Origin of the sequence: Rhabdaerophilum sp. (assembly GCF_046092605.1) — a bacterium.
Taxonomy (GTDB): domain Bacteria; phylum Pseudomonadota; class Alphaproteobacteria; order Rhizobiales; family Beijerinckiaceae; genus Rhabdaerophilum.
Map to the genome: position 1 here is coordinate 1 of NZ_JBJTDY010000021.1, position 51,313 is coordinate 51,313.

The following is a 51,313-nucleotide window of genomic DNA, read 5'->3' on the forward strand; positions in this document are numbered from 1 at the left end:
AACCAACAAAAAAAATAAATATATATATAGCTCTATAATTAAAAATAACAATATAATTATTCATGATATTCGGTTCCTCCTGTAGAAAAAGATCAAATCAAAAGCAATATTGTTTCTAGATATACAACGAGAGCAAATACAAATTGTCATTCTAGCTATAAATGATTATCAATAGAAAATTGCTTTACAAACAACCGTCCGGTTTTGTCGATATCGAAGGCTGCCCGTGAAGTCAATACCGGCCACAGCAGCCAGCCCAGACATGCAAGGCTCGAATACCAAGGACATCCCGCCAGCCGCCCGCTTTCGCCGGCTCGTTTCATCAACCTCTCATTTTGTCGGCTTCTTGGACACAACCTGCGCGTCTGGAGCTCGAATCTTCTCGATCGCGGACGCACGGGGTCATGCCATCACTCCTTCGGATCGTTTCGTGACAGCCGTCGTCGCGGATTGACATGGTTCCCCAGTGACTTGTCTCATGCCGCGCCCGTGAGAGCCCTTCATGTGCCGAGAGCACGAGGCGTGAGAATGGGTCGATGTTCCATTTCGGGCCCTCACTCGCGGAGACCCAGCGGGTGCTGATTCCCGAGCGGTGCGAAAGCAACGAGACCCAAGCCGCAATCAGGTCTCGCCCGATGATTGTTACGCTGCTTTTTGCCACGCTTCACCAAAGAGACCGCCGTCTCCAGCCAAACGGCCAATTTTCATGCCTCCAAGAAACCTCGGGTTGCAAGGACAATTTGCGGCAAACGGCTCGGAAACTTGCGATCAACCCGCCTCAGGACAACCGTCGCGCGATTTTTCTGATGCGGGCGCGATCCCGCGCCGAGGCTGCGGATCAGGGCCCCGGTGCAGTTTATGCCCGGCTTCTTGCTCACCTCTAGAATGCCTCGTCTGAATTCTGGAGGATGTCATGGTTGCTCTTGCCGAAGGTCACGCCAATCCATTTTGCCCTGCCGAGGTCCGAGCCTCTGCCATTCTTGCCGAGTGGCCAGGCGGCTGTTCGTTGAATGCCCCAAGCACGGGGGCTATTCAACGTCGGGGGCAATGCTGATGCCGGTCGTTGGTCTCCATATGGGCGTTGGCCGCCGTTCGCGTCGATCGAGATCGCCCGTCAATCCTCCCGTGAACACGGTTTTGCCCGTCATCTCGGGTAATGCACAGATCGGCGTCAGCCTCGGGGCAAGCACCGGAAGCTGGTCCGGGCAGGCTCCGATCAGCTTTGCCTTCCAGTGGTATCGTGGCGGCATCGCGATACCCGGCGCGACCGGTGCGAGCTATCTCCTGGCCAGCGCCGATGCCGGCGCCATCATCACCTGCGCGATCACCGCCACCAATGCCGGCGGCAGCGCGAGCGCCACCAGTGCAGCGCTCGGGCCTGTCGCCCTCCCCAGGGCTCCCTCGGGTGCCCTCATCACCTTCTGGGGCGATGGCGTGAACTCCGAAGGTGCTGCCCCCGGCATGCGCAACTGGCCCACCTGGGCGCTGGCGAGCTTCAACGGGCGGCTCATGCCGTCCGAAGGATGGATGCAGTGCAAGAGCGGCGAGACGCTGGACGGCGTTTTCGCCCGCCGGGACGCGGCGGTGAAGCAGGCCCCGGAAATCTTCGTCTATGCCTCGGACGGGCACAATGACGGGCTTTATTCGTCAGGCTATGCCACGCAGCTCACGAAATGGGTGCGCAACGCGCAATTTGCGATCGACAACCTGCCATCGACCACGCGCATCGTGATGACCATCCCGCTGACTTCCGCTGTCGCGGGCGAGAGCACGGGTGGGGACTGGCGCATGATCGTCTCGAACCTGGTCCGCGAACAGGTCGCGACGTGGCAAGCCATCCATGGCGCGCGCATCATCCTGTTCGACACGCTGGCGGCGATCGGCGGCTTCGGCCCGTGGGATCACACCACGATGTCGAACGATGCAGACCGCACGCATCCGAACGCACTCGGCGGCTGGACGCTCGGGAAAATGTTCTTTGCGCTGATGGACGGCCAGGTCGCGGCTGCAACGGTCGAGGACATTCTTGCGGCGGCGACGGCGACCACGCGGCGCGGGGCGAACCTTCACCCGGATCGGCTGCTTTCCGGCACCACGGGCACGCGCTCGGGCGCGATCGCACCGACCGGCTCCTATGCGACCGGCCAGCGCATCACCAACAACCTCGCGAACGGCACGGGCATTGCGGTGGCCTGCTCGAAATCCGCGCAGACCGGATACGAGCAGCAGCTCGCCGCCGTCAGCGGCACGCCTGCCGCCACGCAGGCCATCGTGCAGGACGATACCACCAATATCACGCTGACCGGCATAGGCCCGGGCGATTACTGCGCCTTCATGGTCCGCGCGCGTATGGATGACGGGACAACCGGCTTCCCGGCCGGGCTGAACAATTTCGGCTTCGCGCTCGGTTCGATCGGCAACCTGTCCACGACTTCTGATCTTGCTGCGGCGGGCCTTCCCTCCTCCATCGGCGCGGTGGATCAGGTCTGGGTCTGCGCGCCGAAGGCATCCTTCGCCAACAATATAGCCGTGGCAAACCCGGTCTTCACCACGCGCTATTCTGCGGTGGCCATCAACACCCGCATCACCTTCGAGCGCCCGCAGCTTTTCAAGCTTTACCTCAACGCGCGCACGGCGCCGTGGTATTTCGGAAACGACACGATCCTCGGGACGAATTACCGCATCCGGCTCACTGGAACGGGCGTTTCCGGCGAAGGCTTCGCCTCGAACGGCACCATCACGGCGGCAACGGTCGGAACCGTCCGCGTTGAGCCGGGCTCATGGTCGGGCGGCGGCCTCACCTTCACGCGCGTCATGCGGCGCAATGGCGCGGTTGTTTCGGGCGCGTTCTCGACCGGCTGGACCCACGCCATGGCCGGGCAGGTTCTCGCCGGCGATGTCATCGCGATCGATGTCATCGCCACGAACAGCCTTGGCTCCGCGACGCGGACGATCACCTTCAACGTGGTTTAGCGCCATTCAGAACGAGAGCAGGGTGACCCGTAGCTCAGGCTGCGGGTTCACCGGACGAAGCCAGAGCTCAGGCGCGGTGGCTGACTGGATTTTCTCGATCCGATGCGCAACGGTTTTCAGCGGGCGGATGCTGTTCGCAAGGTTGTCGAGCACGAAGCTCCCCCCCGATGTCCGCACGACCAGCACGAGATGCGATTCCTCGACCGTGTGGGAGAGCTGGGCCAGAAGGAGGCTGCTGGACGGCCAGCCCAGTTCGAGCAAGCGCGCCCGCTTCGAGACGGCATAATCATCGCAATCGCCGGCCTTCGGAAACAGGGTCCAGCGATCGTTGAACGGACCACCCGGGTCAGGCTGCGCCACGATCGAAGCGTTAACGCTTCGATTGATGCCCTCAAGCTCCGTGAGACGCTGTTGTGTCAGCGCCACTTTAGGCTTGCGAAGCGAAACGCGCTGGCGGGAACATTGGGTGGGATGCTGCATGCAGAACCGCACATGCGCAAAGGGCGACATGACCGGCCTTGCAGCCAGGGTGAGGACAAGGCTCTTGGAGTTTTTCTGAGGCTCGAACAGCGCTTCCGGAAGGCTGGCCAGCGCGATACCCGGCAAAAACACCAAGCTCATCGCAACGATTTTCAGTAATCCCCTCATGGACGCCTCGAGGTTTTTTAGTATTTACTGAGGCGTTTGTCGCATACTCGCCTTAATTCGACGCGCAGCGCGACATATCAAACTTTTATATTGTTTAAGTGGATTTTTAATGCTGTTTTGTAACCCTGGATAAATCTCCTGATCCCATCGGGGCACCTTGCTTCATGCCGAATCCCATGCCGAGCTGCCAAATCCCGGAGGGCCATCGCCTCTATGTCGTGGGTGATATCCACGGCATGGCCGGGCTGCTGGAGCGGAGGTTTGCGGCCATCGACGCGGATCAGTCCGCTTCGCCCGGCTTCATCAACCGGGAGATCTATCTCGGGGATTATGTGGATCGCGGGCCGGATTCCCGGCGCGTGCTGCACCTGCTCATGGAGCGTCACCGGCAGCGCGATGTGGTGGCCATCACGGGCAACCATGAAATCTACATGCTGCGCGCCCAGCAGGACCCGGAGACCTTCGAACGCTGGATGCGGTTCGGTGGTCGTGAAACGCTTGCCTCTTTTGGCGTGCGCCCGCCGGATGGCCCCCCGAGCGAACGCAACATGGCCGAATGGCGCGAGGCAATGAGCCCCGAGGAGAAGAACTTTCTCGGCTCGCTGCAGCACTGGCATCGCTTCGGCGACTATGCCTTCGTGCATGCCGGATTTCGGCCGGGAATTGCGCTCGAAGACCAGACAATCGAGGATATGACCACCATTCGCGAGCCGTTCCTCAGCAACTCGTCCGACTTCGGCTTCAGGGTCGTGCACGGGCACACACCGAGAGCGGATGTGGAATTCCGCCCTGGGCGCATCAATCTCGATACCGGGGCCTTCATGTCGGGCAGGTTGTCCTGCCTCGTGATCGAGCCGGACCGGCTAAGGTTATTGTAAGGCCAGAATCGACAATGCGCTGCAACCTTGGCAAGGAACGCGAGGCTGCTGCGATGAGGCAGGGTCAATCATCGGAGCGGCGTTATGCGTTATCTGGTTACCGGGGATGCCGGTTTCATCGGTTTTCATGTGTCGCGGCGGTTGTTGAGCCAAGGGCATGAGGTTCTCGGCATCGACGCCCTGACGGATTACTACGATGTGGACCTCAAACATCGCCGGCTTGCCATTCTCGGCGCGGAGCCTGGCTTTCGCCACGAAACCCTGATGCTGGAAGACCATGCGGGGCTGTTGAAACTCTTCGGCGAATTCCGGCCGGATCACGTCATCCATCTCGCGGCGCAGGCCGGTGTGCGCTATTCGATCGAGAATCCGCGCGCCTATATCAATGCGAACGTGGTCGGCACATTCAACCTGCTGGAAGCCTGCCGGGCCTTTCCGGTGCGCCATTTGCTGCTGGCCTCGACCAGCTCCGCCTATGGCGCCAACGACAAGTATCCTTTCGAGGAAACCGATCCGGCGGTGCATCCCATCACGCTTTATGCCGCCACAAAAGGCTCCACGGAACTGATGGCGCATTGCTATGCCCATCTCTTCCACAACCCGACCACGGCCTTTCGCTTCTTCACGGTCTATGGTCCGTGGGGCCGGCCGGACATGGCTTATTTCCTGTTCACCCGAAAGATCCTCACGGGCCAGCCCATCGAGATCTTCAACCATGGCGAAAGCTGGCGCGATTTCACGTTCATCGATGATCTCGTGACCTCGATCCTGCTGTTGGCGGCCGCGCCGCCGCCGCCTGCCGATGCGCGCGAGGGCCTGAAGCCCATTCCGGGCGATACACTCAGCCCGGTCGCACCCTACAGGCTTGTCAATATCGGGGGCGGGCAGCCGGCCAAGCTCACCGAACTTGTCGGCGAACTGGAAAAGGCGCTCGGGGTGGAAGCCGTAAAGGTGTTCAAGCCCTTGCCACCGGGCGATGTGGTCAAGACCTTCGCCAGCGCCGCACTTCTTGAAGGTGTCACGGGACAGAAGCCCGCGACGCCGCTCTCGGAGGGCATTCCGCAATTCGTCCGATGGTATCGCACCCACTACAATTGAGGCGAGCCCCGCGAGACGATACGGATCGCAGCGCCGGCGATCACCGCGACGGGGATGGCATAGCCTGGAATCTGCGTCGGGTAGTCGACAAGGGAATGCAGGACGGGCATCAGCAATGCGCCCGTGGCAAAGATCGTCGCGAGCCGGTTCGGCCCATCCCGCAGGCTGGGCCGGGCGATCCGCATGTAGAGCCAGAGCACCAGCAAAGTCAGGGCTGCAAGGAAGGGCAGACCGCCTTCCGCCGCCAGCTGAAGATAGGTGTTATGCGCCCGATCCCAAATCCCCGAACTCTGCATCTCGGCACTACGATAGATCGGGAAGACCAGTTCGAAGGTTCCGAACCCGGTGCCGATCCAAGGATGATCCAGAGCGATGCGCCAGGTCGTGGCATAGACAACCAGGCGGCTCTCATCGACGCGCGCATTGGCATCCAGACGCGCACCAAGCATCTGGACTACCAGCGCAAGGCTCGCAAGGGCCAGCAGCGCAAAGGTTGCCAGGATCAGGCGACGTGCCGGCCGATGTGACCAGATCCGATGGGCGTAAACATTCAGCATCACCACCAAGGCGGCCCCGACCAGCCCGAGGCCGAGGCCGGCGCGGGAGCGCGTCAGCAGCATCGCGACGAGGCAGATGAGCATCACGCCGAGATCGACAAGGTCGCGCCGCCGCAACCTCAGGCCCGATGCCGTGCCGCCCCGGGCCGCGATGGACCCGAGGAGGCGATCCGAGATCAAGGCGATGGCCGCCACGAAGCCAAAGGCCGCAAGGGCGCAGGCCATGTTGCGATTGAAGAAGGTTCCTGTCAGCACGTCGCGGTGATGCGTCTTTGCGTGGTGGAAGATCATCCCGGGGTCCTGCAGGAACTGGAAAATCCACAGCAGCGCGAGGCAGGCAAGGCTGCGACTCACGATTCGCAGCAGGGTCCTGCTCGGAAATCGCTCTGCGGGAAGGGCGAGGCCCGCAAGAAAGGCAAGGCTCGCGGCGAGTCCCGGCAAAAGGGCGGTATCGGGCGGAACGGCAGACAGGCCACGGCGCGATGTGACTGGTATTTCCAGGAGTTTGGCCGCCCGGTGCCAAAGGTCTGACCCACCCGATTCAAGCGGTTCGATCTGCAGGAAGACAAGAACTCCGATCGCAGCCCACAGGCACAGCACAGCAAGCAGCGCGCGCTGCTCAAGCCTCCCCGCCAGGGACCAGGGAGCGACTAGAATCGCGGCCCCAAGCGGAAGCAGCCAGATCGCATTCCAGAAAACCGGCTGTGATCCAAACGGAACGGGTGCGAGGATCGCTGATCCCAGGGTCAAGGCTGCGGAAAGACGATAGCGCCACTCCCGTAGCATGACGATTGCGAATTAGAACGACTGTCCGAGCTCGACACCGTCCCGGACCGAATTGATCCCGAGGCGAATGAACTGGAGGGTCTTTGCCAGATCCACGGTCGTCGTATTGCCCACGAAGATCACGTCGTGGTGCTGCAATTCGATGTTCTGAGCCAGAAAGAAGCCCGACGGATCACGCAGATTGATCGCGTAGACCGTTGGAATGACTTTGCCCTCCGGGGGCAAATCCATCCCGTATCGCTCCAGGTTCTGACGCGGCTCGACGCGGTAAATAAAAACCGCTCCCGGCTCGGCACGCTCGTCCAGCAGGCCGCCGGCCTTGCCCATCGCATAGGCGAGGGTCACGCGTTCGCTGTCAAAAAAGAAGACGCCATTCTGCCCCGAGGCACCCAGAGCCACAAAATGCCGCTGCTCGCGCGAGACAAAAACCGTATCCCCCGGGCGCAGGAGGATGTTGTTGGCAGGCTGACGGACCAGTTCGGCCAAGCCTATCTGAGCCTTGCGGCCAGCGCGCTGCAGGGCAATGATCGTTTCATAGGCGGGGTATTTCGGACCTCCGGCGCGGGCCAGCGCGTCAAGCACGCGATCTCCCTGCGGATTGAGCGAGAACCGCGTGGGAGCGTTGACTTCACCGAGGACGCTCGCCTGCGCCGAGCGCTGCTCGCGAACGGTCAGCACGACGCGGGGCTCGATCGCGCGACGCTGCAGAAGTTGCTGAACCTCGTTCTCGACCATGCGCGGGGTGCGGCCGGAAACCATAATTTCGCCCGCATAGGGCACGTTAATCTTGCCTTCGCGATCAATGGTCTGCGGCGGCAATTCAACGAAGTTCCCCGGACGGGCGCCCGCAACCTGCGATGGCGTGAAGAGACCGCCCGGTGCGGATTCAAAAATCGTCAGGGAAATCACGTCGCCAGGGCCGAGGATCAGCCCGAAAGGCGTCGGGTTCCGATCATTCAGCGTGCCCGAAAAGGCGGATGGTACAACCGTGCGGATCTTCGAGAGAATATCGCTGTTCACATTCACAACGACGTAGCTCAGGGCAGAGCCCTGCGCAGAGCCATCGGAAACCTTTCCGCCTTGCGCCACCGCGCCCGTAACAATCGCGTTCGACGCGGGCCCATGTGAAGGCATCGCCGCACAGCCCGCGCAGGTCAAGACAATCAAAAAAGAAAAAATTTTGTTAACCAAGCGCCTACTCCCCGCAAATCCCCATCCGACTTGAGCGCGAGCTCAGCACCGGTTGCAATGCCATGCTTTGACAATCGACGGAAGCGCCGTAGGCGTGATTTCCACCATTGACCAGCATTTGAAGCAAATGCGTGTGAGGAGTGTTGTAATTATGCCACCAGTTTGCTACGGAAACGCCTCCTCGTGTTCCAGTTTCGGACACAGAAATCACTGATGATGACAGTTTAAAGAATCAGGCCGTTCCGAGTATGATTGTAAGAAAGGCCGAAATTGAGATAGACTATATTACCAATTGAAGCTTCAACGGGTGGTGAAACATCCCGAGGTGAGGAGCGATCATGATACTCGGGACGCGATGCCTGCAGGCCGCGTTGCGCGCTGCCTTTGCAAGCGCGGTTCTCTCGCTGTTCGCGGGAGAAGGAGTGGCCCAGCAGGGCACGCCGCAAAAACGTTCGAAAGATCCCACCTTCGGCAGCGGCGTCTTCCAGCCAAACTGGTCGACCCAGCGCCCCTTCGATGCCAATAAGGCAGCCCGCCCGTACCGGGATCCGTCTCGGCTTGATCGCGGGCGCGATCCGGATTACTGCGCGCCACCGCGTCGCCGCGACTCGCGGGGCGATTGCCGCTAAAGGGCTTGCGCATTCAGGCCGCGACGGGGTGTCCCACAGGCTCCGGTCCCCTTAGAGCGCAAACCGATCTGATTGAATCAGATCTGGCGCTCTCTCTTCTTGTTTTCGCATCCGCTTTTTCCGCCAACCGGTATCCACTTGGCGGGCGGATGCTCTAGACGCATCTCCTCGAGATAGCCCTCGATGGCTTTGTCCCAAGTGAGGAAGCGGCTGACGTCGACGACGAAATCCTGCGGTTGATCAAGGGCTTTCAGAATGAGAGCGCCAAGCTCATCGGGGTCGGTCGGCTGGAAATAATGATGGTCCGGCAGCATGAAATCCCGGTTGGCCTCATTGTCGGAAAGGATCACGGCGATCCCTTCCTGAATGGCCTCCAGCACGGCATTCGACATGCCCTCATGCAGCGAGCAGTTGACGTAGAGGCTGGCGCCCCTCAGGCGCTCCAGAACTTCCTGGCGGGAGAGGCGTCCGGCCAGTCTCGCCCTGCCACCGGCCTCGCGGCATTGCTCCGCGAGGGCCGTGGCTCCTGGCGAAAGATCGGCGCCACCGATGATCATGACATCCGGCGCATGGTCGCCGAGGCGTTTCACAGCCTCGATCAGCACGCCATAATTCTTCTGTGCCGTCACACGACCGATGGCGAGGACCTTGCCATCCCGGCTTCTGATGTCCGGGGCGGGGCCCTTCTTCTCAAGCCCGTTCGGCAGCAGGCGGGACGCAATCCCGCGCGCCTCAAGATGGGCGACCAGGCTCGGAGCCACCGCCATGACGCGGTCGGCATGGCGCATCATGCTTTCCGAAAAACGCATGATCCAGCGCATGGGGCGGCTCCATTTCGGCAGCACGTAGTCGATCGAACCCGTTCGGACATAGATCTGGGAGCGCCTCCACAACATCAGGCGCATGAAGGGCACGAGGATCGCGAAATTCATGCCGAGGATGAAGATACGATCATAGCGTCGCGCAGCATGAAGCCACAGCGCATAAAGCAGATAGAAGGCCTTGTCCGTGCGGAAAAAGCGCGAACGCGGCACCTGCACCACCACCACGTTCGGCGGAAGCGGACGGCTGGCCGCGACAAGGCACAAAGCGTCGATGCGGGTGGAGGGCGCGGCACGCGGAACGAATTCCTCGGCGAATTTCTCGACTCCGCCCTCGTGGCCGACAATGCTGCGCGGGCCGATGATCAGCAACCGCGGAAGGGAGTCAGCGGCCATGTCCGAGAACTCTCCGTAGATTGCGAAGCCAGCCCGGTATCATCAGAAGCCGAGCGTAGCCGAGGATGGTGCCCCAGGGCTTTCCATCCGTATAAGCGTGGTGCACGAGCCGTGCCGCGAACGAGAACATGATTTGCCGACGCCGCCGCGCGACAGTGGTGGATTGAGGATGATAAAGCCGTGTAACGAGCGGCTCGGGGATGGCCCCGAAGCGCAAGCCCGCGCGGATGGAAGCGAGATAGAGCGCGTAATCCTGCGCGAAAAGGAAGGTGGGATCGTAGAATTCGATTTCGGCCAGCCGCGTCTTGCGGAAGGCGAGGGTGGAATGCACGATGAAGTTCTGTTCCAGCAGCCGTGCCTTGATGGCGTCCTCTTCGGTCGGCCCCTCGATCCGCCATTCCCTGCCCGAGGCCATTTCCCGCCCGATGGCGAAGCCAAAGACGATATCCGCGTCGGGATGCGCCTCGAAATAGGCGAGGGTCTTGGCCAGACGATCCGAGACTGGTGGATCATCGTCATCGTTGCGCACGATGATTTCACCGCGCGCCGCAGCAATCGCGCGGTTCAGCGTGCGCGGCAGGCCGAGGTTCCGGCTGTTCCGAACCAGCACGAAACGCGGATCGGAGGCAAAGCGCGCCTCCAGCTCCGAGCAATCAAGATCAGGCCTGTCGACCGCCACGATCACCTCGGCCGGGATGGGCTCGGCCAGGAAGGACGCGACGATCTCACCAAGATGCTCGTTCCCGGTCGTGGGAATGACAACACTGAGACGGATGGGAGATGGGGTCACGCCGCCTCGCTTTCCGGCCTGCGCATCAGCAGGATGGCGAGCGTCACCGCGTGGCGCACAAAGTAATGGGCTGCAAACATGGCAAGAGCGATATCCACGGGAAACAGGGTCGCAAGCGCGAAAATCAGCAGGCAGGCGCCGCTGGCCCACAAGCCTGCATGCAGAAGCCGGCTCGATCGCGCCTTCCTGTTGATCGCGAAGGCTTGCGAATAGACCGCATCGGCCATGGCGACCCCGTAGGACAGGAAGATGATGACGGTCACGACTTCCGTGCCCTTGAAGCGGTTGAGCGCCGGCACGTTCTGCACGGCCAGATAGAACAATGCGGCGCAAACCATGCCAAATGCCGTGAAGAAAAGCCCGACCGACAGCACGATCCTGCCCGAGGGAAGGTGCTCCACGAACCGGCGATAGAACACGTAGATCGCAGGTTTCAGCGTGTTGTAGATGAAGCGACCCGTGGAGAACCCGAGAGTGTAGAGGCCGAGGGCATCCAGCCCGAACAGGGCGCCGATGATCAGTTTATCGATGTGTTCCAGCGAGTTGGGCAGCGCGTTCGCGACGCTGATGGTCATGCTTTCGCGCGCGCCGGGCCGCCGCATGGCAGAGAAGGGCCCGAAGGAAACGCCGGAGAAATCAAGCCGCGAATAGACCACCATCGCGAAGAACAGCGCGTGGAAAGCCGTCATGACGCCCAGTTGGACGAGCGTCGTGGTGAGCACGGAAGTGCCCATGGCGAGCAGAGCCACGAAGGCCAGGAAAGCCACGGAGTATTTCGCGAAAGCGAAAAGAAAGAAACGCAGGAACTCCTGCCGAGCCTGCAGCAGCGGCGCGTAGAAATCGAAAACGCCGTAATGGAAAGCGGCAAACACCACGATGGCGATCGTGGTGGGGGTCAGATTGGCGGATGGCCATTCCATCCAGAACCAGAGCGCGCCGACGAACCCGGCCAGCACAAAACAGAGGCCCGAAAGATAGACGCGGCCGACGAAGAGTTCGGCCATCCCATGCGAATCATTCTCGGCGACCGCGCGCACGAAAACCTTCGAACTGTCGAGGAAGGTCAGGATCGCCGCCAGAGAAAAAATCGCAAGAACGAGCCTGTAGAGGCCCGCATCGGCCGTTTTTCCGCTATAGACCAGCAACAGGATGATCGCGTAGTTGACGAGCCCCGGGAGCGACGAGGCGAGAATGGACAGCGGGCCACGCAAGAGCAGGTCTTTGAAATGATTTCGCATCGCTGCTCTTCAAACCGGTCGTTACTCGCGCAATGCCCGCGATCGCCAAGGCGACAGCAGGTCCGGCTCCAGACGGGTCAGGACGATAGGACGCCAGGCCAATCTTGGCGAAATTCCGGCTTGCCGGCGCCGCATGGTCATTGCAGCCAGGATTTCGATACGTTCCGCAAGCGGAGGCGCCTTGTTTTACCTTTCACAGCATGATGTGCATTGCAAGGTTCGCACGCAAAGGGGAGCCATGAAAAAATCCGGATGGTTATCGCCCCTGAATTCTGTGCAACCGGATGTGCTTTCCGGTGGGTGGTTGCTGGTTGCCGCATTGCTCTGCTTCAGCGTGACTGCCGCAAGCGCAGAAATTCGATCGGCCGGAGGGCTGGTGAACGGCGCGAAAATCATCCCGGTCACCAATCTTGACGATTCCGGTCCCGGCTCGCTGCGCGCCGCCCTGGAGGCGCGGGGGCCGCGCATCGTGGTATTCGAGGTGGCGGGGTTGATCCGCCTTCAATCGAACCTCACGCTGATCGAACCGCAGGTGACCATCGCAGGCGAAACGGCTCCGGCGCCAGGCATTGTCCTCACGAGGGGCAGCTTCAACATCCGCACGAAGGACGCGATCATCAGCCATATCGCCGTCTATCCCGGCAGCACCGATGATCTGGCGGTGGGTGAAAATCGCGATGCCATGTCCTTCAACGGCTCTGATGCGCCGGGCAAGCATCGGCAGCAGAACATCGTTCTGCGGAATGTAAGCCTCGGCTGGGGTGTCGATGAAAACCTGGGCATCCAGGGGCTGACGAGCGACATCCTGATCGAGCGCGCGCTCATCGCGCAGCCGCTCTACAGGGGCGGCCACCCCAAGGGCAGGCGGGCCATGAACCTGCTGCTCGGCAATCCCGTCGGCCGGGTGGTCATCGCGGGTTCCGTCCTGGCCTCGGCCAACCAGCGCAGCGCGCGTTTCACCCAGGGCAACCGGGTAAGCTTCGTCAACAACCTGATTTATGGGCCCGGCCGCGTGGCGACCCACCTTGATTCCAGCCAGGCAATCCTCAACCCCGGCGCGATCGATATCATCGGGAATGTCTATGTCCCCAATGCGGATACCGCGTGCAAGGGGTCGTTCATCCGCATCGATCCCGCCTTTTTCAATCGGCAGCCGCTGACCTCCGTCTACATTCAAGACAACATGTCGATCGGCCCCCGCGCCAATTGCCTGCAAGGGGTTGATCGCGGTGAGGCCGGCCTCACCGCCTCTCCCGCTCATCGGCTGACGGATTGGAGCATTCTTCCCGCGACAGCCGTCTATCCGGAGATCCTTCGGCAGGTCGGATCGCATCCGGCCGCACGAAACCCTGTCGATCGACGCGTGATCGCGGGCATCCGCGACAACAGCCTGCGCATCATCGATCGCGAGAGCGATGTCGGCGGCATGCCCGATATCGCGCCGGTCCGACATGTCCTGCGTCTCCCGGTCAGCTCCGCATCGCTCGGCGATGAAAGCGCGGTCAGCCGTATGAAGGCCTATCTTTGCGAGCGGCACCGGCTGGTGACGGGCGGCTTGCCCTGTTCACCGTGAAAATCGGCTTCAGAGCCCGATGGCGCGGCGCATCTCGCTGTTTTCGCGGGTGGCGTAGGTGTCGAGCGAGTGCCGGGCGAGGATGCGCGCCCGGGCCGCAGCCGAAATCGCGGGATGCGACGCCTGATCAGCCATCGCCCGGCGGATGGCTTCCGCGAGGTCTTCGGCGGCCACGCTCCTCGCAAGATATCCGGTGCGCTGATCCTCGACCAGTTCGACAATGCCGGGAATCGGCGACCCGATGGCGACCATGCCGGCTGACATCGCCTCGATCAGCACTTTCGGCAGGCCCTCATGCAGGCTGCCCAGCAGAAACAGGCGATGCTGCCGGAACAGGGCGCTGATCTCCATGTTCTGCATGCGCGGGATGATGGTGACGCGGGCACCCGTGCGCTGGATGATGGCCTCTACCGCCGGGCGTTCCGAGCCATCGCCGACCATGATCAGCGCCATGCCGGTCTGTGCGACAGCCTCGGCAATCGCGCGCACATTCTTCTGTGGCTCAAGGCGCCCCACGAAGACGAGCGTGCCGGGTTCGGGGACATGATCCGGATCGGGCGCGAAGAGTTCGGTATCGACATAGGTTGGCGCGACAAAAACCTTGCCCTTGCGCCAGAGGATCAGCCGTGAAATCTCCGCCTTCGCGCTTTCGGTCGTCACGGAAACAAGCCGTGCCCCGTTGAACAGCACGGCTTCGATGAGCAGCGCCACGGTGCCGCGCAGGGCCTGCCGGTTCTTGAAGAGGCGCCGCGAGAGAAGGTAGCCGCAGCGGGCAAAGAGCGGAACGCCGAAGAGCCGCAGGATCAGCGCCGGCCAGCTTCCGCTGATCTGGTTGGTCTTGGACAGGGATACGCCGCTCCGCGAAAGCTTCCACAAGAGCCCGAGATTGAGCGAATGCAGCAGGCCAGAGAGATTGCCGGTCGCTTTCGTGCGGGGCGTCACCAGCCGGAAACGCGCCCGGATATCCGGGCGGCAATCCACCAGTGCCAATGCCTCATGATCGGCGGGGTCGTAGCTGAAGATCACGACCTCATCGCAATATCCGCGTTCGAGATGCCGCACATAGATCTGGATTTCCCGCGAAAGGATGCCTTCCCGGTGCCATTTGGTCAGGGAAGCCTTGAAGGACAGGAACAGAGCGAGGCGCATGCGGGAGACCAGAACTGGATCGGTTGGCTTCGGTTGGCCGGCACTCTAGCCAGCTTTACCCGCATGACCAGCCCGCTCATGGTTGAGCACTTTGCGCCGGTTCCGATGGCTCGCGTCATGCCCGATTGGTGGAAGAAGAGGCCACTTGTTCCGGAGGATTTCGACAAAAGAAAAGCCCCGCCCGGCTCTCCGCCTCCATCGCTGGAAATGTCGATGACGGCGAAGCATTGTTACGCGCTGCGGGAGTTGTTCCGGCGAACGATTGTGCTACCTCGTAATGAATCTACGGCCTAGGTACCTGTAAGGTTATCGACTGGTATGGCAACAACAAGGGTAAAAGTGCTCCGCCAGCCACTCCCAGTTTTGCGGGTTCGAGCTATGCTGGTAGCCACGTCAACCAATACTACAGCACCAATATTAACGACATTCGTGAAATGGGCACAGGCAATCGGGATGCGGTCCTGGATGCGGTGAAAAATAATGTCACGGACTTTATTCAGCAGCCTTATAGCTACACTCCTCTCGCGCCAACCGAGGCGCAACGCGCGGTGGCCGAGGCCGAAGGGCAATCGCCTCTTCATCTGCGCCCGGACCTCGCTCTGCGGCCTTGTTGTCAATTCACGCGGTGCGACGTGAGGGCCGTGGCGGCTTGCTCGCCAAGAGCTACCTTTCGAGGCCGCAGCGGCGTCTTTCCAGCGCCGAGACGACATGAAAGCCGAGCCTGCGGAACGGTTCCGGCGCGATGCGGTTCGCGCTGCCATAGGCGCTGGTGACATCCGCCTGCGGGTCGCCAGTGATCATCATCTCGGCGAGCCTCTTGCCGAGGATCGTGCCCTTCACCACGCCAGAGCCGTTGCAGCCGGCCGAGCCATAGAGGTTCTCGTCCAGCTTCCCCCAGCGCGGCGAACCGTTCATCGTCAGCGCGGTGGTGCCACCCCAGACATGTTCGAGCGCCACGTGCTTCAGCGCGAGGAAGCGGCGGTGGAAACTGTCCGTCAGCCTGCGGCGAACTTCCTCGCGCCCTACTGGCTTCTCGTAGGAATAGAGCGAGCGGACGAGAAAGCGGTCCTTCTCCACCCGCCGAAGGGTGGAGCCGAGGCGATGCGCCGGCAACAACCCCCAGGCCGGTTCGCCGAGCTTCGCGGCATCGGCTTCCGACATCGCCTCGGTGATCCCCGCAAAGGTGTAGATGGTCACGATCCCATCGCGCCAATAGCCGAAATGCTTGATGGCCGGGTTGGTCGCGAGGATGACGGTTTCGGCTGTGATCGTCGCTTCAGGCGTTTTCAGCATCCAGAGCCTGCCGCGTTCAAGGCTCATCACGGTGGAATTCTCGAAGAGCCGCACATTGCCTGGCAGGCTGTCGGCGAGGCCGCGCACGAGTTTCGCAGGCTGGAGCAGGTAGCCCTCGGCGGTGCGGATGCCGCAGCGATAGTAGCCACTGCCGGTGACGGCCTCCATGCCCTTGGCATCAAGCGCCACGTGCTCGAAGCCATGAGCTGCGGCGCCCGCGATCATGCTCCGCACCTTCTTGGCCCCCAGTTCCGTCGCTGCGCCGGTGATGCGTCCGACCCGTTCCAGATCGCAATCAAAGCCGTGGGTTTCCATCGCCGAGAGAAGCGTCGCGAAGCCCTCGGCCGTCAGTGCATTCACCCGCTCGGCGCGATCCATCTGCGCGAGCGAGAGCCCGATCTTGCTGTCGCGCGGATTGGCGAAACCGGAATTTCGTCCCGAGGAGCCTTCGCCCACCTCCGTGCCTTCGAGCACGATGATCTCCGCCTCCGGCGCGAGTTCCGCGAGGTGGCGCGCGGCGGCCAAACCCGTGTAGCCCGCGCCGACCACAACATGGCGCGCCGAGAGCGTGCCGCGCGCCGCCGGCTTCGGCGAGCGGGGCGGCAGCATGCGGTTCCAGCCGCAGGGCTCGTGGTGGATGGGAAGAGGAGAGCGGGGCATCGGGCGGGGCATATCCATGGCGGGCCGTCACTCGATCACATTCGGGACCGGCTGAAAACTGCCGTTTCCCTGAATGAACCGATCACAACTTTTGACATGACGTCGGCAAATCGTTTGATAGCCTCATGCGGCCTGGGGGAATCTGGCGGGAGGGGACGTGCCGATCTCGATGGAAGCCTTTGCGCCCTCGCCTTCGTTGCCGGAGGCGGTGGAAGTTGCGATCATTGGCGGGGGAATCATCGGCATCACCGCCGCGCTGGAACTCGCCGAGCGGGGCATTTCCGTCGCCGTCTGCGAAAAGGGTGGTGTCGGGCACGAGCAATCCGGCCGCAACTGGGGCTGGGTGCGCGTAATGGGGCGCGACCCCGGTGAAATTCCCATGGCGCTCGAATCCCAGCGCCTCTGGGAAGCCATGGAGAGACGCATCGGCGCGGATGTCGGCTTCAGGCGTTCGGGTATCGTCTACCTTGCGGATACCGAAGCGGGAATGGCAAAGCACGAGGAATGGCTGGGCCATGCCGCGCCCTACCAGCTCGGCACCCGTTTGCTGCGCGGCGCGGAGCTTGCGAGCGTTGTGCCGGGCATGAAGCGTGCCTTCGCGGGCGGGATTTACACGCCGCTGGATGCGCGCGCCGAACCCTTCCGCGCCGTGCCGGCGATTGCGAAGCGCGTGGTGGAACTTGGCGGGCATGTGCTCACGGGCTGCGCCGTGCGCGGGCTCGATATCGAGGGCGGGCGCGTCGCGGGCGTCATCACGGAGAAGGGCCGCATCCGCTGCCAGCGCGCGGTGCTCGCGGGCGGGGCGTGGAGCCGGCTTTTCCTTGGCAATCTCGGGATTGATTTCCCGCAGCTCAAGGTGCGCGGCTCGGTGATGCGCACGAAGCCGATGAGCGGCACGCCGGAATTCGCCGTCGGCACGAGCGATTTCGCCTTCCGCAAGCGCGCGGATGGCGGCTATTCCATCGCGCATCGCGGGGCGAGCGTGGCCGAGATCGTGCCCGACAGTTTCCGTCTTTTCGGCGATTTTGTCCCCGCGCTCGTCCGGCAGCGGCACGAAGTGCGCCTGCGGGCGCGCCGCCAGGTCCTCGATGAGTGGAACACGCCGCGCCGCTGGTCGCTGGACGAGAAAACGCCATTCGAGGCCGTGCGCGTGCTCGATCCCGCGCCGGACCAGCACATTCTCGACGAGGCGAAGCGCAATCTCGTCGCGGCTTTCCCGGCTTTCGCAGGCGCGGAGATTGCCGCGAGCTGGGCCGGCTTCATGGATGCCACGCCCGATGCCGTGCCGGTGATCGGCGAGGTGCCGCGCCTGCCGGGCTTCATCATTGCCACGGGCTTTTCCGGCCACGGCTTCGGCATCGGTCCGGGTGCAGGCCGGGCGGTGGCGGCACTGGCGACGGGTGCCGCACCGGGCTTCGACATGCGGCCCTTCCGGCTCGACCGGTTCGCCCGCCTCCAGCGCACAACCCATTGACGCGATGGAAACGGGCCACCCCATGAAAGAGACCGCCCCATGACAGAGATCCCGGCATGACGAGGATCGCAATTGTGGGTGGGGGGATCACAGGGCTGGCGACGGCCCATGCCCTTGCCGCGCGCGGCGCTTCGGTCTCGCTGTTCGAGGCACGGCGGCTCGGCGCGATGGCCTCGACCTGGACGCTCGGCGGCGTGCGCCAATCCGGTCGCGACCCCGCCGAATTGCCGCTGGCGCGCGCAGCGATCGAACGCTGGTCGCGGCTGGATGATGTGCTCGGCGCACCGACCGGCTATCGTCGCAAGGGCAACCTGCGCCTTGCGCGCACCGAGGCCGAGGTCGAGGGCATCCGCGCGATGGTCGTTGCGCAGCGCGCGAGGGGTCTCTCGCTGGAATTTCTGGAGAGCCGCGCGGATATCCGTGCCATCGCACCCGCCATGGGCGAGGCCGTGCTGGCCGCGAGCTTCTGCCCGAGCGATGGTCATGCCGATCCCGAGATGACGATCGCCGCCTATGCAACCGCGCTGAGCCGCGCGGGTGTGACGATCGGGGAGGGCGCGCCGGTCCAGCGGCTCGTCACGGCGAAGGGGCGCGTGACGGGCGTCCAAACAGTGGCGGGTATCGTGGAGGCCGATGCGGTGGTGCTCGCGGCGGGAATTCATGCGCCGGCCCTGCTCGCGCCGCTCGGGATTGATCTGCCGATGGCGGCGAAGCGCGTCTGCGTGCTGCGGACGGTGGCGGCAGCGCCGGCCTTCGAGCAGGTTTTCGGTGTCGCGAATGCGGATTGCGCCGGCCGGCAGGAGATCGGTGGCGCGTTCCGGATCACCACGGGCATCGGCGATTGGCCGGGCGACCCCGCGCGCTGGACCGAGGATGCCCTGCGCCCGCCGCTTTCGACAATCACGGAACTGATCGACCGCACCGTGCCCCTGCTGCCATTGCTGGCAGGGCTCGGCCTCGAAAGATGCTGGGGCGGGCTCATCGATCTTACGCCCGATGCACTGCCGGTGCTCGATGCGCCGCCGGAATGGCCGGGCCTTGTCATCGGCGCGGGCTTTTCCGGCCATGGATTCGGCATCGGGCCGGTGAGCGGGGAGATCCTCGCCGCGCTGGCCTTGCGGGAGGCGACACCCTTCGCGCTCGAACCCTTCCGCCTTGCGCGCTTCGCCAGCCTTTCGGAGCAGGCGCCCCTGACCTTGCACGGATGAAAGCCATGCCGCACCCCGCCGGACGTGTCATTCTGGTTTCCGGTGCGAGCCGCGGCATCGGCCGCGCCATTGCTGAAGAACTCCATGCGCAGGGCTATTCGCTGAGCCTTGGCGTGCGGGACCCTGCGAAGCTCGCGGGCGAACTCGCGGGCCGGGATCAGATGCGGCTCCACTTCGCGCGCTTCATTGCAGAGGACTGGGCGACGCACAGGAGCTGGATCGACGCGGCGGCGGCGCGCTTCGGGCGGATCGACGGGCTCGTGAACAATGCCGGCACGCATTCGAAAATGACGCTCCGCGCGCCGGACGAGGCGGAGCTGGATCGCGTCTGGGCCATCAACTGCAAGGCGCCGCTCAACCTCATCCATTGCGCATTGCCGCATCTGGAGGCGGGTGGAGCCGGGCGGATCGTCAACATCGCCTCGCTCTCGGGCAAGCGCGTGCGCAACGACATGGTGGCCTACAACATGTCGAAATTCGCGCTCATCGCGCTCAACCACGCGGCGCGGCGCATCGGCTGGGAAAAAGGCGTGCGCGCCACCGCGATCTGCCCGTCTTTCGTGTCCACCGACATGTCGATCGGCGCGACCTTCCCCTTCGACGAGATGACGACCCCGCAGGAGATCGCGCGGCTCGCGGCCACGGCCATCAGCCTGCCGAACAATGCGGTCATCGCGGAAATGCTTGTGAACTGCCGGCTTGAGGATACGCTGTAACCCAAGGGCGGCGCGAGACTGCCAGGAACAAGGAGAGACAGGATGAGGAAATCATGGCTTCTGGGGAGCGCGGTCGCGGCTCTCCTGTGCGCGGGGCCCGCGCTGGCGCAGAAAACCACGCTGGTCGTCGGCATGCAGACGCAGGATGCGGGCGTGCTCGATCCGCATCTCAATTCCGGCACGCCCGGCAAGGCGCTGATGAACTGGATGTTCAACGGCCTGGTGCGCATCAAGCCGGGTCAGGCCTCGCCGGACCATATCGAGCCGGATATCGCCGAGAGCTGGACCTCCTCGCCCGATGGAAAAGAATGGACCTTCAAGCTGCGCCAGGGCGTGCAATGCCACCATGATGGCGGCGAATTCACCTCGGAGGATGCGGTCTATTCACTGAACCGCGCCGCCACCAAGGACACGTCCACCTTCTCCTCGGATTACGCCGCCTTCGACAAGGTGGAGGCGGTGGACAAATACACGGTCAAGATCACGCTGAAAAACGCCATTCCGAGCCTGCTGGGGCAGGTGATGAACTACCATGGCGGCAACATGATCTGCAAAAAGGCCGCGGAAGCCCTGGGCAAGGATGGCTTCGGCAAGAAGCCGGCCGGCACCGGCCCCTTCATGTTCGCGGAATACGTGCCGCAGCAATATGTGAAGCTCGTGGCGAACCCGAAATACTTCCGCGGCGAGCCGAAGCTGAAGGAGATCATCTATCGCTTCATCCCGTCCGATGCCGCGCGTGACCTCGCGCTGCAGGCCGGCGAGATCGACCTGATGATCGGCCGGCAGGAGCAGGCCTGGGTGGATCGTGTCAGCCGCACCCCTGGATTGAAGGTGATCACCTTCGGACCGGCGGAGATGTCGGTGATTCATCTCAACATGATGCAGCCACCGCTCGACAATCTGAAGGTGCGCCAGGCCGTGGCGCATGCCATCGATCGCGCGGGCATCCATCGTTTCCGCGGCGTTTCGATCTCCCGGCCGGCGGTGTCTGTGGTGCCCTCGGGCTATTTCGGCACGCATGAAACGGCGCCGCTGCTGCCGCATGACATCAACAAGGCGAAGGCGCTTCTCACCGAAGCCGGCTTCCCCAACGGCATCACGCTGAAGGCGATCCACACCACCCTGCCGGGCATGATGAGCTTCATGGAGGCAACCCAGGCCCAGCTGAAGCGCGCGGGCATCAATCTCGACATCACTCCGGTGGAGCACCCGACCTTCCACCAGCAGATCCGGCAGGATCTTTCGCAGGTCGTGCATTTCCAGGCGGCGCGCTTCCCGATCGCGGATGTCTATCTCACGCAGTTCTTCCATTCGCGCTCGATCGTGAAAACGCCGACGGCCGTGACGAACTTCTCGCATTGCAGGGTCGCGGATGCGGAAATCGATGCCGCCCGCACTGAGCAGGACCAGGCGAAGCAGGTTGCCCTCTGGAAGGCTGCGCAGGAGAAGATCATCGCCGAGGTCTGCGCCGTTCCGGTGAACGAGATGCTGATGAACTGGGCGCATCGCGACAATCTCGAACTCGGCTATGAACTGAAGGGCTCGCTCAACCTCGGTCCGCCGATCACCGAGAACACGCGCTTCACGCGGTGATGCATATCCGGGCGGGCCAAGCGGCCCGCGCTTTCTTTCCCGGGGGTTCAGGGCCGGAATGGGCGCCTTTCTCGTCAAGCGTTTGATGTTTGCGGTTGTCACGCTGTTTGCCGTGCTGACGCTGGTCTTCATCGTCATCCGCATCGTGCCGGGTGATCCGGCTCTGGTCATCCTCGGCGATCAGGCGGATGCCGCCGCGATCGCCGCCCTGCAGAAGCGCCTGGGGATCGACCGGCCGCTCTTCGAGCAATATCTCTCCTTCCTCGCCGGTGCCGTGCGCGGTGACTGGGGCACGTCGCTGGTCACCGGCCGGCCGGTTCTGGTCGAGGTGATGGCGGTTCTGCCCTGGACGCTTGAACTCACGGCGGTGTCGCTGGTTCTCGGCGCGGCCATCGGCGTGCCGCTCGGGGCATGGGCGGCGATCAACCGCAATCGCATGCCCGATTATTTCACCCGCATTCTTTCGCTGATCGGGCTTTCGTTTCCGCCCTTCGTGTCCGCGATCCTGCTGCTGATCGGCTTCGCGCTGGCGCTGCGCTGGTTCCCGGTCATCAGTTCCAATCGTGGCACGCCATGGGAATGGTTCCAGTCCATCGCGCTGCCGGCGATCAATCTCGGGCTGATCATGGCGGCCTACATCACGCGTGTGACGCGTTCGGCCATGCTGGAGGTGATGCAGGAGGATTACGTCCGCACCGCCCGCGCCAAGGGCGTTCCATGGCGGGTGATCGTGTGGCGACACGCCCTGCGCAACGCGCTGATCCCGGTGGTGACGATCGTCGGGCTCTATCTCTCGATCCTCATCGGCAATTCGGTGCTGACGGAGATCGTCTTCAACCGCCCCGGCCTCGGAAAGCTGATCATCGGGGCCTTGAGCCAGCGCGATTACATGATGCTGCAGGGCATGATGGTGATCTACACGCTGATCGTGGTGGTGGTGAACATGCTGACGGACATCGTTTATGCGATCGTCGATCCAAGGGTGAAGCTCGCATGAGCAACTCGATCCACGACGCCCCCGCCGCAGCACCCAGCCGCTATCGCTGGCTTGCGACAACCATCCGCGCTTTCAACGCCAACAAGACCTCGTGGCTCGGCCTCGTGGTGTTCGTGGTCGTCGTTCTGCTTGCGATCCTCGCGCCCTGGATCTCACCGCATGATCCGGTGGAACAGGATGTCTTCTCGAAGCTGAAGCCGCCCTTCGACACTTACTATCTCGGCACGGATTATTTCGGCCGCGATATCCTCTCGCGGGTGCTTTATGGCGCGCGCATCTCGCTGGTGATCGGCATCGCCTCCACGGGGATAGCACTGGTCATCGGCTCGGCCATCGGCATCATCGCCGGCTGGTATGGTGGGCGGCTCGACATCATCGTGATGCAGACGATGGACATGCTGCTCGCATTCCCCTCGTTGATCCTCGGGCTCATCCTCGTGGCGATGCTCGGCCCGTCGGTGACGAATATCGTGATCGCGATCGCCATCACCTCCATCCCCTCCTTCGCGCGCATCGCCCGCGCCCCGACCATCGCCATCAAGGAGCGCGAATTCATTGATGCCGGGCGTTCGCTGGGCTTCTCCGATGCGCGGCTGATGCTCCGGCATGTCCTGCCGAACATCTTCCCGGAAATCCTCGTGATGGGCTCGCTCTGGCTCGCCAGCGCCATCCGCACGGAGGCATCGCTGGCCTTTGTCGGTCTCGGCGTGAAGCCGCCGATTCCCACCTGGGGCGGAATGATCCGCGAGGGCTTCGAGAACATCCTCGACAGCTACTGGCTCGTGCTCGCGCCGAGCATCGCGATCCTTGTCGTGGTCTTCGCGCTGAACATCCTGGGCGACGGCCTGCGCGACGCCATCGACCCCAAGCTGAAGGGCGAGCGATGAGCACGCCCCTTCTCTCGGTCGAGAACCTGCGCACCTCCTTCCGCGTGGGGCGCGAATGGCGCGACGCGGTGGATGATGTGAGCTTCGCCGTCAGCGCGGGCGAGACGCTCGCCATCGTGGGCGAAAGCGGCTCGGGCAAGAGCGTCACCGCGCTCTCGATCATGCGGTTGATCTCGCCCATCAATGGCCGGATTTCCGGCTCGATCCGCCTCGAGGGGCGCGACCTGCTCGCGCTGCCCGAGGAGGAGATGCGCGCCGTGCGCGGTAATGCGATCTCCATGATCTTCCAGGAGCCGATGACAAGCCTGAACCCGGTTCTCACGGTTGGCAAACAGATCTGCGAAGCGTTGCAATATCACCGCGCGATGGATTCATCCGCCGCAAAGGCCGAGGCGATCCGCATTCTCGATCGCGTGCGCATTCCTGCCGCCGCCCAGCGCTTCGGGGAATATCCGCATCGGCTCTCGGGGGGCATGCGCCAGCGCGTGATGATCGCCATGGCCTTGGCCTGCCGGCCGAAAATCCTGATCGCGGATGAACCTACAACCGCGCTCGATGTCACCATCCAGGCGCAGATCCTTGATCTTATCAAGGCCCTGCAGGATGAGGAGGGCATGGCCGTCATCTTCATCACGCATGACATGGCGGTGGTGGCCGAGATCGCCGATCGCGTCGCGGTGATGTGGAAGGGCAAGAAGCACGAGGATCGCCCGGCGGCGGAACTCTTCGCGAGCCCGCGCCATGGCTATACCAAGGCCTTGCTGGCCGCTGTGCCGAAGCTCGGCGAGATGGATGCCCATCCCCGCCCCCTGCGCTTCGCCGTGATCGACCCGAATACCGGCGATACCCGCGTGCCGCCGGAATTGGCAGCCGATACCGTGAGTGCCGAGCCTGCGCCACTCCTCGAAGTGAAGGGCCTGACCACGCGCTTTCCCATCCGCAAGGGTGTGTTCGGCCGGCTCGCGGGCCGTGTCCATGCGGTGGAGAATGTCTCGTTCCAGCTGAGGAAGGGCGAGACATTGGCGCTGGTGGGCGAATCCGGTTGCGGGAAATCCACCACGGGGCGCTCGATCCTGCGGCTGGTGGAACCCACGGGGGGCGTGGTGCGCTTCGCCGGCGAGAATGTGAGCGCGCTGGATCGCTCCGGCCTGCAGGTGATGCGCCGACGAATGCAGATGATCTTCCAGGACCCTTTCGCGAGCCTCAACCCGCGCAAGACGGTGGGCGCGGCCATCGCGGAGCCGATGATGGTCCATGGGCTTTCGAGCGCGAAGGAGGCGGAGGAGCGCACGGCCTCGTTGCTGAAGCGCGTCGGCCTGCTGCCGGATATGGGCCAACGCTATCCGCATGAATTCTCGGGCGGGCAGCGCCAGCGCATCGCGATTGCCCGCGCGCTCGCGCTTTCGCCGGAAATGGTGGTGGCGGATGAGGCGGTCTCCGCGCTCGATGTCTCGGTGAAGGCGCAGGTGCTGAACCTGATGCTCGATCTTCAGGCTGAACTCGGCCTCGCCTATCTCTTCATCAGCCATGACATGGCGGTGGTGGAGCGGGTGGCCCATCGCATCGCGGTGATGTATCTCGGGGAGATCGTGGAAATCGGCCCGCGCGCCGAAGTGATGCGCCACTCCGCGCATCCCTATACCCGCAAGCTGCTCTCGGCGGTGCCCGTGCCTGATCCGGCGCGGCGGCGCAAGCGCGGCGGCGTTTGCGTGGAGGAACTGCCGAGCCCCATCCGCGCGCCGGATTGGCATGCGCCACGCGCGCGCATGGAAGAGGTTGGCCCCGGTCATTTCGTACAGGTGGTGCTGGATTGAGGAACAGGCTAGAGCGGATTCCGATCTGATTGATTCAGACCGTTCGTTGTCATTTCTTGTTGTTTCACGCATTTTCTTCGGCCAACCGGCATCCAATGGATCGGAAAATGCTTTGGTCGCGCGGAAACAGGAGGAGAAATGGCGCGCGTGAGAGGATGGAGCCGGCAAACGTGATGTGCTTGTTCTTCGCTGCCTCCGGTGGCAGGACCGATGAAATCGGGCTTGAAGCTGGTTTTCGGCGGGCCTGAGGCAGGATAGCGAAAAACGGGTTTTTCCCGCTGATCCACACTCAGCCTTTCACGCTGCGCGCGATCTGGTCTGCGATCAGCCGCGCAGAGGCTGCCGGCTGCTCGACGGCCAGGAGATGGGCGGCGGGATCCAGCACGACGAGGCGCGCGTTCGGGATCTGGTCACATAGAAATTCAGACATCGAAACGGGCGTCGCAGGGTCCTGCTGTCCGGCGACAACAAGGGTCTGAACCGAGATATCCGGCAACAGCGTGCGAAGGTCCATCCGCGCAATCGCCTCGCAGCAGGCGGCATAGCCCTCCGCGTCATTCGTGGCGAAATCTCGTGAAATGACGCCAATCGCAGGCGGATTGGCCTCGAGATAACCTGGGGTGAACCAGCGCTGGAGTGTCGCCGCGAGAATGGCCCCGGTGCCCTCGCGCCGGACCAGCGCGGCGCGATCGAGCCAGGCTTGCGCGAGCGGCATATGCGCCGTCGTCGCCATCAGTGTCAACGCGTTCAGGCGCCGTGGATGCCGCGCGGCCAAAGCCTGCCCGGTCATGCCTCCGAGCGACAACCCCGCGAAATGCACGCGCTCCAGCCCGAGATTGTCGAGGATCGCGATCGCATCCTCCGCAAGATCGGCAATTTCGAATGCCGCCCGGCCCTTCCTGCGGGAGGCGCCGTGGCCGCGTGTGTCGTAGCGGATGCAGCGAAAATCCGGCGCAAGTTCCTCCACGACAGCGTCCCACATGCGGTGGGTGGTGCCGAGCGAGTTCGAGAACAGGATAGCCGGCCGGTCAGCCGGCCCCGCTTCCGTAACGAAGAGCGTAGCCGAGGGTGTTTCAATGAAGGGCATGGTTCAGACGCCAAGATGCTTTTCGAAGATCTCGGGGCGCGCCGCCAAGGCCGCCGGTGCATCATCGAAATCGATCTCACCCTTGGCCATGATGACCATGCGGTCCGCCACCTTGGCAAGGGAGCGGTGATCCTTGTCGACCACGATGGTCGCGATCCCCTCGTTCCGAATGATACCGAGGGTTTTCCAGATTTCCTGCGCGATCAGCGGCGCGAGGCCTTCCGTCGCCTCGTCCAGAAGGATGAGATCCGGATTGGTCATCAGCGCGCGGCCGATGGAAAGCATCTGCTGCTCGCCCCCCGAGAGCTGATGGCCACCATTCATGCGGCGCTGGTGCAGGCGCGGGAAGACTTCGAAGACGCGGTCCAGCGTCCAGCGCCGCTGCCCGGAAATCCCGGCGCGCGCGGACATCGTCAGGTTTTCGACCACCGAGAGCGAACCGAACACGCCGCGCCCCTCCGGCACGTAGGCCACGCCGGCGCGGGCGATGTCCTCCGGCGCGCTGCGCAAGGTGCTGGAACCGGCAAGGAGGATCTCGCCGCGCCTGTCCGCGATGAAACCCATGATGGATTTCATGAGGGTGGTCTTGCCCATGCCGTTGCGGCCGATGAGCGCGATCTGCTCGCCGCGCCGCACTTCGAGATCAAGGCCATAGAGCGCCTGACTGACTCCGTAGAAACTCTGAAGCCCGCTGATGGAGAGAAGCATGCTCATGCCGCCACCTCATGATCCCCGAGATAGGCCGCGCGAACGGCCGGATGATTGCGCACGTCATCTGGCAGGCCGGAGGCGATCACCTTGCCGTCGGCCATCACGGTGAGGCGGTCGGCAAGTGCGAAGACGGCGTCCATGTCATGCTCGACCAGCAGCACGCCCCTTTCCTGTTTCAGAGAGCGGATGAGCGCGATCATCCTGAGCGCCTCCGCCTGGCCCATTCCGGCCAGCGGCTCATCGAGCAGGATGACCTTGGGGTCGGTCGCGAGCACCATCGCGATCTCGAGCTGGCGTTGCTCGCCATGGCTCATGAAGCGGGCAATCGTCCTCGATCGTGCCTGAAGCCCCGTGGCGAAAATTGCCGCATGGGCCGCTTCGTTCACCGCGTCATCGCGCTGAACGGCACCGAGCATCCGCAAGGCATGGCCGGATTTCGCCTGCGCGGCGAGACGCACATTCTCGAACACGGTGGAGCCCATGAAGATGGTGGTCTTCTGGTAGGAGCGCCCGACGCCTGCCATGGCGCGCAGATTAGGCTTCAGACCCGTGATCTCGCGATCGCCGAGGCGCACCTCGCCCTCCGAGACCGGGATATCACCGGAAAGCAGGTTGATGAGCGTGGATTTGCCGGCACCGTTCGGGCCGATCACCGCATGCACCTCGTTCCGGTAGATCGCGAGCGAAACATCCGACACCGCCCTCAGCCCACCGAAGCGCCGGTGGAGCGAGCGGGCCTCCATCATGATCTCAGACATGCTGGAATTCTCCCCTGGTTTGGGCCTGCGGATTGGTGCCCGGCGCTTCAGCGCGCCGGATAGCGGGATCGGGCGTGCCATCGGCCGGAGTACCCGCCGCAGGTGGCCCCTCATCCCCCCGGCGCGGCAGGACAAGCTCCGCCAGTTGGCGAATGCCGCCCGGCAGCGCGAAGACGATCGCGATGATGATCAGCCCCTTGATCAGCTTCCAGTGCTCGAAGCTGCTCTTGAGAATCTCCTCGAGGCCGATCAGCGCGAAGGCACCGATCACCGGGCCGAGCACGGAACTCATTCCGCCGAGCACCACCATGACCAGCACTGTCGCCGAAAGGTGCCATCCCAGCATCTGCGGCGCGACGAAGCCGAATTGCGCCGCCGAGAGATAGCCTGCGAGCCCGGCGATCACCGCAGAGACGACGAAAGCCACGAGACGCAGGCGGAAGACCGGGAAACCCAAGGAGAGCGCCCGCTTCTCGTTGTCGCGCGCGGCCTGCAAGGCATGGCCGAAGGGGGATTTCACGATCGCCGTCATCAGCAGGATGGCGCCGACCAGCATCGCCAGCACCAGCCAGTAGAAGTTGCTGGACTTCTCAAGATCGATCAGCGGAAAGCCGGCAAGAGCGATCTCGGGCTTGAAGTGGATATACATGCCATCCGAGCCGCCGCCGATCTTGGTGTCGTGGAAGAGGTAGAAAAGCATCTCGCCGAAAGCGAGCGTCACCATGATGAAGTAGATGCCCCGCGTGCGCAGCGAGAGCGCCCCGATGATCGCCGCGACCACCGCAACCGCGAGAAGCGCCACCGGCAGCGAGAGCCAGAACGAGGCCCCTCCGCTCTCGGGCGTCATGAAGCCGAGCATGTAGCCGGCAAGCCCGAAGAACGCGGCATGGCACAGGCTGACAAGGCCGCCATAGCCCACGACGAGGTTGAGCGAGAGCGCCACCATGCCCATCAGCATCGCCTTGCTTGCGAACTGGACATAGTAGTTCGGCGCAAGGAGCGGCAGCGCCGCAGCGGCGATCAAGGTGAGCGCGACAAGCCCGCGCAGCAGAGTGGGATGAAGCCGGATCATCTCAGTTTCCCTTTCCCATCAAGCCGTTGGGGCGCCAGAGCAGGATGCCCGCCATCAGCACGTAGATGAGGATCGACGAGAATTGCGGGAAGAAGACCTTCCCGAACGTATCGGTGAGGCCGATCATCAGCGCGCCAATGGCGGCGCCCGCGACCGAGCCAATGCCACCCAGAACAACCACGACGAAGGAGAGGATGAGCATGCCGTCGCCCATGCCAGGGAACACGGTCGAGATCGGGGAAACAAGAATGCCTCCCAAAGCCGCCAGCGCGATGCCGCCGGCGAAGACGTAGCGGTTCACCTTGTCGAAGGGGATGCCGAGCGCGCGCGTCATGTCGCGATTTTCAGCACCGGCGCGGATGATCATGCCAAGGCGTGTGCGCTGGATCACATAGAAGATGATCGCCGCCATCACGAGGCAGACGACGCAGAGCGCGATGCGGTAGACCGGGTAGGAGAGAATGTCGGTGAGCTGGATGGAGCCCTTCAGCCAGGCAGGCGGCGCCACGGAATGCACATCCTTGCCGAACAGGATCTGCCGCACTTCGTCGATCACGAGGATCAGCCCGAAGCTCAGAAGCACCTGCGCGAGGTGATCGCGCCCGATCATCCGCTTGACGAAGATCTCCTCCAGCAGGAGGCCGAGCACGAAGGAAATCGCCACGCCGCCGATCAGCGCCAGCATGAAGCTCCCGGTATAGGCCGCGATCCACCAGGCGAGATAGGCGCCGAGCATGTAGAAGGCGCCATGGGCGAGGTTGATGACGCCGAGAATCCCGAAAACAAGCGTCAGTCCGCTGGCGACCAGAAACAGCACAAGCCCGTATTGCAGGCCGTTCAGCAACTGAACGGCAAAGGTCAGCGCATCCATGGCGCGGCTCCTTGCATGCGAGGAAGGGAACCGGGGGCGCGGGGAGAGCGCGCCCCCGTCAAGAGGCCGGGGAGAACGGCCTCAGCTGACGCGGCAGCCCCGTGCCGGATCGTTCACCGCCTGCCCGGCGATGGAGACGAGTTCATTCCGGCCGTTGCGAACCTCCCGCAGGTAGATGTTCTGGATCGGGTTGCCGGCGGCGTTGAAGCTCAACGGGCCGCGCGGGCTGTCGATCCTCGCGGCGCGCATGGAGCGGACCACATCGTTGCGGGCCGACCAATCCCCCTTGACGGCCTTGAGGCCTTCATGCAGCAGCGCGCCGGCATCATAGCCCTGCACGGCATAGATATCGCCATCCGCGCCGGTCTTCGCCTTGAAATCCGCGAGGAACTTGCGATTGGCAGGGTTGTCGAGGTCATCGGCGTAATGGAGCGTCGTGCGAAGGCCATTGGCGCTCTCGCCCTGCGCGGGAATGGTGCCATCGGTGAGGAAGCCCGCGCCATAGAGCGGGATCGACTTGTTGAGCCCGGCGGCCGCGTAATCCTTCACGAACTTCACCGCACCGCCACCTGCAAAGAAGGCGAAAACGGCATCCGGCTTCAGCGTCGCGATGCGCGTGATCAGCGCCTGGAATTCCACCTCCGGGAAGGGCAGGGCGAGATCTTCGATCACCGTGCCGCCAACCTTCTTGAAGCCCTCCCCGAACGCGCCGACCATCTGCTGGCCTGCCGCATAGCGCCAGGTGATGGTGGCCACCTTGCGATGGCCCGCATCAAACATCACCTTGCCCAACGGCTCGCAGACCTGCCAGTTCGAGAACGAGGTGCGGAAGATATTCGGCGCGCACATCGGGCCGGTCGCCTCGTTCACGCCTGCATTGGGGATGACCAGCATCGTGTTGGTGTCCCGCGCGACCTTCACCATGGCCATGGCGACGCCGGAATGCACGGTGCCCACCACGACATCGACCTTCTCGCGGCCGACGAGGCGGTTCATGTTGTCGGTCGCGGTCTCGGGTTTTGATTCATCATCGACCTGCACGAATTCGATCCGCCGGCCACCGAGCGCGCCACCCTGCTGCTCGACGTAAAGGCGGAAGCCGTCGTCAATGAACTTGCCCAGCTTCGCGAAGGTGCCCGAATAGGGGAGCATGAAGCCCACCTTCAGCGGCGCTCCTTGCGCGATTGCCGGCGTCGGAAAGCGAAAGGCCGAGGCCGCCGTCACCAGCCCCGCCGTGCCCAGAAGCAGCGAGCGGCGGTTCAGCGACGAGCCTGAGGAAATCATACGTGACATGGCAGTCCCTCCTGCAATCTGGCGAGCAGTTTTCGTGACCGGGACCGGCTGATTTGCACATTGTGGCCCCTCCCGTTTGGGCGTTTTCCCGAGGAACACGCTAGAAGCGGAGAGCCGGAAACAACAGGATCGATTGGGTGTATCTTCATACTTCAAAGGTATCAATATTCTGGAGATCCCAGAAAATAGGCTCCAGAAGACGAAAAGCGCGCCAACGGGCGCGCTTTCAAGACATTCCTTGCTTATGAGGTATGCAATCAGGCCGCGCGAAGCCCCAGGATCGCGCGCGCCTCGGCCGGCGTCGCGGGGGCCCGGCCATGGCGGCGGATGGCCTCCACAGCCACAGAGACCAGCTCGGCATTGCCGTTGGCGAGGCGATCCTTCGTGATGCGGATATTGTCCTCCAGGCCGGTGCGCACGGCATCGGCACCGCGCGACAGCGCCCATTCCATCACGCTCGCCTGATACCGGCCGATGCCGGCTGCGGTCCAGGTCGCGCCGGGAATGACGCGACGGGTTTCCGCGAGCAGGATATCGAGAACATGCTCGTCTGCGGGCATGGCGTTCTGCACGCCCATCACGAATTGCACATGTGGCCGCGCCGACATCAAACCGGCCTCGATGAGGCTCTTCGCGCCATGGATATGCGAAAGATCGAAGATCTCGATCTCCGGCGCGATGTCATGGGTCTTCATCCGGGTCGCGAGATCGGTCACGAGTGTCGTGTGGTTCTCGTAGACGATCGTCGGGAAATTGACCGAGCCTGTCGAAAGCGAGGCCATGTCCGGCCGGTGCACGAGGCTGCGGCCGCGCGCGGCGGGGTCGCGCCCGCGCCCGCCGGTCGAAAACTGCACGATCATGCCGGGGCAATGCTTGCGCACGCCAGCCTGCACCTCGGCGAAGCGCGCGGGATCGGATGATGGGCTCTCGTCATCGTTGCGCACATGGATATGCACCAGGGTCGCGCCCGCCTCATAGGCCGCATGGGTCGATTCGATCTGCTCTGGCGGCAGAACCGGCAGGGTCGGATTATCCTTCTTGCGCGGCACCGAGCCCGTGATGGCGACCGCAACGACAACCGGTTTCGTGGTCATGGCTTACCCCTGGTCGCCGCCGCCGACGGGCAGCACGGTTCCGGTGATGTAGGATGCCGCATCGGAAGCCAGAAACAGGATCGCGGCAGACATCTCGCGCAGCAATCCGTATCGCTTCATGTGGCTGGAGCGGATGGTCTGGTCGACCACCTCCTGCATCCAGGCCTTGTCCTGCGGGGTCTGTTTCGCGGCATTGCGCGGAACCTTCCGGGGCGGGGCGGTCGTTCCGCCCGGTGCCACGGCATTGATGCGGATGTTGCGCGCGCCGATCTCGAAGGCCATCGAAGCCGTCAGCGCATTCACGGCACCCTTCGCGGCGGAATAGGGGATGCGGTTGATGCCCTTGGTCGCAATCGACGAGACATTCACGATCGCGCCGCGATTCTGCTCATACATGTAGGGCAGAACGGCACGGCAGCCCCAGAGCGTGGGATAAAGCGAGCGGTTGATCTCCGCCAGGATCTCGCTTTCGCCAAATTCTTCGAAGGGCTTCATCCAGATGGCCCCGCCGACATTGGTGATGAGCACATCAATGGCGCCGTAGGTGCGGAAGGCCTTCGCCATGGCCTGTTCGTTGCCCGACCAGGTCTCGAGATCGGCCTCGAGAGACTGGGCCTGCCCCTGACCATGCGCCTTGTTGATCTCCGCTGCCACCTCATGCACGAGTGGCGAGCGATCGACCAGCGTGAGACAGGCCCCATCGGCGGCGGCTTCCAGCGCCACCTGCTTGCCGATGCCTTGCGCCGCCCCGGTGACGACCATGCTCTTGCCGTGAAAACGCGCGGACATCACTTGGCCTCCGAGGGGTTGAACTTCTCGAAATGGAAGTTGGCGGGCTTCACGCCCTTTTCCGCGAGAGTGGCGCGCACGGCATCGACCATCGGCGGCGGGCCGCAGAGATAGAGATCGAGATTGCCCCCATGGAGGGCCGCATCCGGCAGGTGGTGGGTCACATAGCCCTTGCGCTCATGCGTCGAAGCCGGGTCTGCCACAACGGTCACATAGGTGAAGCCGGGAATGGCCGCCGCGAAGGCCGCCAGCTTGTCGAGTTCGACAAGATCAGCGTCATTGGTGACACCATAGATCATGTGGATCGGCTGCCCGGTTTCCTTATGCCGGAGCGATTCCAGCATGGCCAGGAAGGGCGCGAGTCCCGTGCCGCCTGCCAGGAACAGCAGCGGGCGTGTCACGTCGCGCAGGTAGAAGCTGCCGATCGGCCCCGTCAGCGTGAGTGCGTCACCCGGCCTGGCGCTGCCGGCGAGGTAGCTCGACATCAACCCGTTGGGGATGTTGCGGACCAGAAACTCCACGACGCCCTCCCTCGGCATGGACGAGAAGGAATAGGAGCGGGTCTGGCTTGTGCCCGGCACCGGGACGTTCACATATTGCCCCGGCAGGTAGGAAAGCTGGCCGGCATCCTTCACCCGCACGGCAAAGCCGATGCTGGTAGGAGAAAGCTGGCGAACCTCCACCATCTCGGCGGCCATGGCGGCAGGCTTGACCTTGCAGGCCGTGGACGCCGCGGGAATGCGGATCACGCAATCGGATTTTGCCTTCATCTGGCAGGTGAGAACGAAGCCCTCGCGGGCCTCGTCCTCGGTCATCGCGTCCTCGATATAGGAGCCGAGGGAGTAATCCCCGCTTTCGCATTGGCATTTGCAGGTGCCGCAGGCGCCATCCCGGCAATCCATGGGAATGTTCACGCCCACGCGATAGGCCGCGTCGGCCACGAGTTCGTCGGCGCGCGCCTCGATGAAGCGCGTCACGCCGTCCTCAAAGTTCAAGGCGATGCGATGCATGGCGGCGCCCTCCCGGCACCCCGCTCTTCCGGCGGTTCAGATGTGATAGATATCGATGACGTGGTGGATGTAGTCGTTCTTCAGAACGACCTTCTTCGCCGTAATCAGCGGTCGCTCGCCCGAGACATCGAGCGTGTAAAAGGACGTGCCGAAACAGCTGTCGGTCGTCTCGTAGCGGAAGCTCAGGGTGAACCAGTTGAAGCGCAGCTTCACGACACCCTCCGCCCGTTCGAGGATCTCGACATTCGAGATGTTGTGCGAGGTGCGCGGCTCGGGAAGTGAAGTGGCCGAGGAGCGCTCAGTGCGAATGCGGAAAACACGATCCTCGAGGCCCTGCTTCGAGCCGTGATAGATCAGCGAGATCTCGCTCTGCGGGTCTTCGGTCAGCAGATCGTCATCGTCCCAGGCCGGCATGTGGAAGGTTGCGTTCGGCGCGCAATGCGCGAGCCAGCCGTCCCAGTCGCGGTCGTCGAGGCAGCGTGCCTCGGCATAAAGGAAGGCCTGGATTTCTTCGATGGTCACTTCGCGCGCCTGGGGCACGGCCTTGAGAACGGCAGACATGACGTCTCTCCTTGAGCGTTTCCTGAAAGGTGGGATGGGGCGGGCTGCTTTTCGTGGCAGCCCGCTTGCCCGTCATTCGGCGGCAATGGCGTTGGCGGCGTCGGCGGCGCGCTGGTCCTTGCGCAGACCGTCGATCAGCGCCTGCTTCCAGTAGGCGTGCTGCACCACGAACAGACCTTCATCCTCGGTCTTCTTGCCGGAGAGCAGCGGCTTCATCCCGATCGATTCCGCATCGGCATCCGCACCCTTGATCCAGTGCGTCGCTCCGCGGGAAAGGTCGTTCCACTGGGCGTGGCGCGCGCCATAGCCGATCTGGCAGGAGCGGAACTCCTCGAGATCATCCGGCGTCGCCATGCCCGAGGCGTCGAAGAAATCCTCATACTGCCGGATGCGGCGGGCACGTGCTTCCGCGCTTTCGCCCTTGGGCGCGATGCAATAGATCGTCACTTCTGTCTTGTCGACCGAAATGGGGCGATACATGCGGATCTGCGACGAGAACTGATCCATCAGGAACACGTTCGGGTAGAGGCAGAGGTTGCGGCTCTTCTCGATCATCCAGTCCGCGCGGGCCTGGCCATAGGCCTGGGTCAGCTCCTCGCGGCGCTCCCAGTTCGGGCGATCCTGCGGGTTCGACCAATTGGTCCAGAGCAGCAGGTGGCCATATTCATAGGAATAGAAGCCGCCGCCCTGCTTGGCCCAGCCGCCGGCATCCATGGCGCGGATGTCATCCTTGCCCGCCGCGGCTTCCGCCGCCGCCTTGCGCTGCTGGGTGGTCGCGGCATAGTTCCAGTGCACCGACGAGACATGATAGCCATCGGCGCCATTCTCGGCCTGGAGCTTCCAGTTGCCGTCATAGATGTACTGCGAATTGCCGCGCAGCACTTCCAGGCCTTCCGGCGACTGGTCGACGATCAGGTCGATGATCTTCCTTGCTTCACCGAGGTGCTCTTCCAGCGAGACCACGTCATCGCTGAGCGAGCCGAACAGGAAGCCGCGATAATTCTCGAAGCGCGCGAGCTTCTGAAGATCATGGCTGCCGTTCTTGTTGAAGCTTTCGGGATAGCCCGCGCCATCCGGGTCTTTCGCCTTCAGCAGCTTGCCGGTGTTGTTGAAGGTCCAGCCATGGAAGGGGCAGGTATAGGTCGACTTGTTGCCCCGCTTGTGCCGGCAGATCATCGCACCGCGATGCGAGCAGGCATTGAGGAAGGCATGGAGCTTTCCGGTGCGATCCCGCGAGATCACGATCGGCTGGCGGCCGATATACCCTGTGATGTAATCGTTGTTGTTGGGGATCTGGCTTTCATGGGCGAGATAGACCCAGTTGCCTTCCCAGATGTATTTCATTTCGAGTTCGAAATACTCGGGATCGGTGAAGATATCCCGCTTGCAGCGGAAATTTCCGGTGGCCTCGTTGTGTTCCACCGAAGCCTCGAGCCGTGCGATCATCGCCTCAGACATGGTCGTTCTCCCTTGGGAATGGCTTGGAGCGGGAGCCGCCTTGGGCGGCTCCACCGGGTTCTCGCGTCAGGCGGCAATCACATGTTCGCGGTCGACGATGGTCTTCGGCGCGCCGGCCTTCTCGCGCACCAGCGCGATGTCGAACCTGGCGCGGGCGAAGGGGCGGTTCACGCCCGCCTTGCGGATCTCGTCGGCATCGGTCACGCGCTCGAGCGTCACGATGAGTTCGTCACGGGTGCCGAAGGCGAAATCGGTGTGGAGATACTTGTCGCCCGTGAAGTTGAACTGCGTGGTGAGCTTGCGGAAGCCTGGCGCGTTCACGAAGAAATGCACATGGGCGGGGCGCTCGGCGTGGCGTCCCAGCGCGTTCATCAGCGTGCGCGTGCAGCTTTCCGGCGGGCAGCCATAGCCATTCGGCACGATGGTGCGGGCGAGATAGCGGCCCTGCGCATCGGTCTCGATGCGGCGGCGCAGATTGTAGGGCGCCTGCTCGCCATCGATGAAGGAATAGCCGCCCTTCGAATTGGCGTGCCAGAGATCGACGATCGCACCCGGCACCACGTTGCCATTCTCGTCGCGCACCTGGCCCGAGATGAACATCACCTCGCCGGGATCGGTGCCGTCATCCATGCGGGCCTCGCCCTTGGTAAGCGGCGCGCCGGCGACATAGAGCGGGCCTTCGATGGTGCGCATCGTGCCGCCCTTGATCCCAGCGAGGCGCTCGGCCTCATCGAGCCTGAGGTCGAGGAAATGTTCGAGAGCGACGCCCGGGACCATGAGGCCCGGCTCGTTGTTCTTCGCGGTCTGGCTGAGGAAGCCCACGGCCGCCCAGAACTCGTCCATCGAGACATCGCATTCGTCGATCACCTGCATCAGGCGATAGAGAAGCCGATTGGTCACTTCCTTCACGCGGGCATTACCGCCCTGAAGGTTGATGCCCGAGGCTTCGGCCGCGAGCTTCTTCATGTCGGCTTTGGAGATCAGGTTGGCAGGCATGGGCGTTTCCTCCGATTTTCTTGATTGAGGCAGGATCAGCGATCGTCGTCGCGGATCGAAGAGGGGTGGCGGCAGAGCGGGGTGACGCTGATTTCCATGAAGGGGAACAGTGGCAAGGTGCTCAAGAGGTCGTGGAGTTCCTGCGTACTGCCAACATCGAAGATGCTGGTGTTCGCGTAGCGGCCGGCATGGCGCCACAGGTGGCGCCAGATGCCCTGTTGCTGAAGCGCCTGCGCCCGTTCGCGCTCGGCCTTCTTCAGCGTTTCAGCTCGCTCGGCGGGCAGATCATGGAGGATGCGCACATCCATCTGGACCTGGAAAAGCATGGTCACGATCCTGTCTTGAGTTGCGGCAGCACATGCAGGCTGCGCTCGGTGCGGTCCCGCCGGAAGCGGCCGACCTGGCCCTCATCCAGCCGGATGCCGAGACCGGGCTCGGTCGGCACCTTCAGGCTGAAATCGGAGTAATCGAGCGGCTCGGCGAGGATCTCCTCGGTCAGCAGCAGCGGACCGAACAGCTCCGTGCCCCATTCCAGCTTCGCGAAGGTCGAGAAGAGATGGGCGGAGGCTGCCGTGCCGATGGCTCCCTCGAGCATCGTGCCGCCATAAAGGCCGATGCCCGCGGCTTCTGCAATGGCCCCGACCTTGGCACCCGCAAAGAGCCCGCCGGATTGCGCGATCTTGAGCGCGAACACATCCGCGGCTTCACTCTGCGCCACCTGGAAGGCCGTTTCCGGCCCGTTCAGCGCCTCATCCGCCATGATGGCGACGGAGGTTTCACGGGCAAGCCGCGCCATGCCGCGAATGTTCTTCAGCGCGATCGGCTGTTCGATGAGGTCGACACCGGCATCGCGCAGCATGGGCAGGCAGGCCGAGGCGGTCGCCTCGCTCCAGGCCTGGTTGATATCCACGCGGACCGAGGCGCGATCGCCCAGAGCCGCCTTGATCGCTGCGACATGCGCGATGTTCTTCCTTGCGTCGCCGCGCCCGATCTTGAGCTTGAAGATGTTGTGACGGCGCTTCGCGAGCATCTCCTCGGCTTCCGCGATGTCGCGCGCCGTATCCCCGCTCGCGAGCGTCCAGGCCACGGGCAGGCGATCATGATGGCGACCGCCGAGAAGCTCCGAGGCCGGCAGCCCCACCCGCTTGCCGAGTGCGTCGATCAGCGCCGTTTCCACAGCGCATTTCGCGAAATGGTTGCCCTGCACGGTCTTGGCGATGATCGCCATCGTGACGCCGATACGGCTTGCATCCGACTGAAGCAGGATCGGGGCGATGTAGGTATCAATCGCGAGCTTCATGCCCTCGGGGCTCTCCGGCCCATAGGCAAGGCCGCCGATCGTCGTTCCCTCGCCGATGCCGATGATCCCGTCCGCCATGCGCAGCCGCACGATCATCAGGGTCTGGCCCTTCATGGTCGTCATCGCGAGCTGGTGGGGCCGGATGGTCGGCAGATCCACCAGAAAGGTCTCGACCTCAACGATCCGCGCTGCGCTCAGTGCCATGGTCTTCAACTCCGCTTGAAGCCATTGGACGATAGCGGCGAGCTCCCTTGCGGCACAGGATCGATTGTGTCTATTTTCATACCCATCGGGTATAATTGAGGGAGAGACGCCGAAATGGAACTCAGGCATCTGCGCTATTTCACGACGGTTGCAGCGGAGGGGTCGTTCAGCCGTGCAGCCGAAAAGCTCAGTATTGCTCAGCCGCCTCTGTCTCGTCAGGTGCAACAGCTGGAGGAAGAGCTGGGCGTGAGGCTTCTGGATCGCGGGCGTCCCCTGACACTCACGGAGCCCGGTCGATACCTTTTCGAGCAATCCCGGCAAATCCTGCAACGGGTCGAGGATGTGCGCGCCATGACACGGCGGATCGCCAAGGGCATGGTGCTGCAATTCAATATCGGCTTCGTCGCCTCCACGCTCTATGACGATCTGCCCGAGTTGATCCGGCGCTTCCGCATCACCGTTCCCGGCGTTGAGGTGCACCTGCTGGAGATGACCACGCTGGAGCAGGTGGCGGCCCTCAAGGATGGCCGGATCGATATCGGCTTCGGGCGTCTGCGCTTCGATGATCCGCTGATCATCCGCAAGGTCATCCGCGAGGAGAGGCTCTGCATCGCGGCACCCAAGGGTCACCCGCTGGTGGCGCGCGGCACGGCCCTGCGCCTGAAAGACACGGCGGGCGAGCCGCTGATCCTCTATCCCCGTGCGCCGCGGCCGGGTTATGCCGACCAGGTGCTGAGCTTCTTTCATGATGCGGAGATCGATCCGGTTATCGCCACGGAGGCGCGTGAGTTGCAGACAGCTTTGGGCCTGGTCGCGTCCGGCGGGGGCATCACCATCGTGCCGGCCTCCGTTCGCCGCCTTGGGCGGGATGACGTGGCCTATATCGATCTCGACGAGCCGAAGATGACCTCTCCGATCATCATGAGCTACCGCAAGAACGACAGTTCGCGTCTTCTTGCCCAGCTGGTCGAGCTGGTCCGACTCTTCGACCGATGGGATCCGGCCCTCGAGACGTCACGCTCCGGCCCATAAGGGCGGTGCCAGTCCTGGCATCGCCCTTGGGCTTTCGAGCCGTTACTGCACCTTGAATTCCATGTCCTTGGTCATGCCGTTGAGTTTCGCCACCTCGGCTTCGAAAAAGCTTTGAGCGACCGCGAGCGATGTCGTGTCGACCGGAATCGAGCCCATCTTTTCGAGGGCTGCGCGCACTTCCGGCGTCTTCATCGTCTCCGCGATGGCGGCATTGATCTTGGTCGCGATGTCATCTGGCGTGTCGGCGCGCAGGAACATACCGGCCCAGATCGCGTGATCGAATTTCGGCAAGCCCTTGCTTTCGCAGAAAGCGACGAGTTCCGGAATGAAATTGTCGCGCTTTTCCGATACCCAGCCGAGCATCTTCAGCTTCTTCTGCTCCTGGAGCCCCTTGTAGGAAGCCTGATAAGGCAGGATCGCGAAATCGACCGCACCACCGGCCAGATCCTGGAACATCGGCGCCGCGCCGCGATAGGGCACATGCGTGACCTTGATGCCTGCCTGCTTGGCGAGATCCTCCGACAGGATGTGATAGAGCGAGCCGACGCCGACGCTGCCATAGGGCGTGGGCTTGCCGAGCTTCTTCGAATACTCGATCAGTTCGTCGATGTTGTTCGCAGGCAGATCCGGCCGCGCGAGCAGGATCAGCGGGTTCTTCGTGATCTGCGTCAGATGGCGGAACTGGTTCGGCTTGAACCCGATATCCGGGTTCGTCAGCGGCGACAGGATCAATTCGTTCGGCGAGCCCTGGAAAATCATCCGGCCGTCAGCGGGTGTTTGCAGCAGCTTCATGGCCGCGAGACCACCGCTTGCTCCGCCCAGATTCTCGATCAGAACGGTCTGGCCCAGCACCTGCTGGAGGCGGGGCGCGATGATGCGCGCGATGGCATCCGACGGCCCGCCGGCGGGATAGGGCACCATCAGCGTGATGGTCTTTCCCGGACCAAGCTGGGCCTGGGCCGACGCGCTCATGGCAAGACCCGCCAGAAGACCGAAAACAAGGCTGCGCCGTTTCATCATGGGGTATTCCTCCTTTTTTGCCCTTGGCCTTGCTGCGGCTTAGGCTTCCTTGAATGCGACATCGCGGGTTCGGCTGAAGGCCGGCAGCAGCACCATCGCCAGCACGGCGACGGCGAGCGCAAGCAGCACGGCGCTCAGCGGCCGGGTGACAAAGACGGTGGGATCGCCCTGCGAGAGGAGCAGCGACCGGCGCAGGAATTCTTCCATCAGCGGGCCGAGAATGAAGCCCAGCAGCATCGGCGCGGGCTCGCAATCGAGCTTCTTCAGGATGTATCCGAGCAGGCCGAAGCCGACCATGATCTGGAGATCGAAGGCGTTGTTCGCCAGCGAGAACACGCCGATCGCGCAGAACACGATGATCATCGGGAAGAGGAAATGGTAGGGCACCATGATCATGCGCACCCACAGCCCGATCAGCGGCAGGTTCAGCACCAGCAGCATCACATTGCCGACCCACATTGAAGCAATCAGGCCCCAGAAGAGCCGCGGCTGCTCGGCCATCACGCCGGGACCGGGCTGGATGCCCTGCATGATCATCGCGCCGATCATCAGCGCCATCACCGGATTGGCCGGAAAGCCGAGCGTGAGCATGGGGATGAAGGACATCTGCGCGCCGGCATTATTCGCAGCCTCGGGGGCAGCGATGCCCTCGATCGCGCCCTTGCCGAGCTCATCCGCGTGTTTCGAGACACGCTTTTCCAGCGCGTAAGCCCCGAAGGAGGCGAGCGCGGCGCCACCGCCCGGCAGGATGCCCAATATCGCGCCGAGGCTTGTGCCGCGCAGGATCGGCGCGATCATCCGCCGCCAATCCTCGCGGGTGGGCATCAGGCCCTTCACGGACTTCACGCCCAGATCGCGCCGGGACTCATCCTCGAGGTTGGCGATGATCCCGCCGATTCCGAACATGCCCATCGCGACGATGACGAAATTGAAGCCATCAGCCAGTTCCGGCAGACCAAAGGCGTAGCGCTGGGCGCCGGAATTCACATCCGTGCCGACGAGCCCGAGCAGCAGGCCGAGCACGATCATCGCCAGCGCATGAATGATCGAGCCGCTCGCGAGCACCACCGAGGCGGCAAGCCCCAGCACCATCAGTGAGAAATACTCCGCCGGCCCGAACTTGAAGGCGAGATCCGTCAGCGGCGGCGCGAACAGCGCGATCAGCACCGTGCATACCGTCCCGGCAAAGAAAGAGGACAACGCAGCCGCCGCAAGCGCCCGGCCCGCGGCCCCCTTGCGGGCCATCTGGTAGCCGTCGAGCGCGGTGACAACCGAGGTCGCCTCGCCCGGCAGGTTGATCAGGATCGCGGTCGTGGAGCCGCCATATTGCGCGCCGTAGAAGATGCCGGCCATCATGATGAGGGCCGAGACGGGCTCGAGGCCGAAGGTCGCCGGCAACAGCATCGCGATCGTCGCCGATGGGCCAAGACCCGGAAGAACGCCGATGGCCGTTCCGAGGAAGACACCGACGAGGCACCACCAGAGATTGATGGGCGTGACGGCAACCGAGAGCCCAAGCCAGAGATTGTCGAGCATTTCCATGGCTGGCCTCACCCATTCCCGAGAAGGGCGGTCAGCCAGTCACCGACCAGCGGCATCTGCACCGAAAGACCCTTGATGAAGACCAGCGCGCAGATCGCAACCATGCCCAGCGCGCCGGCTAGAGCGCGCGGGTCCCAGCGGAATTCGCGGCTCGCCATGGCGCAGCACAGCATGAGGATGAACAGCGCGATCGGCATGCCCAGAGGTTGCAGCAACATGCCGAAGAGCGAACAGCCCGCGAGGATGAGAACCAGCGGCTTCCAGCGGATGGCGCCAACCGGACTGCCCTCCACACGCAGGGCGCGGATGATCGCGAAAAGCCCGAGCAGAACCAGCAGGCCCGAGAGCACTTTCGGGAAATAGCCCGCGCCCATGCGCCCGGCCGTCCCCATGGAATAGGCGGCGCCAAACCAGAGCCCGGCCACGCCAAAGCCCAGATAGATCAACCCTGCAAAGAAATCCTTGGGACTGCGCACGATGTGCATCTGCCCCTCCCCTGGGTTCGCGTCCTCACCGATGCACTGCTTTGACCCTTGCGGATCTTTTCTGTTGGCCATCGCCCCGGACTCAGGCGTTCGGAGCGGACGGAAAACCGGATCGCATTTTCAGTTGTAATTCGCAACTATTTTTTTTAGCAACGATATGGGCGCATGATTTCCGGCGCCGGCGAGCGATGCCGTTGCATGTCACAATTGTTGAAAAATGAGATCAGACCGTTCAGAATTCCTGAGGCATCGCATCGGGACAGGCTGAACATGCTGCATCGTTCGCTGACATATCACCTCGCTACGATCTCGGAGGATGGCATCGGCCATGCCGGGCGCATCTTCGAAACGCGTTTCGGCTGGAGCGTGCGGGAAATTCGCGTGCTGCGGCTCATCCGGTCCAACCCGGGCATCACCTTCACGGAACTGGCGCGACAGACGAAATTCGAGCGCAGCCTCACTTCGCGCATTCTCGCAAAGCTCATGAAGGCAGGCCTGGTCGCGCGGACCAACTCGACGAAAGATGCGCGCGTCTTCACATTAACGGCCACGAAACCCGGCCTCGCTCTCGGTGACCAGGCAGACCCCCTGAGCATTGAGCTCGAGGCCATGATGCTTGAGCCCCTCACCGAAGAGCAGCGCGCAGCCTTTCTCGAGATGATCGATACGGTGCGCCGCTGGGTTCAGACGGGCTATCGCGAAAAGGTCGCGGCTCGCTTTCCCGAGGCTGTCGCAGGCAAGGCGCCAAAGCGCGCCGTCAAGATAGTTGCAAAATGAAACCATCTTGACGGATGCCCGTCCTGTGCTAGGTTGATGTTAGCGGAAGAGTTCAGCCGGCTCGCCGGTTGACGCCGAAGGAGCAACCGCCCCGGAAACTCTCAGGCCCAGGAACCGCAGTCGTTTTTGAACTCTGAAAAGTGGAGCAGCCGCTCCCGCCGATGGTGTAAGCCGATCCCCTGATGATCAGGAGCGGTGATGCTCTCAGGCCAATGACAGAGGGGGCTCCATCTCGCGCGGAACGCGCGAGACAAGAGGGGGCCTGTCGCATGTCTGTCACTTCAAATTCCTCTTCCCGTCCCGAAACCGTTGCCGTCATCGGCGCGGGCATTACCGGCATCACGACGGCCTATAATCTGATGAAGCGCGGCTGCCGCGTGACCGTCTTCGATCGCCAGCCCTATGCGGCGATGGAAACCTCCTTCGCCAATGGTGGCCAGCTTTCGGCCTCCAATGCAGAGGTCTGGAACAGCTGGGCCACGGTGCTGAAGGGCATCAAGTGGATGATGGAGCCCGGCGCGCCGCTGCTCGTCAATCCCAAGCCCTCCTGGCACAAGATCTCCTGGATGGGCGAGTTCATCGCCTCCATTCCGAAATACGAGCAGAACACGGTGACGACCGCGCGCCTCGCCATCGCGGCGCGCGGCTATCTCCAGGCGATGGCCGAGGCCGAGGGCATCGATTTCGACTGCGAGACACGCGGCATCCTGCATTTCTACGAGACGAAGAAGGATTTCGAGGCAGCCCAGCGCGTGAGCAACCTGCTCGCGAAGGGCGGTCTTGAGCGTCGCGCCGTGACGCCTTCGGAGATCCAGTCGATCGAGCCGGCCTTGCGCGGCAATTACTATGGCGGCTTCTACACACCCTCGGATTTCACCGGAGACATCCACAAATTCACCATCGGACTTGCGAGGGCCTGCGAGCGCCATGGCGTTTCGATGCGCTTCTCGACCGAGATCCTTTCCGCCGCTGCCGGCGAGAACGACGTGACCCTCGTCACGCGCTCCACCGAGCCGACGCTCGACGACAGCCTTCATCCGCAGCAGGTCGAGACCTTTGACAAGGTCATCGTCTGCGGCGGCGTGATGTCCCGCGCGATTGCCAGCGGCTTCGGCGACCGGGTGAATGTCTATCCCGTGAAGGGCTATTCCATCACCGTGAGCCTCGCCGAAAAGGCCGATCAGGACGCCGCCCCCTGGGTCAGCCTGCTCGACGACAAGGCGAAGATCGTCACCAGCCGCCTCGGGCCGACACGCTTCCGCGTGGCGGGCACGGCGGAATTCAACGGCTACAACCGCGACATCCGCGCCGCGCGCATTTCACCGCTCATCGCCTGGTGCCGGGTGCATTTTCCCGGCATGAGCACGCGGCAGAGCGTGCCCTGGGCCGGCCTTCGCCCGATGATGCCGGACATGATTCCGCGCGTGATGCGCGGCCGGAACCCGCGCGTCTTCTACAATACGGGCCATGGCCATCTCGGATGGACGCTTTCCGCCGCCACGGCCGATGCGGTCGGCGCGCTGGTCACGGCACGCTCCAACGTGGCGTGAGCCGCTTTTTGCGCCAACCGCTTCGGCTGGATGCCCAGCGCCTGTCATCCTGGCCCGCAATCACCCTCCAAGCCTCGTGTCGAAACTTTCATTGGCCGGCCATGGGGGGGATTGCTCCGCGGGGCACCCCCCACTTTCACGGCGATGGGCGGCTCAGGCGTAACCACGCAAGCCGGTGGCTGTGGTGCCGGTGGCCTTCACCTGATGGATGCGCCAATCCAGAAAATCGCCGGCACTGACAGGCTCGACACTCTCTTCGCCCGAGGCCCAGACGACGGCGATCGTGCCGGCCGCGCCCGTCACGCGCAACTGGCGCGTGACGGCTGGCAGCGGGACTGTATCGCTTGGCGTGATGGCAAAGCCGCGCGTCAGCGGCCCCAGCGGCGACTGGGCATGGGTCTCGAAAACATCAGGCATCTCTCGTCTCCTCAGGAAGTGTCGGGCGGGAGACGATAGGCCCGGTTTGGCATGGCGGGGATAAACCGGCGCAGGCCTCAGGGCAGGATGGTCCAGTCTCCGTTCCACAGCCCGCGTTTCGCGGACTGGGCCTCTATCATGGCAGCCCTGAGCGCGGTGACGCCCAGCGTTCCGCTTCGCGCAAATCCTGCACGAACAATCTCGGTCGCGAGGTCGGCGCCATGTCGGCGGCAAGCTCGCCGGCGAGGCGGAGGCGGAAACGCTGGCTCGCCTGCTCGAGATGCTGATGCGCGAGTGATCGCGCGTAACGTGCCGCCGTTCCGTTCGATGAAGGCGGGCAGCTTCTTGCCGAGGAGATCCTTCCAGCCAAAGCCGAGAAAGATGCGCGGCATGAGGTTCGAGAGGCCGCGGAAGCCCTCATGCGTGAGGATCAGCCGCGTCTCGCCGGCCGATACTTCCTGCAATTCGAAGCACAATCTGGTGTCGAGCGGGCCGCCACGCCAGGCGAGGATCAGCCGCTCGGGAGTCGCGAGATCGAGCACTTTCGCGCGCACGATGCCATCGAAACCTGCTGCAGGCTTGGTGCGAAACGTGAATTCGTGCCCCTGAACCGGCTCGAAATCATTCGGCATCAGCCAGTCTGCCAGGGCCTCGCGGTTGGCGATGGCCTCCCAGACCATGAGACGGGGATAGCGATAGACGCGCTCGATCCGGATGGAACGCATGGGTCGTCAATTCCTCTTTCGCTGGAGATGGGCCTCGAGCGCATCGAGCCGCTCGCTCCAGAAGCTGCGATACTTGTCCAGCCACGCGGCGATATCCGCGAGTTCGGCCGGGCGTGTGCGGTAGAAATTGTTGCGGCCCTGGCGGCGCTCATCCACGAGCCCCGCGAGCTTCAGCACCTGCAGGTGCTGCGAGACCGTCGCCTGGCTGATGCCCAGCGCTGCGCGCAATTCGCCCACGGTCCGCTCCTCGTCCATCATCGCGTCGAGCATCTGCCGACGCCGGGGGTCGGCAATCGCCCGGAACGGGTCCTGGTCGGGTGAGACATACCCCATACGGCCTCAATCCATCGTTATCTGCCGAGGGATTTTGATAGGTAAATGCCGATGGGTTGTCAAGGATGTCTCAAGCGCCGGGCTTCTTCGTCGCAGCGAGTGGTGCGCCGAGAGGTGGAGGCGCTGCCGAAAGGGACGCGGCGTCGCGGGCCCCTGCGGCCCACCGCCCGATGCTGGAATAGGCAAGCCCGGCGGCCGTGGCTTCCTCGGGGCGGAAGATGTTGCGCAGGTCGATGAGGATGGGCGCGCCGAGGCGACGGGCGATGTCCTTGAGGTCGAGCGCGCGGAACTCGTCCCATTCGGTGATGATGCAGGCCGCATCCGCGCCATCGAGGCAGGCCAGCGCGGATGGCGCGTAGTCGATGCCGGTCAGCACATGTCTTGCCTGCTCCACACCCTCCGGATCATAGGCCCGGATCCGCGCGCCGGCATCCTGCAATGCCTGGATCACCGCGATCGACGGCGCATCGCGCATGTCATCCGTGTTCGGCTTGAAGGTGAGGCCGAGGATCGCGATCGTCTTGCCGCGCACATTCCCATCCAGCGCCGTGATCACGCGGCGCGCCATCGCGCGCTTGCGCTTGTCATTCGCGGTGACGACCGATTCCACGATCGAGAGCGGAACCGCATGGTCATTCGCGGTGCGGATCAGCGCCAGCGTGTCCTTCGGGAAGCACGAGCCGCCATAACCCGGGCCGGCATGCAGGAACTTCGAGCCGATGCGGTTGTCGAGGCCGATGCCGCGCGCCACCTCCTGCACATTGGCCCCCACGGCCTCGCAGAGATCGGCCATCTCGTTGATGAAGGTGATCTTGGTCGCCAGGAACGCGTTCGCCGCATATTTGATCAGTTCCGAGGTGCGCCGCCCCGTGAAGACCAGCGGCGCCTGGTTGAGATAGAGCGGGCGATAGATCGCCGCGAGCACATCGCGCCCGCGCTGATCCTCCGCGCCGACCACGATGCGATCCGGCCGTTTGAAATCGTTGATGGCCGCTCCCTCGCGCAGGAATTCCGGGTTGGAGACTACCGACACCTCGAGTTCCGGCCGCTCCTCCTTCAGGATGCGCTCCACCTCGTCGCCCGTGCCCACCGGCACCGTGGACTTGGTGATGACGACGCAGGGGCCATCCAGCGCACGGGCGATCTCGCGGGTGGCATCGAACACATATTGCAGGTCGGCATGGCCATCCCCGCGCCGCGAGGGCGTGCCCACCGCGATGAAAACCGCCTCCACCCCCTTTACCGATGCCTCGAGATCGGTCGAGAAGAACAGACGATTGTCGCGGCGGTTCTTCGCCACGAGTTCGGCGAGGCCGGGCTCGAAGATCGGCATGATCCCCTGCTCAAGGCGCTCGATCTTTCCGGCATCCTTGTCGATGCAGATCACCGTGTGCCCGAAATCCGCAAGGCAGGCGCCCGAGACAAGGCCCACATATCCCGATCCAACCACCGCGATGCGCATGACATATTCCTGTTCCGTCTTCCCGCGACAAAGGCGCGGATTTGAAAAGATCCGGATCGGTCCGGAAACCAATCATCCGGAGCAATCACCTTGGGCGGCGCTATCTCTGCCCCAGCGCCTTGATCAGCTCGCGGTGACGGCGCTCCTGGTTGTCGTTGTTGATGACCATGACTGCCCAGATCGCAGCAGGGATCCAGCCGATCAGCGTCAGCTGCAGCACGAGGCAGATGATGCCCTGGAAGATGCGCCCGCGCAGCATCAACGCGAGCCATGGGATGAGAATGGCGACGGCAATCACGGCTTTCTCCCCTGGGAGCGGAAAGGATCGCGATCAGAGATAAGCAGGATCAACCCGCAATCAAGGTGAAGCTTGCGCCGATCAATGCAATGTCACGGCGAAGGGCTTCACCTCCACCGCCACCCCGCCATGCGCGGTGAGGGAAGAGCCCTGCGGCACGGCATTCCAATGCTCGCGGGTTTCATCCAGCGGCTCGGAGACGATCTGCACGCCATGGCCGTCCCGCCGCCAGTAGAGTGTGGGAGCCTTCTCGTCGCAGGCCCAGCGGAAGGCGTGCAGCGTCTCGCCATCCGTGAAGCAGGCGGCGAAGCGCAAGGCATCGTTGATGCCCGCCGCGCGCATCATCCCGCAGATCTCGGCCAACACGGAGCCGAAGGCCTCGGCCGGATCATCCTTCGCGCCGCGCCCGAGGGCGGCAAGGAAGATCGCTTCGCTGTCGGTCGTGCCGGAGCGATGCTGGTAGAATTCATCCGGGATCATCGCCTCGACCTGCCGCCGGATCCTGCCGAAGCCGCCGATCTGGCCATTATGCATGAAAAGCGAGCTTCCATGCGCGAAGGGGTGGCAATTGGCACGCGCAGTCGCCGTTCCGGTGGCGGCGCGGACATGGGCAAAGAAGAGCGGCGAGCGCACCTGCATGCAGATGGAAAGCAGGTTGTCATCCGACCAGGCCGGGCGCAGATCGCGGTAAAGGCCCGGCTCCGGGCGCTCCCCGTACCAGCCAAGGCCGAAGCCATCACCATTCGTGGTGGTCTTGCACTCGGTCGCCCGCATGCTCTGCTGGATCAGCGAATGGCAGGGTTTGCTGACCACGGAGTCGAGGAAGACAGGTTCACCCTGATAAGCGAGGAATCGGCACATCGATTTTCTGATCTCGAGTTCGATCTTGGAATTATCTCCTTCTTCTGGTGAATGGAAGATGAAGAGCGAAGAAGACGTTGCAAAACGCCGTTTGCATGCCCTAGAGCGGGCGGGAATTCTCCGGTTTTCGGCAGGGGAGGCTTTCCAGAGCCGGGCCATCGGGGGAAAGCGGCTGGTCTTCGGGAGGAATAAGCGATGCGTTTGATGATCACGCTGCCGGCGATGGTTCTGGCCTCTCCGGCCCTTGCGGCGGAAGGCTTCGACGGGAAAGGGCTTTCCTTCTGGTGGGCCTTGCCCTTTGCCGGATTGCTGCTTTGCATCGCGACCGGTCCCGTGCTCTACCATCGCACCTGGGAGCACCATTATGGCAAGATCACCGCGCTCTGGGCGGCGCTGATCATCCTGCCGCTCGTGCTGTTCAAGGGCGCGGGCGTGGCGCTGGAAGCCGTGCTGCACACGATGCTGCTCGAATACATGAGCTTCATCATCCTCCTTTTCGCGCTCTTCACCGTGGCCGGCGGCATTCTCGTGACCGGCAACCTGCGCGGCACGCCGGCGGTGAATACCGGTCTTCTCGCCATCGGCACGGCGCTCGCGAGTGTGGTGGGCACCACCGGCGCCTCGATGATCCTCATCCGGCCGATCATCCGCGCCAATGACAATCGCCGCCACAATGTGCATGTGGTGATCTTCTTCATCTTCCTGGTCTCGAATATCGGCGGCTCGCTCACGCCGCTGGGTGATCCGCCGCTGTTCCTCGGCTTCCTGCGCGGGGTGGATTTCTTCTGGACGACCTCGCACATGTTCGGCGAGTTCCTGTTCCTGTCGATCGCGCTGCTGGTGATCTTCTATATCTGGGACACTGTCCTGCATGCGAAGGATGACAAGCTGCCTCCGCTGCCGGACAAGACGCCCGATCGCGGCATCAAACTCTACGGCACCGTGAATTTCGCGCTGCTCGGCGCGATCATCGTGATGATCTTGATCTCGGCCTCGTGGAAACCGGGCGTGAGCATCAGGTTCCCGGGCGGTGCGGTGGAACTCCAGAACCTCATGCGCGACAGCGCGCTGGTGCTCATCGCGCTCATCTCGCTCAAGATCACGCCGAAGCCGGTGCGTTCGGGCAACGAGTTCAGCTGGGGGCCGATCCTGGAAGTGGCGAAGCTCTTCGCCGGCATCTTCATCTGCATGATCCCCGTGCTGGCCATGCTCAAGGCCGGCAAGGACGGCGCTTTCGCGCCGCTCGTCGCGCTGGTCTCGAACCCGGATGGCAGCCCGAACAACGTGGCCTATTTCTGGCTCACGGGCACGCTTTCCTCCTTCCTCGACAATGCGCCGACCTATCTCGTCTTCTTCGAACTCGCAGGGGGTGACCCGAAGGTGCTGATGACCCAAGGCGCGCTGACGCTCGCAGCCATCTCCTGCGGCGCGGTGTTCATGGGGGCCAACAGCTATATCGGCAATGCCCCGAATTTCATGGTCTATGCCATCGCGAAGGATATGGGTGTGAAGATGCCCTCGTTCTTCGGCTACATGGTGTGGAGCGTGGGAATCCTCATTCCCCTGTTCATTGCGGTCACATTCATCTTCTTCCGTTGAGGAGACGTCATGGCAGAAGTTCAGCACGGTGCCGGTTTCCGCGACGCGCTGATCTTCCTTGCCATGGCCGGTGTGATCGTTCCGGTCTTCCACCGGCTGAAGGTGAGCCCGGTGATCGGGTTCCTGCTGGGCGGCCTTTGCCTCGGGCCGCACGGCCTCGCCCGCTTCGCCGATCACGTGCCGTGGCTCGGTTATGTCACCATCACGGATATCGCCTCCGTGCAGCCGCTGGCCGAGCTGGGCGTGGTGTTCCTGCTCTTCACCATCGGGCTGGAGCTCTCCTTCGAGCGCCTGAAGCTGATGCATCGGCTGGTCTTTGGCCTGGGCACGGCGCAACTCATCGTGACCGCGACCGTTCTCGTCGGCATCGCCTGGAGCCTGGGCCTGCCGATGGTCGCGGCGATCATCATCGCCTTCGCGCTCTCGCTGTCCTCGACCGCCATCGTGCTGCCGGTGATGGCCGAGAGGAAGCGCCTCGCCACCACCGCCGGCGTGCCGCGCAGGTTGCCGGTGACAAGAATGCCGCCGGCCACGGTGAAGAGCGCGAAAAGGAGGATGATGAAGCTCATGTATTCGAGCAGCATCGTGTGCAGCACGGCTTCCAGCGCCACGCCCGCGCCCTTGAACAGCACGAGCGGC

General features: G+C 63.3%; 47 protein-coding genes, 2 pseudogenes and 1 riboswitch. Of the genes and pseudogenes, 17 read left to right on the forward strand and 32 right to left on the reverse strand.

The window, feature by feature from the left end:
* The first annotated feature begins 1,125 nt into the window (after positions 1-1,125).
* Positions 1,126-2,973: a hypothetical protein gene (locus ACKODO_RS02060; RefSeq protein WP_408981798.1), complete on the forward strand. Its 1,848-nt coding sequence runs from the start codon at positions 1,126-1,128 to the stop codon at positions 2,971-2,973.
* A 6-nt stretch (positions 2,974-2,979) separates the two neighbouring features.
* Here the strand turns inward: ACKODO_RS02060 and ACKODO_RS02065 are convergent, their stop codons facing one another.
* Positions 2,980-3,594: a transglutaminase-like cysteine peptidase gene (locus ACKODO_RS02065; RefSeq protein ID WP_408981799.1), complete on the reverse strand. Its 615-nt coding sequence runs from the start codon at positions 3,592-3,594 to the stop codon at positions 2,980-2,982.
* 203 nt (positions 3,595-3,797) lie between these two features.
* Here ACKODO_RS02065 and ACKODO_RS02070 point away from each other — a divergent pair, with 203 nt between their 5' ends.
* Both ACKODO_RS02070 and ACKODO_RS02075 read left to right on the forward strand, forming a co-directional pair.
* Entirely contained in the window at positions 3,798-4,499 is a 702-nt protein-coding gene (locus ACKODO_RS02070) for a metallophosphoesterase family protein (protein WP_408981800.1), read from the forward strand.
* An 84-nt stretch (positions 4,500-4,583) separates the two neighbouring features.
* Positions 4,584-5,597, forward strand: a complete 1,014-nt coding sequence (locus ACKODO_RS02075) for an NAD-dependent epimerase/dehydratase family protein (RefSeq protein ID WP_408981801.1) — start codon at positions 4,584-4,586, stop codon at positions 5,595-5,597.
* On the opposite strand, the gene ACKODO_RS02080 is transcribed toward ACKODO_RS02075, so the two are convergent.
* Both ACKODO_RS02080 and ACKODO_RS02085 read right to left on the reverse strand, forming a co-directional pair.
* Positions 5,588-6,508: an O-antigen ligase family protein gene (locus ACKODO_RS02080; protein ID WP_408981802.1), complete on the reverse strand. Its 921-nt coding sequence runs from the start codon at positions 6,506-6,508 to the stop codon at positions 5,588-5,590. The genes ACKODO_RS02075 and ACKODO_RS02080 overlap by 10 nt on opposite strands.
* 444 nt (positions 6,509-6,952) lie before the next feature.
* Positions 6,953-8,131 (reverse strand): polysaccharide biosynthesis/export family protein, encoded by a 1,179-nt coding sequence (locus ACKODO_RS02085; protein ID WP_408981803.1) that lies wholly within the window; start codon positions 8,129-8,131, stop codon positions 6,953-6,955.
* Positions 8,132-8,469: 338 nt separating this feature from the next.
* On the opposite strand from ACKODO_RS02085, the gene ACKODO_RS02090 reads away from it, so the two are divergent.
* Positions 8,470-8,760: a hypothetical protein gene (locus tag ACKODO_RS02090; RefSeq protein WP_408981804.1), complete on the forward strand. Its 291-nt coding sequence runs from the start codon at positions 8,470-8,472 to the stop codon at positions 8,758-8,760.
* A 77-nt stretch (positions 8,761-8,837) separates the two neighbouring features.
* On the opposite strand, the gene ACKODO_RS02095 is transcribed toward ACKODO_RS02090, so the two are convergent.
* Genes ACKODO_RS02095 through ACKODO_RS02105 form a run of 3 tightly spaced genes read right to left on the reverse strand, consistent with a single transcriptional unit; the run spans position 8,838 to position 12,005 of the window.
* On the reverse strand, positions 8,838-9,977 hold the full coding sequence (locus ACKODO_RS02095; RefSeq protein ID WP_408981805.1) for a glycosyltransferase family 4 protein: 1,140 nt from the start codon (positions 9,975-9,977) through the stop codon (positions 8,838-8,840).
* A complete protein-coding gene (locus tag ACKODO_RS02100) occupies positions 9,967-10,767 on the reverse strand; it encodes a glycosyltransferase family 2 protein (protein WP_408981806.1) in 801 nt (266 codons plus the stop codon). The genes ACKODO_RS02095 and ACKODO_RS02100 overlap by 11 nt, the downstream gene beginning before the upstream one ends.
* Positions 10,764-12,005 carry a hypothetical protein gene (locus ACKODO_RS02105; RefSeq protein ID WP_408981807.1) on the reverse strand — a complete coding sequence of 414 codons (1,242 nt, stop codon included), beginning with the start codon at positions 12,003-12,005 and terminating at the stop codon, positions 10,764-10,766. The genes ACKODO_RS02100 and ACKODO_RS02105 overlap by 4 nt, the downstream gene beginning before the upstream one ends.
* A 376-nt stretch (positions 12,006-12,381) precedes the next feature.
* Between ACKODO_RS02105 and ACKODO_RS02110 the strand changes: the two genes are divergently transcribed.
* Positions 12,382-13,578, forward strand: coding sequence for a hypothetical protein (locus ACKODO_RS02110; protein WP_408981808.1), 1,197 nt, complete (start codon positions 12,382-12,384; stop codon positions 13,576-13,578).
* Between the two features lie 9 nt (positions 13,579-13,587).
* On the opposite strand, the gene ACKODO_RS02115 is transcribed toward ACKODO_RS02110, so the two are convergent.
* Positions 13,588-14,727 (reverse strand): glycosyltransferase family 4 protein, encoded by a 1,140-nt coding sequence (locus ACKODO_RS02115; RefSeq protein WP_408981809.1) that lies wholly within the window; start codon positions 14,725-14,727, stop codon positions 13,588-13,590.
* 663 nt (positions 14,728-15,390) lie between these two features.
* Positions 15,391-16,680 (reverse strand): NAD(P)/FAD-dependent oxidoreductase, encoded by a 1,290-nt coding sequence (locus tag ACKODO_RS02120; RefSeq protein ID WP_408981810.1) that lies wholly within the window; start codon positions 16,678-16,680, stop codon positions 15,391-15,393.
* Positions 16,681-16,849: 169 nt separating this feature from the next.
* Here ACKODO_RS02120 and ACKODO_RS02125 point away from each other — a divergent pair, with 169 nt between their 5' ends.
* The 7 genes from ACKODO_RS02125 to ACKODO_RS02155 are packed head-to-tail and all read left to right on the forward strand — an operon-like array spanning position 16,850 to position 25,369.
* A complete protein-coding gene (locus ACKODO_RS02125) occupies positions 16,850-18,154 on the forward strand; it encodes an NAD(P)/FAD-dependent oxidoreductase (protein WP_408981844.1) in 1,305 nt (434 codons plus the stop codon).
* Positions 18,155-18,210: 56 nt separating this feature from the next.
* The gene (locus ACKODO_RS02130; RefSeq protein WP_408981811.1) at positions 18,211-19,362 is read left to right on the forward strand and encodes an NAD(P)/FAD-dependent oxidoreductase; all 1,152 of its coding nucleotides are present in this window, start codon (positions 18,211-18,213) and stop codon (positions 19,360-19,362) included.
* 5 nt (positions 19,363-19,367) lie between these two features.
* Positions 19,368-20,078 carry an SDR family NAD(P)-dependent oxidoreductase gene (locus tag ACKODO_RS02135; RefSeq protein WP_408981812.1) on the forward strand — a complete coding sequence of 237 codons (711 nt, stop codon included), beginning with the start codon at positions 19,368-19,370 and terminating at the stop codon, positions 20,076-20,078.
* 42 nt (positions 20,079-20,120) lie between these two features.
* The gene (locus ACKODO_RS02140; protein WP_408981813.1) at positions 20,121-21,671 is read left to right on the forward strand and encodes an ABC transporter substrate-binding protein; all 1,551 of its coding nucleotides are present in this window, start codon (positions 20,121-20,123) and stop codon (positions 21,669-21,671) included.
* A gap of 58 nt (positions 21,672-21,729) precedes the next feature.
* Entirely contained in the window at positions 21,730-22,668 is a 939-nt protein-coding gene (locus ACKODO_RS02145; RefSeq protein ID WP_408981814.1) for an ABC transporter permease, read from the forward strand.
* Positions 22,665-23,555, forward strand: coding sequence for an ABC transporter permease (locus tag ACKODO_RS02150; protein ID WP_408981815.1), 891 nt, complete (start codon positions 22,665-22,667; stop codon positions 23,553-23,555). The genes ACKODO_RS02145 and ACKODO_RS02150 overlap by 4 nt, the downstream gene beginning before the upstream one ends.
* Complete coding sequence (locus ACKODO_RS02155) at positions 23,552-25,369, forward strand: ABC transporter ATP-binding protein (protein ID WP_408981816.1); 1,818 nt, start codon at positions 23,552-23,554, stop codon at positions 25,367-25,369. The genes ACKODO_RS02150 and ACKODO_RS02155 overlap by 4 nt, the downstream gene beginning before the upstream one ends.
* 289 nt (positions 25,370-25,658) lie before the next feature.
* Here ACKODO_RS02155 and pcaD read toward each other — a convergent pair whose 3' ends face one another.
* The 14 genes from pcaD to ACKODO_RS02225 all read right to left on the reverse strand — a co-directional run bounded on the left by pcaD (position 25,659) and on the right by ACKODO_RS02225 (position 38,573).
* On the reverse strand, positions 25,659-26,456 hold the full coding sequence (gene pcaD, locus ACKODO_RS02160) for a 3-oxoadipate enol-lactonase (protein WP_408981817.1): 798 nt from the start codon (positions 26,454-26,456) through the stop codon (positions 25,659-25,661).
* Between the two features lie 3 nt (positions 26,457-26,459).
* On the reverse strand, positions 26,460-27,170 hold the full coding sequence (locus ACKODO_RS02165) for an ABC transporter ATP-binding protein (RefSeq protein WP_408981818.1): 711 nt from the start codon (positions 27,168-27,170) through the stop codon (positions 26,460-26,462).
* Positions 27,167-27,925: an ABC transporter ATP-binding protein gene (locus ACKODO_RS02170; RefSeq protein ID WP_408981819.1), complete on the reverse strand. Its 759-nt coding sequence runs from the start codon at positions 27,923-27,925 to the stop codon at positions 27,167-27,169. Before ACKODO_RS02170 ends, ACKODO_RS02165 begins: the two co-directional genes overlap by 4 nt.
* Entirely contained in the window at positions 27,918-28,997 is a 1,080-nt protein-coding gene (locus ACKODO_RS02175) for a branched-chain amino acid ABC transporter permease (protein ID WP_408981820.1), read from the reverse strand. The genes ACKODO_RS02170 and ACKODO_RS02175 overlap by 8 nt, the downstream gene beginning before the upstream one ends.
* 1 nt (position 28,998) lies before the next feature.
* The gene (locus tag ACKODO_RS02180) at positions 28,999-29,868 is read right to left on the reverse strand and encodes a branched-chain amino acid ABC transporter permease (protein WP_408981821.1); all 870 of its coding nucleotides are present in this window, start codon (positions 29,866-29,868) and stop codon (positions 28,999-29,001) included.
* 81 nt (positions 29,869-29,949) lie between these two features.
* Entirely contained in the window at positions 29,950-31,161 is a 1,212-nt protein-coding gene (locus ACKODO_RS02185) for an ABC transporter substrate-binding protein (protein ID WP_408981822.1), read from the reverse strand.
* A 257-nt stretch (positions 31,162-31,418) separates the two neighbouring features.
* On the reverse strand, positions 31,419-32,255 hold the full coding sequence (locus ACKODO_RS02190) for a 3-keto-5-aminohexanoate cleavage protein (RefSeq protein ID WP_408981823.1): 837 nt from the start codon (positions 32,253-32,255) through the stop codon (positions 31,419-31,421).
* A gap of 3 nt (positions 32,256-32,258) precedes the next feature.
* A complete protein-coding gene (benD, locus tag ACKODO_RS02195; RefSeq protein ID WP_408981824.1) occupies positions 32,259-33,044 on the reverse strand; it encodes a benzoate diol dehydrogenase BenD in 786 nt (261 codons plus the stop codon).
* Positions 33,044-34,054: a benzoate 1,2-dioxygenase electron transfer component BenC gene (benC, locus tag ACKODO_RS02200; protein WP_408981825.1), complete on the reverse strand. Its 1,011-nt coding sequence runs from the start codon at positions 34,052-34,054 to the stop codon at positions 33,044-33,046. Before benC ends, benD begins: the two co-directional genes overlap by 1 nt.
* 36 nt (positions 34,055-34,090) lie before the next feature.
* Complete coding sequence (gene benB / locus ACKODO_RS02205) at positions 34,091-34,615, reverse strand: benzoate 1,2-dioxygenase small subunit (RefSeq protein WP_408981826.1); 525 nt, start codon at positions 34,613-34,615, stop codon at positions 34,091-34,093.
* Between the two features lie 72 nt (positions 34,616-34,687).
* Positions 34,688-36,073 (reverse strand): benzoate 1,2-dioxygenase large subunit, encoded by a 1,386-nt coding sequence (benA, locus tag ACKODO_RS02210; protein WP_408981827.1) that lies wholly within the window; start codon positions 36,071-36,073, stop codon positions 34,688-34,690.
* 66 nt (positions 36,074-36,139) lie between these two features.
* Positions 36,140-37,069 (reverse strand): dioxygenase, encoded by a 930-nt coding sequence (locus ACKODO_RS02215; RefSeq protein WP_408981828.1) that lies wholly within the window; start codon positions 37,067-37,069, stop codon positions 36,140-36,142.
* 35 nt (positions 37,070-37,104) lie between these two features.
* Positions 37,105-37,395 carry a muconolactone Delta-isomerase gene (gene catC / locus ACKODO_RS02220; protein WP_408981829.1) on the reverse strand — a complete coding sequence of 97 codons (291 nt, stop codon included), beginning with the start codon at positions 37,393-37,395 and terminating at the stop codon, positions 37,105-37,107.
* A gap of 2 nt (positions 37,396-37,397) precedes the next feature.
* Positions 37,398-38,573: a muconate/chloromuconate family cycloisomerase gene (locus ACKODO_RS02225; RefSeq protein WP_408981830.1), complete on the reverse strand. Its 1,176-nt coding sequence runs from the start codon at positions 38,571-38,573 to the stop codon at positions 37,398-37,400.
* 114 nt (positions 38,574-38,687) lie between these two features.
* Here ACKODO_RS02225 and ACKODO_RS02230 point away from each other — a divergent pair, with 114 nt between their 5' ends.
* Positions 38,688-39,605, forward strand: a complete 918-nt coding sequence (locus ACKODO_RS02230; RefSeq protein ID WP_408981831.1) for a LysR family transcriptional regulator — start codon at positions 38,688-38,690, stop codon at positions 39,603-39,605.
* 42 nt (positions 39,606-39,647) lie between these two features.
* Here the strand turns inward: ACKODO_RS02230 and ACKODO_RS02235 are convergent, their stop codons facing one another.
* From ACKODO_RS02235 to ACKODO_RS02245, 3 genes are read right to left on the reverse strand one after another with little or no spacing between them, the layout of a single operon-like run.
* Complete coding sequence (locus tag ACKODO_RS02235; protein WP_408981832.1) at positions 39,648-40,625, reverse strand: Bug family tripartite tricarboxylate transporter substrate binding protein; 978 nt, start codon at positions 40,623-40,625, stop codon at positions 39,648-39,650.
* A 39-nt stretch (positions 40,626-40,664) separates the two neighbouring features.
* Positions 40,665-42,167: a tripartite tricarboxylate transporter permease gene (locus tag ACKODO_RS02240; RefSeq protein WP_408981833.1), complete on the reverse strand. Its 1,503-nt coding sequence runs from the start codon at positions 42,165-42,167 to the stop codon at positions 40,665-40,667.
* Positions 42,168-42,175: 8 nt separating this feature from the next.
* The gene (locus tag ACKODO_RS02245) at positions 42,176-42,652 is read right to left on the reverse strand and encodes a tripartite tricarboxylate transporter TctB family protein (RefSeq protein WP_408981834.1); all 477 of its coding nucleotides are present in this window, start codon (positions 42,650-42,652) and stop codon (positions 42,176-42,178) included.
* Positions 42,653-42,922: 270 nt separating this feature from the next.
* Between ACKODO_RS02245 and ACKODO_RS02250 the strand changes: the two genes are divergently transcribed.
* A complete protein-coding gene (locus ACKODO_RS02250; RefSeq protein WP_408981835.1) occupies positions 42,923-43,429 on the forward strand; it encodes a MarR family winged helix-turn-helix transcriptional regulator in 507 nt (168 codons plus the stop codon).
* 33 nt (positions 43,430-43,462) lie between these two features.
* Positions 43,463-43,556: riboswitch (glycine riboswitch) on the forward strand.
* 142 nt (positions 43,557-43,698) lie between these two features.
* Entirely contained in the window at positions 43,699-44,979 is a 1,281-nt protein-coding gene (locus ACKODO_RS02255; RefSeq protein WP_408981836.1) for a D-amino acid dehydrogenase, read from the forward strand.
* Between the two features lie 153 nt (positions 44,980-45,132).
* On the opposite strand, the gene ACKODO_RS02260 is transcribed toward ACKODO_RS02255, so the two are convergent.
* From ACKODO_RS02260 to ACKODO_RS02285, 6 genes are all read right to left on the reverse strand, one after another.
* Entirely contained in the window at positions 45,133-45,396 is a 264-nt protein-coding gene (locus ACKODO_RS02260) for a hypothetical protein (protein ID WP_408981837.1), read from the reverse strand.
* Positions 45,397-45,473: 77 nt separating this feature from the next.
* The gene (locus tag ACKODO_RS02265; protein ID WP_408981838.1) at positions 45,474-46,121 is read right to left on the reverse strand and encodes an SRPBCC domain-containing protein; all 648 of its coding nucleotides are present in this window, start codon (positions 46,119-46,121) and stop codon (positions 45,474-45,476) included.
* A 6-nt stretch (positions 46,122-46,127) separates the two neighbouring features.
* Complete coding sequence (locus ACKODO_RS02270; RefSeq protein WP_408981839.1) at positions 46,128-46,454, reverse strand: ArsR/SmtB family transcription factor; 327 nt, start codon at positions 46,452-46,454, stop codon at positions 46,128-46,130.
* Positions 46,455-46,524: 70 nt separating this feature from the next.
* On the reverse strand, positions 46,525-47,916 hold the full coding sequence (locus ACKODO_RS02275; protein ID WP_408981840.1) for a UDP-glucose dehydrogenase family protein: 1,392 nt from the start codon (positions 47,914-47,916) through the stop codon (positions 46,525-46,527).
* A gap of 100 nt (positions 47,917-48,016) precedes the next feature.
* Positions 48,017-48,214 carry a YqaE/Pmp3 family membrane protein gene (locus tag ACKODO_RS02280; protein WP_408981841.1) on the reverse strand — a complete coding sequence of 66 codons (198 nt, stop codon included), beginning with the start codon at positions 48,212-48,214 and terminating at the stop codon, positions 48,017-48,019.
* Positions 48,215-48,295: 81 nt separating this feature from the next.
* Entirely contained in the window at positions 48,296-49,075 is a 780-nt protein-coding gene (locus ACKODO_RS02285) for a class II glutamine amidotransferase (protein ID WP_408981842.1), read from the reverse strand.
* A 195-nt stretch (positions 49,076-49,270) separates the two neighbouring features.
* Between ACKODO_RS02285 and ACKODO_RS02290 the strand changes: the two genes are divergently transcribed.
* Positions 49,271-50,674: a sodium:proton antiporter gene (locus ACKODO_RS02290; protein ID WP_408981843.1), complete on the forward strand. Its 1,404-nt coding sequence runs from the start codon at positions 49,271-49,273 to the stop codon at positions 50,672-50,674.
* Positions 50,675-50,737: 63 nt separating this feature from the next.
* Positions 50,738-51,103, forward strand: a pseudogene (locus ACKODO_RS02295) (cation:proton antiporter); the annotation flags it as partial.
* A gap of 104 nt (positions 51,104-51,207) precedes the next feature.
* On the opposite strand, the pseudogene ACKODO_RS02300 reads toward ACKODO_RS02295, so the two are convergent.
* Positions 51,208-51,258, reverse strand: a pseudogene (locus ACKODO_RS02300) (hypothetical protein); the annotation flags it as partial.
* Positions 51,259-51,313: the final 55 nt, after the last annotated feature.

What these genes read in the sequence shown, in the direction of transcription:
- benD (WP_408981824.1), bottom strand. Translation starts at nt 33,044, where the DNA reads ATGTCCGCGCGTTTTCACGGCAAGAGCATGGTCGTCACCGGGGCGGCG.
- ACKODO_RS02070 (WP_408981800.1), top strand. Translation starts at nt 3,798, where the DNA reads ATGCCGAGCTGCCAAATCCCGGAGGGCCATCGCCTCTATGTCGTGGGT.
- ACKODO_RS02135 (WP_408981812.1), top strand. Translation starts at nt 19,368, where the DNA reads ATGCCGCACCCCGCCGGACGTGTCATTCTGGTTTCCGGTGCGAGCCGC.
- ACKODO_RS02245 (WP_408981834.1), bottom strand. Translation starts at nt 42,652, where the DNA reads ATGCACATCGTGCGCAGTCCCAAGGATTTCTTTGCAGGGTTGATCTAT.
- ACKODO_RS02190 (WP_408981823.1), bottom strand. Translation starts at nt 32,255, where the DNA reads ATGACCACGAAACCGGTTGTCGTTGCGGTCGCCATCACGGGCTCGGTG.
- ACKODO_RS02275 (WP_408981840.1), bottom strand. Translation starts at nt 47,916, where the DNA reads ATGCGCATCGCGGTGGTTGGATCGGGATATGTGGGCCTTGTCTCGGGC.
- ACKODO_RS02185 (WP_408981822.1), bottom strand. Translation starts at nt 31,161, where the DNA reads ATGTCACGTATGATTTCCTCAGGCTCGTCGCTGAACCGCCGCTCGCTG.
- ACKODO_RS02235 (WP_408981832.1), bottom strand. Translation starts at nt 40,625, where the DNA reads ATGATGAAACGGCGCAGCCTTGTTTTCGGTCTTCTGGCGGGTCTTGCC.
- benA (WP_408981827.1), bottom strand. Translation starts at nt 36,073, where the DNA reads ATGTCTGAGGCGATGATCGCACGGCTCGAGGCTTCGGTGGAACACAAC.
- ACKODO_RS02095 (WP_408981805.1), bottom strand. Translation starts at nt 9,977, where the DNA reads ATGGCCGCTGACTCCCTTCCGCGGTTGCTGATCATCGGCCCGCGCAGC.
- ACKODO_RS02115 (WP_408981809.1), bottom strand. Translation starts at nt 14,727, where the DNA reads ATGCGCCTCGCTCTGTTCCTGTCCTTCAAGGCTTCCCTGACCAAATGG.
- ACKODO_RS02155 (WP_408981816.1), top strand. Translation starts at nt 23,552, where the DNA reads ATGAGCACGCCCCTTCTCTCGGTCGAGAACCTGCGCACCTCCTTCCGC.
- ACKODO_RS02065 (WP_408981799.1), bottom strand. Translation starts at nt 3,594, where the DNA reads ATGAGCTTGGTGTTTTTGCCGGGTATCGCGCTGGCCAGCCTTCCGGAA.
- ACKODO_RS02145 (WP_408981814.1), top strand. Translation starts at nt 21,730, where the DNA reads ATGGGCGCCTTTCTCGTCAAGCGTTTGATGTTTGCGGTTGTCACGCTG.
- ACKODO_RS02260 (WP_408981837.1), bottom strand. Translation starts at nt 45,396, where the DNA reads ATGCCTGATGTTTTCGAGACCCATGCCCAGTCGCCGCTGGGGCCGCTG.
- ACKODO_RS02240 (WP_408981833.1), bottom strand. Translation starts at nt 42,167, where the DNA reads ATGGAAATGCTCGACAATCTCTGGCTTGGGCTCTCGGTTGCCGTCACG.
- ACKODO_RS02250 (WP_408981835.1), top strand. Translation starts at nt 42,923, where the DNA reads ATGCTGCATCGTTCGCTGACATATCACCTCGCTACGATCTCGGAGGAT.
- ACKODO_RS02090 (WP_408981804.1), top strand. Translation starts at nt 8,470, where the DNA reads ATGATACTCGGGACGCGATGCCTGCAGGCCGCGTTGCGCGCTGCCTTT.
- ACKODO_RS02120 (WP_408981810.1), bottom strand. Translation starts at nt 16,680, where the DNA reads ATGCCCCGCTCTCCTCTTCCCATCCACCACGAGCCCTGCGGCTGGAAC.
- ACKODO_RS02290 (WP_408981843.1), top strand. Translation starts at nt 49,271, where the DNA reads ATGCGTTTGATGATCACGCTGCCGGCGATGGTTCTGGCCTCTCCGGCC.
- ACKODO_RS02125 (WP_408981844.1), top strand. Translation starts at nt 16,850, where the DNA reads ATGGAAGCCTTTGCGCCCTCGCCTTCGTTGCCGGAGGCGGTGGAAGTT.
- benC (WP_408981825.1), bottom strand. Translation starts at nt 34,054, where the DNA reads ATGCATCGCATCGCCTTGAACTTTGAGGACGGCGTGACGCGCTTCATC.
- catC (WP_408981829.1), bottom strand. Translation starts at nt 37,395, where the DNA reads ATGCTTTTCCAGGTCCAGATGGATGTGCGCATCCTCCATGATCTGCCC.
- ACKODO_RS02075 (WP_408981801.1), top strand. Translation starts at nt 4,584, where the DNA reads ATGCGTTATCTGGTTACCGGGGATGCCGGTTTCATCGGTTTTCATGTG.
- ACKODO_RS02180 (WP_408981821.1), bottom strand. Translation starts at nt 29,868, where the DNA reads ATGGATGCGCTGACCTTTGCCGTTCAGTTGCTGAACGGCCTGCAATAC.
- ACKODO_RS02230 (WP_408981831.1), top strand. Translation starts at nt 38,688, where the DNA reads ATGGAACTCAGGCATCTGCGCTATTTCACGACGGTTGCAGCGGAGGGG.
- ACKODO_RS02140 (WP_408981813.1), top strand. Translation starts at nt 20,121, where the DNA reads ATGAGGAAATCATGGCTTCTGGGGAGCGCGGTCGCGGCTCTCCTGTGC.
- ACKODO_RS02215 (WP_408981828.1), bottom strand. Translation starts at nt 37,069, where the DNA reads ATGCCTGCCAACCTGATCTCCAAAGCCGACATGAAGAAGCTCGCGGCC.
- ACKODO_RS02265 (WP_408981838.1), bottom strand. Translation starts at nt 46,121, where the DNA reads ATGCGTTCCATCCGGATCGAGCGCGTCTATCGCTATCCCCGTCTCATG.
- ACKODO_RS02285 (WP_408981842.1), bottom strand. Translation starts at nt 49,075, where the DNA reads ATGTGCCGATTCCTCGCTTATCAGGGTGAACCTGTCTTCCTCGACTCC.
- ACKODO_RS02150 (WP_408981815.1), top strand. Translation starts at nt 22,665, where the DNA reads ATGAGCAACTCGATCCACGACGCCCCCGCCGCAGCACCCAGCCGCTAT.
- ACKODO_RS02105 (WP_408981807.1), bottom strand. Translation starts at nt 12,005, where the DNA reads ATGCGAAATCATTTCAAAGACCTGCTCTTGCGTGGCCCGCTGTCCATT.
- ACKODO_RS02270 (WP_408981839.1), bottom strand. Translation starts at nt 46,454, where the DNA reads ATGGGGTATGTCTCACCCGACCAGGACCCGTTCCGGGCGATTGCCGAC.
- ACKODO_RS02175 (WP_408981820.1), bottom strand. Translation starts at nt 28,997, where the DNA reads ATGATCCGGCTTCATCCCACTCTGCTGCGCGGGCTTGTCGCGCTCACC.
- ACKODO_RS02170 (WP_408981819.1), bottom strand. Translation starts at nt 27,925, where the DNA reads ATGTCTGAGATCATGATGGAGGCCCGCTCGCTCCACCGGCGCTTCGGT.
- ACKODO_RS02165 (WP_408981818.1), bottom strand. Translation starts at nt 27,170, where the DNA reads ATGAGCATGCTTCTCTCCATCAGCGGGCTTCAGAGTTTCTACGGAGTC.
- ACKODO_RS02255 (WP_408981836.1), top strand. Translation starts at nt 43,699, where the DNA reads ATGTCTGTCACTTCAAATTCCTCTTCCCGTCCCGAAACCGTTGCCGTC.
- pcaD (WP_408981817.1), bottom strand. Translation starts at nt 26,456, where the DNA reads ATGCCCTTCATTGAAACACCCTCGGCTACGCTCTTCGTTACGGAAGCG.
- ACKODO_RS02225 (WP_408981830.1), bottom strand. Translation starts at nt 38,573, where the DNA reads ATGGCACTGAGCGCAGCGCGGATCGTTGAGGTCGAGACCTTTCTGGTG.
- ACKODO_RS02130 (WP_408981811.1), top strand. Translation starts at nt 18,211, where the DNA reads ATGACGAGGATCGCAATTGTGGGTGGGGGGATCACAGGGCTGGCGACG.
- benB (WP_408981826.1), bottom strand. Translation starts at nt 34,615, where the DNA reads ATGTCTGCCGTTCTCAAGGCCGTGCCCCAGGCGCGCGAAGTGACCATC.